This is a genomic window from Microbacterium sp. 18062 (assembly GCF_902706225.1).
In the GTDB taxonomy this organism is placed as follows: domain Bacteria; phylum Actinomycetota; class Actinomycetes; order Actinomycetales; family Microbacteriaceae; genus Microbacterium.
Map to the genome: position 1 here is coordinate 1 of NZ_CACSKB010000001.1, position 57,671 is coordinate 57,671.

Here is a 57,671-nt window from a genome sequence, read left to right on the forward strand (position 1 = left end):
CCGCCACCCCGACCAGCCCCCACACCCCGACAATCACGGACGACGCCCCGTCGAGCACGAACGCCCTTCCAGACGACGACCGTCAGATCGTGATCACCGGCCCACACCCGAAACGGCCTCCGGGAACGAATCCACCAGACCCTGCCGCGGACACCCGCACGATCGGGCAGCGACGCGCCGACATCCTCGCCGAACTCCTCCTCACCGCCAGTCCCCAGACCTACGGGGACGGACTCGAACACGTCACGGGACGCATCCAGGTCACCGTGCCCGCTCTCACCCTCGCCGGCATCGGCATCGGCACCGAACCCGCACACCTCGCCGGCTACGGACCCATCGACCCATCGTTCGCCCGCCGCCTCGCCGCGAACGCACCCGGCTGGGACCGCGTGTTCACCGACCCGTACACCGGCCTCCCCCTCGCCGTCGACCGCTACCGCCCGAACAAGCAACTCATCCGCTACCTCCACGCTCGCGATGAGCGCTGCCGCACCCCCACCTGCACCATCCCCGCACACCGCTGCGACCTCGACCACACCATCGACGCCGCCAACGGCGGCCCCACCGACGAACACAATCTCGCCGACTTCTGCCGTCGCCATCACGTCGGCAAGCACGGCACCGCCTGGACCGTCACCCAACACCCCGGCGGCGTCCTGCACTGGACCAGCCCCACCGGCCGCACCTACACCGACCGGCCACCCGCCACCATCCGCTTCGTCCCCCACGACGACACCCCACCACCCTTCTGAACACCCAGGCGAGATCTCGCTGCGTGACTCGAGTGCGTGAGTCAGCTGTCGTCGGACCGCAGACGCACCATCCTGATCGCGCGGATGCCGTCCTCGATCTTCACCGTGCCGTCGGGGACGAAGCCCTCCCTGCGGTAGAAGGCCTGCGCGCGGGGGACCGGATCTCCGACCCAGAGTGCGGCGTCCTCCGCGGGGTCGATCACGGCGTTCAACAGCGCCGCTCCGACGCCGGTCCCGTGATGCGCGGCGAGGACATAGAGGACGTCCAGGTGGCGTGTCCACGGGAGACCGTCGACCGGCTCGGACATCGCGATGCCGATGACGGTTCCTCGATGTTCGGCCACGGCGACCCGGCTCGCCGCCCACCGCGGATCCGTCAGCGCGCTCGACCAGAAGCGTTCCCGGCGCTCCACGAAGTCCGGGGCGTCCAGCACCTCGTCGGGAACGAGCGTGCGCCGGTAGGCCTCCCGCCACGAGGCCACATGCACGTGGGCCATGGCGGCGGCGTCCTCGGATGATGCCGCGCGCACGCGGATCCCGTCGTCCCGCCAAAGCTCGTCGCTCATGCTCGCCGACGGTAGCACCCGCACAGATCGTCGTCCCTGTCGCAACACTGCGAAACGAAACGCAGGCGCCGGATGCGGCGTCGCCACCGTCGTCTCACCCGACCTCGGCGTAGGAGAGGCCACGGCTTCCGCATGATTCCGCGGTTGCGGACGGCCTCGCCGGGCCGCACGATCTTCCGCGCGAACGATCACTCCGACGGATCGATTCCGATCGTCGCTCGTCGTTGGACGGGCGGCGCGCATCACCGCACACTGCATACCAACCTCCCCGCACACTGCACACGACCATCGCCGCACCCGGCTCCGCGACCGAAAGGCACCCCCGTGACCGTCGAGTTCATCAGCGCCATCAACACCCGCCATGCGGACGAGCTCAATCCGCGATCGGGCGGGCGCGCCATCGAGCCCGCGTACCTCCGCCGCTACGCCCGCAGCCTGGAGGACGCCGGGTTCGACTACACGCTGGTTCCCTACGGCAGCGCCGGGCCGGACTCCTTCGTGACCGCGACGGCGGTCGCCGCGGCGACCGAACGGATCAAGCCGATCGTCGCGGTGCGGCCCAACACCGTCTTCCCGCTCGTCGCCGCGCAGCAGCTGAGCACGCTCGATCAGATCTCCGAAGGACGCGCCGTCGTGCACATCATCTCCGGCGGCAACGATCGGGAGCAGGGGCGCCAGGGTGACTTCCTGTCCAAAGACGAGCGCTACGACCGATCGGAGGAGTGGATCCGGATCGTGCGCCGTGCGTGGACCGAGAAGGAGCCGTTCAGCCACGACGGGCGCTACTACCGTTTCGAGGACTTCGGACCGGGACTCGCGACATTCAGAGGCGCGCCTGTGCCCATCTCGGTGGGCGGTTCCTCTGACGCCGCCTACCGCGTCGGCGGCGCGCTCGGCGACATCTTCGGGCTGTGGGGCGAGCCCCTCGCCGACACCCGCGACCAGATCGCCCGCATCGCCGAGCAGGCGCGGGCCGCAGGGCGCTCCGACCTGCCCCGCATCTGGGTGACCTTCCGCCCCATCGTCGCCGAGACCGACGAGCTCGCCTGGGAGAAAGCGCACCGCATCATCGGGACGATCGCCGAGACCTACGCGAACGGCGCTTATCACAAGCACTACAGCCGTGGCGCCGATCCGCAGAACGTGGGCTCGCAACGACTGCTGAACGCGGCCGCCCGCGGTGAGGTGCACGATCGCGCTCTATGGACGAGGCCCGCCGAGGTCACCCGTGCTTCGGGTGCATCGACCGCCCTGGTCGGCAGCTACGAGACCGTCGCGGCCGCCATCCTCGACTACGTCGACCTGGGCGCAGAACTGGTGTCCATCCGCGGATACGACAACCTGAACGACGCGATCGACTACGGCCGTCACGTCCTGCCCCTCGTCCGGCAGGAGCTCGCGCACCGCGAGGCCACCGGACACCGCGGACAGATCGTCGCCCAGCCCGAGTTCGCCGAGGGCGTCCGCGCCTGAGCGCGCGGGCAGGAAGAAGAAGGAGGGCCGACATGCCCGTGGAGTTCGTCAACGCGATCGGCACCCGGCCGCCCGGCCCGCCGCCGGCCGCAGGTCATTTCACCGCGCCGATCGATGTCGCGTGGCTCCGGCGCTACGCGCGCACGATCGACGAGTTCGGCTTCGACTACACGCTCGTGCCGTACGCCTCGGCGAGCGCCGACCAGTACGTCGTGGCTGCCACCGTGCTGGCTGCCTCCGAGCGGCTGAAGACCGTGGTCGCGGTGCGCCCGAACTCGGCGTTCCCGACCGTCGCTGCGCAGGGGCTCGCGACCCTCGACCAGCTCTCGGGCGGGCGCACGATCGTGCACATCATCTCCGGCGGCAGCGATGAGGAGCAGCGTCAGCAGGGCGACTACCTCGAGAAGGAGGCGCGGTACCGGCGGTCTGCGGAGTTCATCGGGGTGCTCCGCGATGTGTGGACGCGCCGTGAGCCGTTCTCGCACCACGGCGAGTTCTACGACTTCGACGACTTCGGCCCGGGCTATCCCACCGCGTCGGGCGGTCCGCTGCCGGTGTCGCTGGGAGGCTCCAGCGACTTCGCCTACGCCGCCGGCAGTGCGCACGCCGACATCTTCGCGTTGTGGGGCGAACCTCTGGAGCAGACCGCCGAGCAGATCGCACGGGTGTACGAGCATGCCCGCGCCGCCGGTCGCACCGACCGCATCCGCTTCTGGGTGACCTTCCGTCCGGTCGTTGCGAGCACCGATGCCCTCGCCCGCGAGAAGGCGCGGGACCTCGTGGCGCGCACCCGCCCCTTCTACGACACCGTGCAGCGGGTCGCGGCCACGAACGTCGGCAGCGTGCGGCTGCGTGAGATCTCCGAGCAGGCGGAGGAGCACGACGGCGGCGTGCTGTGGACGCCGCGCGGGATCGCCGGCGCTGGCGGCGCCTCGTCGCTGCTCGTCGGCTCGCCGGAGACGATCGCACAGGCCGTCGTCCGGTACGTGGAGCTGGGCGCTGACGTCGTCTCGCTCCCCACGCTCGGCGACATCGGCGATGCGATCGACGCCGGCCGGCGGATCATCCCGCTCGTGCACGAGGAGGTCGCCCGTCGGGGGATCGACCCCGAGGTCGTCTTCCGCTCCGCGGAGCTCGCCTCGTGAGCGCGCAGACGCCGGTGCGCACGGCGCCCGCGCTGCAGCCGCCGGACCTCTCGGCCGCTCGCCTCGGTGCTTTGACCGCCGAGCTCGCCCGGTTTGCGCCGGCACACGATCGCGACGGTTCGTTCCCGTGGGAGGGCATCCAGGCGGTGCACGATGCGGGGCTGCTCACGGTGGCCGTGGGAGCGCAGTACGGTGGCCGGGGACTCAGTGCGCGCGAGGCCGTGGACGTGTTCCTCGCGCTCGGCGAGGGCGATCCCTCGGTCGCGCTCCTGACGGCGATGACGGTCTTCCAGCACCTCGCGCAGGCGACGAGCGACTCGTGGCCGGAGGAGCTGTACCTGCGCGTGCTCGCCGAGTCCGCGGAGCGCCCGACCCTCCTCAACGCCGTGCGGGCGGAGCCTGAGCTGGGCGCCCCGGCTCGCGGGGGACTTCCCGCCACCGTCGCCCGTCGCGTCGCGGACGGATGGTCGGTGAGCGGGCACAAGGGCTTCGCGACCGGCTCCGAGGGGCTGTCGTACCACCTGGTATGGGTCGTGACCGACGAGGCCGAGCCCCGCGTCGGGCACGTGATCGTGCCGGGTGATGCCGCCGGCATCCGGATAGAGAAGACCTGGGACCACCTGGGCCTTCGCGCGTCGAGCACGCACGACGTGATCTACGACGACGTACGCGTGCCGTTCGAGAACTTCTCCGGTGCCCCCGTGGGCACGGTGCCGAACAATGCGGCGCCGCACGGCGCCCTCGCCCTGGGCGTGCCCGCGCTCTATCTCGGGGTCGCGCGGGCGGCGCTGTCCGCCTTCCGCACCTTCGCGCAGGAGCGGGTGCCGAGTTCTCTCGGCCGCCCGATCGCCACGGTGGAGCGCATCCAGACCGTCGCCGGTGAGGCCAGGGCGCAGATCCTGCAGGGCGAGCTCGTCCTTTCGGCGCTCGCCGCCGAGATCGACGGCGGAACGGCGCGCGCCGACCGGCTGGGACTGGCCAAGCTCCTCGTCTCGCGCTCCGCCATCTCGGCCGTGGAAGGGCTCGTCGCCGCGATCGGGAACCCGGGTCTCACCCGACATCTCCCCTTCGAACGACACCTGCGCGACGTGCTGGCCTCCCGCCCGCACCCGCCGCAGGACGACGCCGCACTGCTCGCCGCCGGCAGAGGGACGCTCGCCGTCTGAGAGTCGCCCGAAGAACACACCCGACACGCATCCCACCCGACACGCACCACACCCGAGAGGCATCCGATATGCTCACCCGACACCGAATCCGACCCGCGGCGGCGCTCGCCGCGACCGCCGCCGCGGCGCTCCTGCTCGCCAGCTGTTCCGGCGGCGCCAGCACGACCGCCGATGCCAGCTCCGAGCCCGTCTCGGGCGGAGAGCTGAACATCGAGTTCTTCCCCGACAACCCGGCGTTCTCCTGCGTCGACCCCTTCCAGGTCTACTGGATCGAGCATCGTCAGGTGATCCGCAACTACGCCGACTCGCTCACCGACCAGGATCCTGAGACCGGCGAGATCGTGCCGTGGCTCGCCACGGACTGGACCATCAGCGACGACGGCCTCGCCTACACCTTCGACCTGCGCGACGACGTGACCTTCAGCGACGGCACGGAGTTCACCGCGGACTCGGTCGTCCTCGCGCTCGACAACGCCAAGAAGACCGCTGCGGAGGTCCCGGGGGCATACGGCAGTGTCTACATCCTCGGCTACGACCACAGCGCGGCGGTCGACGACGACACCGTCGAGGTGCACTTCTCGACGCCCAACGCCGCGTTCCTGCAGGGCACTTCGACGAGCAACCTCGCGATCCTCGCGGCCTCGTCGTATTCCGCCACCCCGGAGGAGCGGTGCCTCGGCACCGCGAACGTCGGCTCCGGTCCGTTCGTCCTCGACTCCTATACACCGGGCGAGGGCATCGATCTGAGCAAGCGCGAGGGCTACGCCTGGGCGAGCGAGCTGAACGCCCACCAGGGCGACGCCTACCTCGACGCCGTCCACATCTCTTACGTGGCCGAGGACAGCGTGCGCGTGGGCGACCTCACGAGCGGTGCGAGCGACATCGACTGGCCGCGCAACCCCCTCACTCCCGAACAGGTCGCGCAGGTCGAGGCTGCGGGCGCGACGGTCGAGAGCAGGTCCCTGCCCGGCCCCGCGTACAACCTCTACGCGAACACGAGCGATGGCAGGGTGCTCGCCGACGAGGATGTGCGCAAGGCCGTGCTCGTGGCGATCGACCGCGCGACCTACGCGTCGACGATCTACGGCGCTGACTATCCGGTGGTGGGCGGCGTCTTCGACGAGACGACCCCGTTCTTCCTCGATCTCAGTGACCAGCTCGCGTACGACCCCGACGAGGCTGCGGCTCTCCTCGACGCCGCCGGCTGGGTGCTCGAGGACGGCGCCACATATCGCACCAAGGACGGCGAGACCCTCACCATCGTGCAGCCGATCACGGCCGACAACCCGGGCGACGCGCTGCTGCAGGACCAGCTGAAGCAGGTCGGTATCGATCTGCGGCTGCCGGTCTTCCAGGCGTCGGAGCGAGGAGCGCTCATCACGGGCGGCGACTACGACCTGCTCGGCAGCTACCTCACCCGCGGCGACCCGAGCGTGCTCGGATCGATCCTCGACACGAACGTCGCCACCTCGACGGCGTTCGCGCAGAATGCGGTGCCGGATGATCTCCGCACCGCAGTCGAGTCGCTGTTCGCGGCGGGGCTCGCGGCGACCGACTCCGCCGAGCGTGAGGAGGCCTACACCGAGGTGCAGCAGTTGCTCGTCGACAGCGCCCTCGTCTTCCCGATCTTCGAGCGCGTGCAGCTGGCCGCCGTCGCTGCCGACGTTCACGGCTTCCGGTTCACGAGCGAGGCGTTCCTGTCGTACTACGACATCTGGAAGAGCGGGGAGTAGCGCGATCATGCTGAGGTACGTGCTCGGCCGCGTCGGCCAGGCTGTCCTGGTGCTGTGGGCCGCCTACACCGTCACGTTCGCGATCCTCTACCTGCTGCCCAGCGACCCCGTCGCGCTGCAGCTGGGCGCCGCCGGGGTCGAGATCGACTCCCTCACGGCGACTGAGCGGGCCGCCGCGGCGGCCCGGCTGGGCCTCGACAAGCCGGTATGGGAGCAGTACCTCAGCATGCTCGTCAACGCTCTGCGGGGCGACTTCGGAACCAGCTTCGCCAAGCAGCTGCCGGTCTCGGAGCTGCTCGCCCAGCGGCTGCCCGGGACCGTGGCGCTGAGCGCGATCGCGGTGGCGCTGTCGCTCGTGGTCGGCATCGGCCTCGCGTTCCTCGCGACGTGGGTGCCGCGCGGAACCGTCGCGACGCTTCTGCGACGGCTTCCCGCGGTCGGGGTCAGCGTGCCCAACTTCTGGGTGGGGCTGCTGCTCATCCAGGTGTTCGCCTTCACGCTCGGTTGGCTGCCCGCCACGGGCGACAACGGCTGGCAGAGCCTCGTCCTGCCCTCCGTCACGATGGCGGTGCCCACCTCGGCGGTGCTCGCTCAGGTGCTCACCCGCAGCTTCGACGACACGCTGGGGGAGCCGTACATCGCCACGGCGCGCGCGAAGGGGCTGACGCGGCTCGCCGTGCAGTTCCGGCACGCGTTCCGGAACGCGGCGCTGCCGACCCTGACGATCCTGGGACTGCTCGTGGGGGCGACCGTGACCGGATCGATCGTGGTCGAGACGGTCTTCTCCCGCAACGGCGTGGGCCGTCTCGCGCAGGAGTCGGTGCTGCAGCAGGACATCCCGGTCGTCCAGGCCGTCGTCGTGCTCGCCGCGGCGGCGTTCGTGGTCGTCAACCTGATCGTCGATCTGCTGTACCCCTTGCTCGATCCCCGTATCGCCCGTACCCCGAAGGTGAGCCGCGCATGACCGACGTCCTGGAGACCCGCAGCGACGCCCCGACCGTGATCGCTCCCGGCGGCCAGCCCACGGAGGTGTCGCGGCCCGCGGGGGCGTCCCGTTCCCGGCTACCGCGTCACCCCGCCCTGCGCCTGCTTCGCAGACCGGGGGTCATCGTCGCCGCGGTGATCGTCGCCTTCGCGATCGCCACCGCGCTCGTCCCCGAGCTCTTCGCCACCCACGATCCGACGGCCACCGCCCCGGCGGACCGGCTGCAGACGCCCGGTCTCGCCCACTGGTGGGGCACCGACGAGCTCGGCCGCGACCTCTACTCGCGCGTCGTGCACGGCTCGTCGCTGACGATCGCGGCCACCGCCCTCGCGATCGGCATCGCGCTGGTCGGCGGGCTCGCCCTCGGCGTCGTCGCCGGGTTCGTCGGCGGCACGGTGGATGCGGTCGTCATGCGCATCGTCGACGTGTTCCTCGCGATCCCCGGCCTGCTGCTGGCGCTTGCGATCGTCACCGCCCTGGGATTCGGGACGGTCCCGGTCGCGATAGCGGTCGGCATCGGGATCATCCCCGGTTTCGCCCGCACGACCCGCTCGGAGGTGCTCCGGGTGAAGACCCTGCCCTACATCGATGCGGCGCGCGCCGGCGGGGCCTCGTGGGGGCGGATCCTCTTCACCCACGTGCTGCCGAACTCGTGGGGGCCGGTGGTCGTCCTCGCGGTCCTCGACTTCGGCGCGGCGATCCTCGCGGTCGCAGCCCTCTCCTTCCTCGGCTTCGGCGCCGCGCCCCCCGCCGCGGAGTGGGGCACGCTCATCTCCAACGGCCGCAACTACCTCGTGACCGCCCCCTGGGTCTCGCTCGTGCCGGGACTGTTCGTCGCGGCCGTCGTGCTGAGCCTCAATCATCTCGCGAAGAGCCTCGAGGAGGTGCAGCGATGAGCGATCCCCTCATCGAGATCCGGGGCCTCCGGGTCGACTACCGCCGCGACGGCACGGCGGCGCCCGCCCTGCGCGGCATCGATCTCACCGTCACGCGCGGCGAACGCGTCGCGGTCGTGGGAGAGTCGGGTTCCGGCAAGACGACCGCGGCGCACGCGCTGCTCGGTCTGCTGCCGCACAACGGGCACATCGTCGGCGGCTCGGCGAGGGTGGCCGGGGTCGAGCTCGCCGGCGCGGCGGAGCGTGTGGCCCGCCGCATCCGCGGTCGTGTCATAGGTCTCGTGCCGCAGGATCCGACCGTCTCGCTCAATCCGACGCAACGGGTGGGCCATCAGGTCGCCGAGGCGGTGCGGCTGCGGGGCGTGCGTGGACCGCAGATCGACGCGGAGGTGATCGAGGTTCTGAGCCAGGCGGGCATCGACGATCCGGTCGGGCGCGCGAGGCAGTACCCGCACGAGCTCTCCGGCGGGCTCCGTCAGCGGGTGCTGATCGCGATCGCGCTGGCGGGCGACCCCGACGTGATCGTCGCCGACGAGCCGACGAGCGCTCTCGACGTGACGGTGCAGCGACGCATCCTCGATCATCTCGACAGGCTCGTCAGCGAACGCGGCATCGCACTGATCATCATCACCCACGACCTCGGCGTCGCAGCCGACCGGGCCGACCGGGTCGTCGTCATGCAGCACGGCCAGGTCGTGGAGGAGGGACCGTCGCTGCAGGTGCTCGGCTCGCCTCGTGAGGACTACACCCGCCGCCTGGTGCAGGCGGCCCCGGGACTCACGGGCACGGTGCCCCCGCGTCCGCCGGGAGGCGAGGCTCCGGTGGTCGTGCGCTGGGAGGCGGTCGTCAAGGACTTCCCGCTGCCGCGCGGCGCCGCATCCCCGACCCTGCGCGCCGTCGACGACGTCACTCTCGAGGCGCGGGCCGGCCGCACGCTCGCGATCGTGGGCGAATCGGGGTCGGGCAAGACGACGCTGCTGCGGATCGCGCTGGGGCTCGAGCACCCCTCCTCGGGACGTGTGGTCTTCGACGGCGTGCCCGTGTCGGAGCTCGGCTGGCGGGCCGGCAGAGAGCTGCGCCGGCGCTATCAGCTCGTGCAGCAGAACCCCTTCTCGGCCCTCGACCCCCGCTTCGCCGTCGGCCGCAGCATCGCCGAGCCGCTCGTGTCGTTCGGCATCGGAGACCGTGCGTCGCGGCGTGCGCGAGTGACCGAGCTGATCGACCTCGTCGGACTGCCGGCGGATGCCGCGACGCGTCGTCCCGCGGAGCTGTCGGGCGGACAGCGGCAACGCGTGGCGATCGCGCGCGCGCTCGCGATCGGTCCCGAGCTGCTGTACCTCGACGAGCCGGTCTCGGCGCTGGACGTCTCGGTGCAGGACCAGGTGCTCCGGCTGCTCGCCCGTCTTCAGGAGGACCTCGGCGTCGGCTATGTGCTCGTGTCGCACGACCTGGGCGTCGTGGCGCAGGTCGCCCACGAGGTCGCCGTCCTGCGCGGCGGGCGCGTGGTCGAGCAGGGACCGGCCTCTGCCGTGCTCGGCGATCCGCAGGAGTCGTACACGCGCGAGCTGCTCGCGGCGGTCCCGGGCCGATCGCTGCATGAGGCGCGCTCGTGAGCCGGACCGCTGCGCCCGTCGCCGCGGGTGCCGCGTGGGGAGACCGATGAGCGGCAGGTACCTGATCGTCGGAGCCGGCGCGATCGGCGCGCTGCTGGCCGCGCAGTGGACCCTCGCGGGGATTCCGGCGGTGCTGATCGCGCGCGGCCGGCAGCTGGAGGCCATCCGCCGGAACGGCGTCCGGGTGCGCCGGCCGCAGGGCGACGAGACCGTGCCGGTGACCGTCGCCTCCGCCATCGACGAGGCATCCCCGGCGCGCGCGGACACGGTCGTGCTCGCCGTCAAGTCGCAGGACGCCGAGACCGCCGTCGCCGCCATCGCCTGGCGCCCGCTCGTGGACGGCGGTGTCATCGCCGACCTGCCGATCCTGACGCTGCAGAACGGCCTGGCCGCCGAGGACGTCGCGCTGCGGCGCTTCGCGCGGGTGACCGGCGTCTCCATCGGGATCGCGGCCAGTCACCTCGAGCCCGGTGTGGTCGTCTCGCCCTCGTGGCCCGTGATCGGGGTCGCGTGGCTCGGCGGCCATCCGGCAGCGAGCGCCCAGAGCGACGAGCGCCACCGCGCCGCGTTCGAGCGCGCGGGCTACGCCGCATTCGTCGAGCCCGACATCGCGGCCGCCAAGCGCCGGAAGCTGCTGGGCAACCTCCGGAACGTCGTCGAGGTCTTCCGGGCGAGCGAGGAGGAGCTGGTGCGCGCGACGGACGACCTCCGCGACGAGGCGCGCGGTCTGTTCGAGCGGCTCGGTCTGCCGGTCGCCGCCGATCCCGATCCCGGGGCAATCCGGCTGCGGATCGAGCCGATCGACGGACACGAACCGGGGCACCTGTCCACTTGGCAGAGCCTCGCCCGAGGGGCGTCGGTGGAGAGCGACTACCTCAGCGGAGAGATCGTGCTGCTGGCGCGACGCGCCGGGCTCGCCGCACCCCGGAACGCCGCGATCCAGCGCGCGCTGGGGGTGCTGGCCGGATCCGGCGGCGCGCCCGGCACCGCGCCGCTTCCTCCGGAGCTCGCGCGGAGCGCCGCCGTCGCAGGCGCATGAGGACGGCTCCCGCGTCGGCGGACACCAGGATCTCCCGCCGTACGCTGCGCCGGGGCTTGCGGCTCATGCTCGCCGGGTGCCGGCGGCATCCGCTCGCGGCCGCGCTCGCCCTGACCACGGGGCTCGTCAACGGCGCCAGCATGGTGTTCGGCGCGGCCGCGCTCGGGTGGGCGACCGAGGAGTTCATCGTCCCCTCTCTGGCCTCCGGCCGGTTCCCGCCCGCGCTGGCGGCGATCGCCGCGGCGGCGGTGCTCGCCGTCAGCGCCCTGCGCATCGTCACGATCGTGCTGCGGGCGGTCGGCACCGGCCGTATCCAGTTCCCGAACATCGCCGAGGACCGCCGGCGCCTCACCCGCCACTACCTGGCGCTCGGTCCCGCCTGGCACGAGCGGCATCCGGCCGGAAGGCTGCTGTCCAACGTGGTCTCGGACACCGAGGCGCGCTGGCAGCCGATGAACCTCTTCCCCTTCGCCGCCGGCATGGTCGCCATGCTCGGCTACGCCGTGGTGAGCATCGCCCTCGCGGACGCCTGGCTGTCGCTCGTCGCGATCGCGGTCGTGCCGTTCCTGCTCGGCACCAACCTCGTCTACCAGGCGGCGATGGTCCCCCGCGTGCGTCTTTCGCAGCAGCGCCGGGCCGCCGTCAGCGCGTTCGCGAACGAGGCGCTCGAGGGCGACGAGGTCATCCGCACGCTCGGTCTGCACGAGCGCGAGACCGGGCGCTTCCGGGAGCGCGTGGAGCTGCTGCGGGCGGCGAACGTGCGTGCCGGTTCGGCGTCGGCGCTGTTCACCCCCGTCATCGAGCTCGCGCCGTCGCTCGGGGTCGTCGCCGTGCTCGCGATCGGGACCGTACGGGCGGATGCGGGCGAGCTCACCGTGGGCACGCTCGTCGAGGTGGCCTATCTGCTGCTGACCATGGCGATCCCGCTGAACGTGATCGGGGGTTTCCTCGGCACGCTGCCGCTCGGCGTGGTCGGGGACGAGCGGGTCCGCGCTGTGCTCGAGGAGAGGCTGCCGGACGGGGGAGGGCGGGCGCTCCCCGACGGGCCCGTCGCGATCGAGTTGCGCGATGCCACGGTGCACCGGGGGGACCGCCGCATCCTCGACGGGATCGACCTGGGCGTGCGCGCCGGCGAGGTCCTCGCGGTCTCGGGTGCCACCGGCTCGGGCAAGAGCACCCTGCTGAGCCTGGTCGCGGGTCTGCGCCCCGCCGGGGACGGCGAGCTTCGCCTCAGCGGCATCGACAGCATCCACCTCGACGACGCGTCGCTCCGCCGGTCGATCGCGGTCGTCCCGCAGACCTCGTTCCTCCTCCACGACACGGTGCGCGAGAACCTCGTCCTCGGCCGGCGCGGCCCGGACGGTCACGAGCTCCGCGACGCGGAGCTCTGGCACGCGCTCGGGATCGCCGCGGCGGAGCCGGTCGTGCGGGCGCTCCCGGATGGGCTCGACACCGTGCTGGGCAGCCGCGGCGCGACGCTGTCGGGCGGGCAGCGGCAGCGGCTCGCCATCGCCCGCGCCCTGCTTGCGCAGCCGTCGCTGCTCGTGCTCGACGACGCGACCTCCGCCCTCGACCCCGGCGTGGAGCGTCAGGTGCTCGCCGGCCTCGCCTCGCATCTTCGCGAACGCCGGGATGCCGGATCTGCCCTCACCGTCGTCATGGCGGCGAACCGCGCGCCGTCACTGGCGCTCGCCGACCGGCTGGTGCTGCTGGAGGCGGGCGCCGTGCGCGCCGTCGGGACGTTCGAGGAACTCACCGCCGACCCGCACTTCCAGGCGCTGGTGGAGGCCTACGAGCGGGCGGCGCCGCAGGACCCGGAGTGGGAACGGTGACCGCCGGACCAGCGGGCGGAGGGTCGCTGCGCGGCGGGTCGTGGCGGACCATCCGGGACGGACTGGCAGCGACGCCCGAGATCGCGCGGGGGCTGTGGTGGACGCTGGTGCTGGCCCTGATCGCCTCGTCGGGCCGCATCGTGGTCGCGGTGGCCGTGCAGGTCGCCGTCGACGGCGCGTCGACACCCGGCGAGGCGGCGCGCTCGATCGTCCCCGTGATCGTGGCATGCGCCGTGGCGGTGCTCGTCGCTGCCGGCGCGTCGGTCTGGATGAATCGCAGACTCGTGCGGGCGAGCGAAGAGGCGCTCGCCTCGCTCCGGGTGCAGGCCTTCGCGCGCGTGCTGCGCATCCCGCCCCACCGCCTGGGTGGTGCGCCCCGATCCTCGCTCGTCTCCCGTGTGATGAGCGACGTGGACACCATCAGCCAGTTCACGCAGTCCGGCGGCATCTCGCTGGCGACCAACGCGCTGCAGGCCCTCATCGCCGTCGTCGCGATGTTCTGGTACTCGTGGCCGCTGGCTGCGGTGGTGCTCGTCGTCGCGGTGCCCGCGCTCCTGATCATGCAGCGCGCGCATGCCCTCATCGCCGCGCGGTTCCATGCCGTGCGCATCGCCGTGGGCGGGCTCTTCGGCGGTGTCGGAGAGGCCATCGAGGGGGTCGACGTGATCCGCGGCTTCGGCGCCCACGCGCGGGTGCAGGCGCGGGTGGACGGACTCATCGACGGGGTCGAGCACGCACAGCTGCGCACCGTGTGGCCGGTCGGGGTGAACACCGCCGCCGGCGAGCTGATCAACGGTGTGATCACCACGGCCGTGATGCTCGTCGGTGTCGCTCTCGGCGCGGCGCTGCTGCCGCCGGGCCTGCCGGCGCCGGATGGCGGCGAGCTGGTCGCCTTCCTGTTCCTGGTCACCTTCTTCGTCCGTCCGCTCCAGTTCCTGGTCGGCCAGCTCGGCGAGGCCCAGAACGCCGTCGCCGGCTGGCGGCGCGTGCTCGAGGTGCTCGCCGACCCGGCGACGCGACCTTCGGCGGGCGTCGCCGCCATCCCCGACGGCCCGATCGGTGTCGAGGTGCACGATCTGGGGTTCTCCTACGGCGGCGGACGCCCGGCCCTCGACGGCGTCGAGACGAGTGTGCCGGCCGGATCGCACGTCGTGATCGTGGGGGAGACCGGCTCGGGCAAGACCACCTTCGCGAGGCTCCTCACCCGTCAGCTCGAGATCGGCCGTGGACGCATCCTGCTCGGCGGCGTGCCGGTGGAGGAGATCACCGACGACGCCTTCGCGCGGCGGGTCGCGGTCGTGCCGCAGGACGCGTTCCTGTTCGATCGCACGGTCGCCGAGAACATCGCGGTCGGAGACGACCTGCCCGACCGGCAGCGCGTGCGCGCCGTGCTGGCCGAACTCGGGCTCGACGACTGGGCAGATGCCCTTCCCGAGGGTATCGACACGCCAGTCGGACAGCGCGGCAGGGCGCTGTCCATCGGCGGCCGTCAACTCATCGCGCTCGCCCGCGCCGCCTATCTCGAGCCCGACCTGCTCGTGCTCGACGAGGCAACGAGCGGGATTGACCCGGGTACGGACGTGCGCGTGCAGCAGGCGCTGCGCCGCATCGCGCGCGGACGGACGACGATCACGATCGCCCACCGCATGGCCACCGCCCGCACCGCCGACCTCATCCTCGTCTTCGCCGGCGGACGCCTGGTTGAGCAGGGCACCCATGCGGGGCTCGTCGCCGAGGGCGGCCGTTTCGCGGCGGCCGCCCGCGCCGCGGTCGGCGCACAACATCCTCGACGATAGGAGACCTCCGCATGAGCACCCGACGCCTCACTCTCGGCTTCCACACACGCGTCCCGTTCGAGACCGGCCGCGCCGCGGAGGGGCTGCGCGAGGGGATCGAGCTGTTCCGGATCGGGGAGCAGCTGGGATTCGACCGGGGATGGGTGTACCAGCGTCACTTCGACAACTACCTCGCCTCGCCCCTCGTCTTCCTCCCGGTCGTCGCCCAGCACACGGACCGGATCGGCCTCGGCACGGCGATCATCGGCGTGCGCTACGAGGACCCCGTGCTGCTGGCGGAGGCCGCGAGCACCGCCGACCACCTGACCGGCGGGCGGCTCCAGCTCGGGCTGAGCACCGGCCAGGGCGGCTTCGACGCCGCCTTCGAGCAGCCCGTGAACGACGGGCGCGAGCAGTCGCAGCACCGCCTGGAGACGTTTCTGCGCGGCATCCGGGGCGAGCGACTGGGAACCGCGACGGGTCCCGACGGCCGCTCGCTCGACCTGCCGCTGACGGTGCGCGGGACGAGCGACGCCCTGCCGGAGCGGATCTGGTACGGCGGGGGCTCGGTCGAGTCCGCGGAGCGCATCGGACGGCAGGGACTCCGCCTCATGCTGAGCACGATCCTCACCGGCGACGTCGCCGACTACAACGCCGAGCAACGAGCCGCGATCGAGGCGTACCGCGCGGCGCACATCGGCCCGCACCCGCCCCGGGTGGTCGTCAGCCGCTCGGTCCTGCCCGCCACGACGCCCGAGCTCGCCCGCCGCTACGCCGCCTACGACAGAGAGCGGCGCGCGCACGGGCCCGCCGTGTCCCGGCCCCGCGGTGCCGTCGACCCTGCGCAGGTCGCTCCGGCACGTGTTGCCTCGCCACGCCCGACCGGCCGCGCGATGACCATGAGCGACGCCATCCACGGCGACCCCGCCCGCGTCGTCGACACGCTGCTCGCGGATGTGGCCGTCGCCGAGGCGGACGAGCTGATCGCGTTCCTGCCGCCCGAGTTCGGATTCGCCGAGAACACGCGGCTGCTCGAGGACGTCGTCATGCACGTCGCACCGCACCTTGCCTCCGGGCGGACCCCGTGAGCACCGCCCCCGCGCGGCGCCGAGTGTTGCGACGCGTGTCCTGGCGCGGGCGGCGGGCCGCCGCATCCGACAGGCTGGAGACATGACCGACAGTGTGCTCGCCCGCCGCTACGGCGGCGAGGTCCCCGAACCCATCGCGCCCGCGAACGACGTCATCGCCCTGTTGCAGCGGCACCGGTCGGTGCGCCGCTTCACGGACGAGGACGTCGACGAGGCGACCCTGACGGCGATCGTGGCCGCCGCCCAGTCGGCGGCCACGAGCTCCAACATGCAGTCCTGGTCGGTCATCGAGGTGCGCGATCCCGAGCGCAAGGCCGAGCTCTCGGTGCTCGCGGGCGACCAGGCATTCATCCGCGCGGCACCCGTGTTCCTCGTCTTCGTCGCCGACTGGGCGCGCAACCGCGTCATCGCGGAGCGCCGCGATGCCCCGGTCGAGGGCATCGGGTTCGTCGAGAGCACCCTCGTCGGCTTCGTCGACGCCGCGCTCGCCGCACAGAACGCGGTCGTGGCGGCCGAGTCCCTCGGTCTGGGCACGGTGTACGTCGGGTCGGTGCGGAACCGCCCCGAGGAGCTCTCGGACGTGCTCGATCTGCCCCAGGGCGCGTTCCCCGTCGTCGGGCTCGCGATCGGCCACCCCGACCCGGACGACCGCGCCGGCATCAAGCCGCGGCTCCCGCAGCGCGTGGTGCGCCACCGCGAGACCTATCGCGCGGCTCCGGACGCGGCGGTGTCGGCGTACGACGACGCCGTCCGGGCCTACTACGCAGGCCAGGGCTCGTCGCGGGGCTGGATCGAGGCGGTGCTGAACCGCGTGCGGGCCGCCGCAAGCCTGCACGGGCGGCATACGATCCACGACGCGCTCCGGCGCCGCGGGCTCCCGTCGCGCTGACACCCGGCCGTGCCGGGCCCGGCGGTGGGCGGGCGGCGATGGCCCGCCCACCGAGAGATCGGACAAGCCGATTGGTTCGCATTCGGAATCATCCGTCGCGGCCGGGGCGGGGAGTGCCTAGCGTGGAACGGTGAGCACCGACGCATCCGCCCCAGACCGAACGACCGATCGCTCCGGGCTCCGTGCCGAGGGCCTCCCGCGCGAGGTGATCGTCGCCCGCGACGTCGCCGAGGTGCGGGAGGTCGTGCGCCGAGCCGCGCGCGAGCGCATCCCGCTGATCGCCCGCGGGGCGGGCTCGGGCCTCGCCGGCGGGGCGGTCGCGACCGATGGCGCGATCGTGCTCGATCTGTCCGGCCTCGACCGCATCCTCGCGATCGACCCCGTCGACGGCACCGCTCACGTCGAGGCCGGGGTGATCACGGCCGACCTCGACCGCGCCGCGCGCGAGCACGACCTCATCTTCGCCCCCGATCCGGGGAGCGTCGGCATCTCGACGATCGGCGGCAACATCGCCACGAACGCCGGCGGCCTTCGCGGCGCGAAGTACGGGGTCACCCGCGACGCCGTGCTCTCGGTCGACGTGGTGCTCGCGGACGGCTCGCTCGTGCGACTGGGGCGCCCCACCATCAAGGGGGTGACCGGGTACGATCTCGCCGGTCTGATCGTCGGCTCCGAGGGGACCCTCGGCGTCGTGGTGGGAGCGGTCGTGCGGCTGCTGCCCCGGCCGCGGCGGGTGGCCACCGCATCCGCGTTCTTCGCGACGCTGGAGGATGCGGCGACCGCGGTGGCCGCCGTCGCCGTCAGCGGAGCGCGGCCCGCGGTGCTCGAGATCCTCGACGGCGCCACGCTGGCCGCGATCGACGACGCGCAGGGCACCGGGCTGCGCGCCCGTGGCGACGCCCTGCTGGTGGCGCAGACCGACGGGTTCGGGGCGGAGGAGGAGATCGCGGTCGTCGTCGAGGCGCTGTCGGCGACCGCCTCCGCGGTCGACTGGACCGCCGACGAGGCGGAGGCCGACCGGCTGCTCGCCGCGCGCCGGCAGGCTCTGCCCGCGATCGAGCGCCTCGGCCGTCCGCTCATCGAGGACATCGCCGTGCCGCGCAGCCGGCTCGCGGAGGCGATCCGCCGCATCCGGGCGGTCGCCGCGGAGCGCGACGTGCCGATCTTCGTGTTCGGCCACGCCGGCGACGGCAACCTGCATCCGATCATCGTCGCCGACGCCGACGAGGACGGCGGGATCCCCGAGGCCGCGCACCGGGCCGCCGACGACATCTTCGCCCTCGCCCTCGAGCTCGGCGGCACGGTCACCGCCGAGCACGGCGTCGGCCGGCTCAAGCGCGAATGGGCGCGCCGCGAGCTCGGCGAGCCGCCGGTGCTGCTGCACCGGCGGATCAAGGACGTGTTCGACCCCGACGGCATCCTCAACCCGGGAAGCGGGCTCTGAGCCTTCCGCGTGCGCCGACCCGACGCAGGAGCGCACAGGCGCGCGCCGTAGAATCCGCGCATGGGCTCCCGGTTCTCTCGTCTGGCCACCTGGGCGATCGCGCTCGTCGTCGGCGTCGTCTACGGCGCGGCGGGCTCGCTCGCGCATTCGTCGTCGCTCGGCGTGATCCCGGTGGGCCTCGTCCTCGGGGTCGTCGGATCGGCCGGGCTCGTCGTCGCCCTGCGGCTGCTCACCGGCGACCGCTGGGCAGCGCTCGCCGGCGGCGGCGGCATGATGCTCGCCACCTACTTCTTCTCCCTGCCCTCGCCGGGCGGATCGGTGCTGTTCACGCAGCAGAACGAGACGCTCGCGCTCATCTGGATGGCGGGCGTCCCGCTCGTGACGGCCCTCGTCGTGGCGTGGCCCGACCTCCGCGGCGTCGGCCGCGCCCGATCCGAGGCCAACTAGACTGACACGGTGACGTATGTGATTGCCCTGCCGTGCGTCGATGTCAAGGATCGCGCCTGCATCGACGAGTGCCCCGTCGACTGCATCTACGAGGGAGAGCGCTCCCTTTACATCCACCCCGACGAGTGCGTCGACTGCGGCGCCTGCGAGCCGGTCTGCCCGGTCGAGGCGATCTACTACGAGGACGATCTGCCCGACGAGTGGCAGGACTACTACAAGGCCAACGTCGAGTTCTTCGACGACGTGGGCTCTCCCGGCGGCGCGGCCAAGGTGGGCGTCATCAAGAAGGACCACCCGCTCATCGCGGCGCTTCCGCCGCAGGGCGAGTGAGCATCCGCTGAGATGGGCGTCGCCGACCTCGCCGAGTACCCCTGGGACGCCGTCGCGCCGTATGCCGAGATCGCCCGCGCGCATCCCGACGGCATCGTGGACCTGTCGATCGGGTCGCCGGTCGACGAGACCCCGCGCCTGATCGCCGATGCGCTGGCCGCGGCCACGGATGCCCACGCGTATCCGCAGACGGTCGGCACACCGCCCCTGCGGGAGGCCATCGTGGACTGGTTCCGCCGCCGCCGCGGGGTGCCCGGTCTCACGCCGGCGCACGTGCTGCCCACGGTCGGGTCGAAGGAGCTCGTCGCGCTGCTGCCGCTGCTGCTCGGGCTCGGACCCGGCGACGTCGTCGTGCATCCGCGTGCCGCATATCCGACCTACGAGGTCGGCGCGCGTCTGGTCAGGGCGACACCGCTCGCGAGCGACGATCCCGCGCAGTGGCCCGAGGGCACACGTCTGGTCTGGCTCAACTCGCCGGGAAACCCCGACGGCGCGGTATGGGATGCGGCGGCGCTCCGTCGTGCCCGTGAACGCGCCCGCGAGCTCGGCGCCGTCCTGGTTGGCGACGAGTGCTACGCAGAGCTCGGCTGGGAGGCGCCGTGGGACACGCAGGCGATCCCCTCCGTGCTCGACCCCGCGGTGACCGACGGCGACGTCACCGGGGTGCTCTCGGTCTACTCGCTCAGCAAGCAGTCGAACCTCGCGGGGTACCGGGCTGCGTTCCTTGCCGGCGACCCCGGGATCGTGGCGCGGCTGCTGACCGCGCGGAAGCACCTGGGGCTCATGCTCCCCGCCCCCGTCCAGGCGGCGATGGCGGTGGCGCTCGGCGACGACGCGCACGTGCGGGAGCAGAAGGAGCGCTACGCGAGACGCCGGGCACGCCTCAAGCCCGCCGTCGAGGCCTACGGGTTCCGTGTCGACCGCAGCGAGGCGGGACTGTACCTCTGGGCGACCCGCGGCGAGGACGCGTGGACGAGCGTCGGGCGTCTCGCGGAGCTCGGCATCCTCACCGGTCCCGGTCACTTCTACGGCCCGTCCCACACCGAGCACGTGCGACTGTCGCTCACCGCGAGCGACGAGCGGATCGCCGCCGCAGCCCACCGGTTGCACGCGGTCTCGTAGCTCTCCTCCAGGCGAACAGGGATTCCTTTGGCGGTTTCCACGGTTGGCTCGGACCCCGGCTAGGCTGTATCCGCATGGCCGCGCCGACACGAAGCGCGACCGGGCCGACCGCCACCACACGGTCACCCACGCCGACGACCATCGATCGCAAGGAGGCGCCGTGAGCGATGCCGGCTCGCCGCAGGACAACGCAACTCTGACCGTCGGAGGTCGAACGGCCGAACTGCCGGTGCTCCGCGGCACGGACGGCGCTCCGAGCATCGACGTCTCGACGTTGACGCGCCAGACCGGCCATACCGCGCTCGACTACGGCTTCGTCAACACGGCCGCGACGAAGTCGACGATCACCTACATCGACGGCGACCAGGGGATCCTCCGCTACCGCGGGTATCCGATCGAGCAGCTCGCGAAGAACTCGACGTATCTCGAGATCGCCTGGCTGCTCATCTACGGCGAGCTGCCGAGCACGAGCGAGCTGGCCGAGTTCGACAACCGCATCCGTCGGCACACCCTGCTGCACGAGGATCTGAAGCGCTTCTTCTCGGCCCTTCCGCACACCGCCCACCCCATGTCGGTGCTGTCCGCGGCCACGGCCGCGCTCTCGACCTACTACGAGAACCAGTCGGATCCGCACAATCCCGAGTTCGTCGAGCTGAACACCATCCGGATGCTCGCGAAGCTCCCGGTGATCGCCGCGTATGCGCACAAGAAGAGCGTCGGTCAGGCGTTCCTCTACCCCGACAACTCGCTCGGCTTCGTCGACAACTTCCTGAAGCTGAACTTCGGGGTGCTCAGCGAGGTCTACGAGATCAACCCGGTGATGACCCGGGCGCTGGAACGGCTCCTGATCCTGCACGAGGACCACGAGCAGAACGCCTCCACCTCCACCGTGCGGCTCGTCGGATCCACCGGTGCGAACCAGTTCGCCTCCATCTCCGCCGGCATCCAGGCGCTGTCCGGCCCCTTGCATGGTGGGGCGAACGAGGCCGTGCTCGAGATGCTCGGCCGCATCCGCGAATCCGGCGAGAGCGTGCAGCGCTTCGTCGAGCGGGTCAAGAACAAGGAGGACGGCGTGAAGCTCATGGGCTTCGGCCACCGGGTCTACAAGAACTACGACCCGCGCGCGAAGCTCGTGAAGGAGTCCGCCGACGAGGTGCTCGCCGAGCTGGGCGTGAGCGATCCGCTCCTCGACCTCGCCAAGGAGCTCGAGGAGATCGCGCTCAACGACGACTACTTCAAGGAGCGTCGCCTGTACCCGAACGTCGACTTCTACACCGGCGTCATCTACAAGGCGATGGGCTTCCCGACGCGCATGTTCACGGTGCTCTTCGCGATCGGTCGGCTTCCGGGCTGGCTCGCGCACTGGCGCGAGATGAACACCGACCCGCAGACGAAGATCGGTCGCCCGCAGCAGCTGTACACGGGCGCTCCCGAGCGGAACTACCCGGGCGCCGTCTGAGCCATGGCCCGGCTGCTGGTGCGAGCGCCCTCGCCGCTCCTGGCCGACGGTGAGCTGACGCACCTCGACCGGGTCCCGGTCGACGCGGAGCTGGCCCACCGCCAGTGGCTCGGCTACGTCGAGGCATACCGTGCGCGGGGCTGGGAGATCGTGCCGGCCCGCGGAATCCGAGCCACGACGATTTGCACGGCGGCCGCCGCTGGTGCCGTGAGGAGGGGTGCCCTACCGTGAGAGCGTTCGCGCCGGCGAACGCGAAAGGCGGCTCCCATGTGGATTCAGACGACCGACCCGCTCGGCAACGCCTGGCTCTCCGCGATCGTGGCGGCCGTCCCGATCGTCGTCTTCCTGATCGGTCTGGTCGTCCTGAAGCTGCGGGGCATCGTGGCGGCATCCATCGCCCTCGTCGCCGAGGTGCTCGTCGCCCTCCTCGTCTTCGGGATGCCGGGCACGGCCGCGGCCGGCGCCGGCGCTCTGGGCCTGCTCACCGCGGTCTGGCCGATCGCCTACATCATCGTGATGGCCGTCTGGCTGTACCGGCTCGCGGTCGCGAGCGGACGGTTCGAGGTGATCCGCGCCTCGATCGGCGGCATCTCGCAGGATCAGCGCATCCAGGTGCTGCTCATCAGCTTCGCGTTCGGCGCGTTCCTCGAGGGCGCGGCCGGCTTCGGCGTGCCGATCGCCATCTGCGCGGCCCTGCTCGTGCAGCTCGGGTTCCGCCCGGTGAAGGCGGCCATGCTGTCCCTCGTCGCCAACGCCGGGGCCGGCGCATACGGTGCGATCGGCATCCCCGTGATCGTCGGCGCGCAGGTCACCGGGATCGACGTGCTCGACCTGTCCCGCGCGCTCGTGCTCCTGCTGCAGCCCCTGACGCTCCTCATCCCGTTCCTCCTCGTCCTGATCCTCGACGGATGGCGGGGCCTGCGCGAGACGTGGCCGGCGACCCTCGTCGTCTCGGTCGTCTTCAGCGGCATCCAGGCGGGCGTGCTGTGGTTCCTGGGCCCTGAGCTCGCCGACATCGGCGCAGGACTCGGGGCGATGGTGGCTGTCTTCGTGCTCGGCCGCGTCTGGCAGCCGAGGCGGATCTTCCGTGAGAACGGGGGCACGGCGCCCGAGATCGAACGGCACTCGCTCCGCGAGATCGGCGTGGCGTGGAGCCCCTTCTACATCCTGACGGCGTTCATCTTCGTATGGAGCATCCCGGCGTTCAAGGCGCTGTTCGCCCCCGAGGGGGCGCTGGCGGCGACCGTGTTCAGCTGGGCGATCCCCGGCCTCTCCGGCGCGGTCGAGACGGCGAGCGGCACGATCGTGACCGCGGCGTGGAGCTTCACGCCGATCAATGCGACCGGCACGGCGATCCTCCTCGCCGTCCTGGTCTCGTTCTTCACGACACCGGCGCTCCGCGTGCGGGACCTCTGGCGTGAGCTCCGCCGGACACTGGGGGAGCTCTGGCAGGCGCTCCTGCTGATCGCCCTCATCCTGATGCTCGCGAACATCGCGAACTACTCGGGCGGCTCGGCCTCGATGGGCACGGCGCTCGCGGCCGTGGGTCCGCTCTTCCCGCTGCTCGCGCCCGTCATCGGCTGGATCGGCGTGTTCCTGACCGGCTCGGTCGTGAACAACAACACGCTGTTCGGCCCGCTGCAGGTCGCCACCGCCGATCGCATCGGCGCGGATCCCGCGCTCCTGGTCGCGGCCAACACCGCGGGAGGGACGACCGCGAAGGTCATCTCGCCCCAGTCCATCGCGATCGCCGCCGGCGCGGTGGGGCTCTCAGGCCGCGAGGGCGAGATCCTCCGCGCGTCGATCCTCTACAGCCTCGGGATGCTGGTGTTCATCTGCGTGTGGAACTTCGCCCTGTCGGTGATGCTCTGATCGGAGAAGAGCCGGCATCCTCCGTGCCTCAGTTGTGCAGCACAACGGGGCCCTGCCTCCGCATAAGTGAGACACGGAGGGAGCGACACGTCAGGACGTGGGGTCCTTGATCAGCTCCGCCACCCGGTCGGGGATGAGACCGAGGCCCAGCTCGTCGCGCGGCGGACGCTCGTAGCCGCCGGACGCCGGCCGTGGCGGGATGACGACGTCCTCGCGCGGCACGAGCGTCCAGGGGATGCTGCCCAGCAGGTGATGGATCATGTTGATCCGCCCGCGGCGCTTGTCCTCGTTGTCGACCTCGTGCCAGGGCGCCTCGGGGATGTCGGTGTGGAGGATCATCGCGTCCTTCGCGCGCGAGTAGTCCTCCCATTTGGTGATGGAGAGCACGTCGTTGGGGCTCAGCTTCCAGCGCCGCATGGGATCCTCGGCGCGCGAGAGGAAGCGCTTCTCCTGCTCGACGTCGGACACGCTGAACCAGTACTTCAGCAGCAGGATGCCGTCCTCGACCAGCATCCGCTCGAAGATCGGCGCCTGGTGGAGGAACCGGTGATACTCGTCCGGGCTGCAGTAGCCCATCACGTGCTCGACGCCGGCGCGGTTGTACCAGGACCGGTCCATGAGCACGATCTCGCCGGCGGCCGGCAGATGCGCGATGTACCGCTGGAAGTACCACTGCGTCCTCTCGCGCTCCGTCGGCGTCGGCAGCGCCACGATGCGGGTGACGCGGGGGTTCAGGTACTCCGAGACACGCTTGATCGTGGACCCCTTGCCCGCTGCGTCCCTGCCCTCGAAGATGACGACGATGCGGGCGCCGGTGGCCTGCACCCACGCCTGCATGTCGACCAGCTGCGCCTGGAGGCGCGCGAGCTCGGCCTCGTAGAGCTTCTTGGGCAGGCGCCGGGTCATGCGTGCAGCGCCTCGTTGAGGGTGACGCCCACGCCCGCACGGCGGACCGCCTCGACGGCGCCGGTGAGGGAGTTCCGCCGGAAGAGGAGGCCGTCGCGACCGGAGAGCACGGCGCCCTTCACGACCGGTCGAGATCCGTCGGCGGTGGGCGCCTCGTCGGCGAGGACGATCTTGGATCCGGCGGTGACATACAGGCCCGCCTCGACGACGCAGTCGTCGCCGAGGGAGATCCCGATGCCGGCGTTCGCGCCGAGGAGCGTGCGCGACCCGATCGACACGCGGTGCGTGCCGCCGCCGGAGAGGGTGCCCATGATCGAGGCGCCGCCGCCGATGTCGCTGCCGTCGCCGACGACGACGCCCTGCGAGATGCGGCCCTCGACCATCGAGGCGCCGAGCGTGCCGGCGTTGAAGTTCACGAAGCCCTCGTGCATGACGGTGGTGCCGGGGGAGAGGTAGGCGCCCAGGCGCACGCGCGAGGCGTCCGCGATCCGCACCCCCGGAGGCGTCACGTAGTCGAGCAGGCGCGGGAACTTGTCGAGGCTCTGCACCTGGACGCCGGCGCGCAGGAGGTGCGGACGCCGCGCGACCGCATCGTCGGGGTGCACCGGCCCCGCGTTCGTCCAGGCGACGTTCGGCAGGTGCCCGAAGATCCCGTCCAGGTTGACCTCGCCCGGGCGAACCAGACGGTGTGACAGGGCGTGCAGGCGAAGATAGGCGTCGGAGGTCGAGGCGGGCGCGGCATCCAGGTCGATCTCGACGACGACGATCTCGCGCGTCACACGGCGGAGCTCGTCCTCGCCGACGAGCTCCTGCAGATCGCGGGCGAGCCCGGCCTCGTCCGGTGTTCCCGTCTGTGGCTGCGGGAACCAGGTGTCGAGCACCGTCCCGTTCGCGCTCGTCGCCAGACCCGTACCCCATACCGACCGCAGTTCGCTCACCCGTCCAGGCTAGCGGGCGGCGCCGCGTGGTCCATCAGCGAGCTCGTGTCCGAGTCGCCGCACTCGCGTCGAGATGTCGTGCGCAGTCTCACGGTCCGGGCGAGTGCATATGGCGCGCCTCGGTAGAGTGGGGGAATGCCCGAGCTCGACCTCTCCCGGAGCTCCGTCGAGCTCACCCGCATGATCTGCGACATCCCGAGCGTGTCGGGCGACGAGACGACGCTGGCGGATGCGGTCACCGCCGCCGTGGGCGGCCTCTCGCACCTCGACGTCCATCGCAACGGCGACACCATCGTCGCGCGCACCGACCGGGGCCGTGCGCAGCGCGTGGTGATCGCCGGCCACATCGACACCGTGCCGATCAACCGGAACCTGCCGACCCGTCTCGTCGACATCGACGGCGTTCCCTCGCTCTGGGGACGCGGCACGGTCGACATGAAGGCCGGCGTCGCCGTGCAGCTGAAGCTGGCCGCCGAGCTCACCGATCCCCGGGTCGACGTGACGTGGATGTGGTACGACCACGAGGAGGTGGCCGCCGAGCTCAACGGGCTCACGCGTCTCGCCCGCGCCCGCCCCGATCTGTTCACGGGCGACTTCGCCATCCTCGGAGAGCCCTCGAACGGACAGGTGGAGGGCGGCTGCAACGGCAATCTCCGCGCGATCGTGCGCACGCACGGCGTCCGCGCCCACAGCGCGCGCGCCTGGGTGGGCGAGAACGCGATCCACGCCGCCGCACCCGCGCTGCTGAGGCTCGCCGAGTATCGACCCCGCACGATCGCCGTCGAGGGGTTGGAATACCGCGAGGGGCTCAACGCGGTGCGCGTCGCCGGCGGGATCGCGGGCAACGTCATCCCCGACCTGTGTGAGATCGAGGTCAACTACCGTTTCGCGCCGAACCGCTCGCTGGACGAGGCCGAGGCGCACGTGCGCGACGTCTTCGCCGGGTTCGAGGTCGAGGTCGTCGATCGCGCGGCCGGTGCGCGGCCGGGACTCGACGCCCCGCTCGCCCGGGAGTTCCTCGCCGCGGTCGGCGCCGAGCCGCGCCCGAAGTACGGCTGGACTGACGTCGCGCGGTTCTCGGCGCTCGGGGTGCCCGCGGTCAACTACGGCCCGGGCGACCCGAGCCTGGCCCACCACGACGAGGAGGCCGTGCCGCTCGCTCAGATCGAGGACGTCGAGCGCGGGCTCCGGGCGTGGCTGACGCGCTGACCGCACGCGCGCGTCGAGGCTGGTCGGCCTCACCCGCCGCCGTGCGCGTGGGCGTGCTCTATCTCGCCGCCCGCGCGGTGACCACCGGTTTCTTCCTGGCGGCGGCGGCGCTGTCCGGCCCCGCCTCGCGGTTCGGCGCGGACGCGACGGTCGGCGACCTCGCCATGGGATGGGACGCGACCTGGTACTGGTACGTCGCCGTGAACGGCTACCCGACGACGCTGCCGCTGACGGACAGCGGCCTCGTCGCCGAGAACCAGTGGGCGTTCATGCCGCTGTACCCGTATCTCGCCGCCGCGCTCGGCACCGTGCTCGGCGGCTGGGGAGCGGCGGCGGTGGTGATCTCGCTGCTCGCGGGGTACGGCGCGGCCCTGGTGCTGTACCGGATGATGCGGATGCGGGTCGACCGGTCCGCCGCGACCTGGACGGTCGTGTTCTTTGTCGGCGGTCCCCTCGCCGCGCTCTTCCAGATCGGCTACGCCGAGTCGTTGTTCCTGTTCTGGCTGCTGCTCTCGCTGTGGCTCGTGATGCGGCGCCGTTACGGCTGGCTGTACCTGCTGATCCCGGTCATGGGCTTCACGAGGCCGGGTATCCTCGCCTTCTCCCTGTTCCTCGCGCTCTTCGGCATCTGGCGATGGTTCCGCCGTCGAGCGGAGCCGCTGCATGCCCGCGAGGTGGTGCACATCGTCGCGCTCGGCCTCCTCGCGGCCGTCGTGGGGTTCGCCTGGCAGGCGATAGCGGCGATCGCGACGGGCGACATCGGCGCATACCTCGCCACCGAGCTCGCGTGGCGGCGCAACTGGATCCCGGACTCGAGCGGAGACTTCTTCCCCGTCGAGGGGTTCCTCGCCGCGACGGAGTTCTGGTCGACGCTCTGGGGCTGGCCCGTGGCGCTCGGGTACATCGTGCTCGCGGTCGCGATCGTGGCGATCGGCGCGGCCCTCCTGTTCGCCCGACCGGTCCGTCGGCTCGGCGTCGAGGTGAGGCTCTGGTCGGCGAGCTATCTGCTGTACCTGCTCGCCGTCTTCTTCCCGCAGTCGAGCATCTTCCGGCTGCTCGTGCCGATCTCGCCGCTGTGGGGCGCGGTCGCGGTTCCGAAGAGCACGTTCTGGCGGATGTCGGTGCTGGTGACCGGTCTCGTGCTGCAGTGGTGGTGGATCTACAACATGTACGCGCTCGCGAACACCTACTGGCAGATCCCGTGAGCCGCCGCCGCATCCGGCGCGCTATCTCGCGTCACGATGCGTCCAGCACGCGCCCGTCCCACGATAAACTCGATACTCAAGACATCGACGAAAGGGAGCCACGATGGCAGCCATGAAGCCGAGAACCGGAGATGGGCCGATGGAGGCTGTGAAAGAGGGGCGCCTGATCATCGTGCGCGTTCCGCTCGAGGGAGGCGGCCGCCTGGTGGTATCGGTCAACGACGCCGAGGCGAAAGAGCTGCACGACGTGCTCAGCGCCGTCGTCAGCGCCTGAACCGAGCCCTTTCCCCGTACCCGGCGAGCGGCTGGTCCCGAGAGGGATCGGCCGCTCTCTCGTTCAGCCGTGGTCCTCGTCGACGGTCGTCAGCTGCAGGAGTCCCTCGCCGACGATGGAGAGTGCACCGATCACGGCGGGCGATCCCTGGGTCTCCTGGATGAGCGAGCGGTACGCGGTCGTGACGCGGTCGCGACGCACCGGGTCGGCGACGGCGCCGTCGGCGAGCACGCGCGGAACGAGCACGAGCCCGCCGGGACGCACCAGCCGCAGGCCGTGCTCGACGTACTCGATCACGCCCTCGGGATCGGCGTCGACGAAGACGATGTCGTAGGACGCCTCGTTCATGCGGGGCAGCACGTCAGCGGCCCGGCCGGTGATGAAACGCGCCCGGGCGGGCGGGATGCGGGCATCGGCGAAGGCGCGACGAGCGATCGCTAGGTGCTCGGGCTCCTTGTCGATCGTCGTCAGGACGGCACGGGGCGCGCCGTGCAGCAGCCACAGGCCCGACACGCCCGCGCCCGTTCCGATCTCCACGATGTTCAGGGCGCGGGAGGCCGCAGCGAGAACCGCGACCTGCGCGCCGACCCGCGCGCTGATCGGATCGGCGCCGATCTCGAGGGCGTGCGTACGCGCACGGGCGATCGGATCGGGTTCGATGATGGCCTCGTGGGCGAACCTGTCGCTCGCGTCGTGTCCGGGCATGCTTCCTCCGCCGTCAGCCTATGCGCGCGCGTGGGTCGGAGCCGTCAGGCGCGGCGGTAACCTGAAGGCATGTTCTTCGGGCTCACGATCGAGAAGCTGCTGCTGATCGGCGTGATCGCCGCGTTCCTCATCGGACCGGAGCGGCTTCCGCGTTACGCGGAGGCGCTCGCACGGTTCACGTCGCGCGCCCGCGACTTCCTCAAGGGCGCGAAGACCCGGGTGCAGGACGAGATGGGGTCGGAGTTCGACGAGGTCGACTGGCGCAAGCTCGACCCGCGCCAGTACGACCCGCGGCGCATCATCCGTGAAGCCCTGCTCGACGACCCGCCCACCACGACCGTGCGGGCGGCGGGCGTCGCCGCGACGGTCACCCCCACATCCGCCCCGGGCGAGCGCTTCGACCCCGCCTCGGGCGAGAGGCCGCCGTATGACGACGAGGCGACCTGAGGCGAGACCGGGGACCGGTCAGCGGACGCCGAGGGGCAGGGCTCGGCCGGCCAGCGACGGCCCGGAGGCGGTGAGTGTCGCCGCGAGCGCGTCGATGGCGCGGGCGGCTGGATCGTCGGGAGTGCCCAGCACGACGGGAAGGCCGGCGTCGCCGCCGGTGCGGAGGGCTGCGCTGAGCGGCACAGTGGCGAGGAGGGGGACGGTATCGCCATCCGCCGACAGGGCGCGCGCCACGTCCTCGCCGCCGCCGGCGCCGAAGAGGTCGAGCACCGTCCCGTCCGGGAGGGTGAGGGGCGCCATGTTCTCGATGACCCCGATCACGCGCTGCCCGGTCTGACGGGCGACCGTTCCGCTGCGGACGGCGACGTCGGCGGCGGCGTGCTGGGGTGTGGTGACCACGAGGACGTCGGCGTGGGGGAGGAGCTGGCCGATCGAGATCGCCACGTCCCCGGTTCCCGGCGGCATGTCGATCAGCAGGACGTCGAGGTCGCCGAACCAGACGTCGGTGAGGAACTGCTGCACCGTGCGGTGCAGCATCGGGCCGCGCCACGCGACCGCGCGTCCCTCGTCGCCCTCCCGCAGGAACATCCCGATCGAGACGATCTTCACGCCGTGCGCGACGGGCGGGACGATCAGATCGTCGATCCTCGTCGGCTTGGTCGTGCGGCCCTGCGCGTCGACGAGACCGAGCAGCCCCGGGATGGAGAACCCGTGCACGTCGGCGTCGACGAGACCGACGGTGCGGCCGCGCCGGGCGAGGGCGACCGCGAGATTGGCCGTCAGCGTGGACTTGCCGACGCCGCCCTTGCCGCTGGTCACCGCGATCACGCGGGTGAGGCTGTCCGCGGTGAACGGGATGCCGCGGGCGCGCCCGCCGCGCAGGCGCTCGGTGAGGGCGGCGCGCTGCTCGGGGGTCATGACGCCGAGCTCGACCTCGACCCGGTCCGTGCCCGACACGCCGTGAGCCGCCGCCCGCACCTCGCGCTGGATGCGGTCGGAGGCGGGGCATCCGACGATCGTGAGAGAGATCTCGACCCGCACGTCGCCGCCGTCCGCGGTGACGGTGCGGACCATGTCGAGATCGGCGAGGGGGCGGCGCAGCTCCGGGTCGACGACTGCGCCCACGGCCTCTCGCACGAGTCCCGCGAGGCGTTCGTCAGCGCTCACGCGCGTCCCGCTCCGCCTTCTCGCGGCGATCGGCGCGGCGGCGTCGTTCCTCGCGCTCGGCCGTCACGTGGTCGGGCTCGCCCGAGCTGCGCGCGTCGAGGTCCTCGAGGAGCGCCTTCAGCTCGTCGCGCAGTGCGTCGCGTGTGACGGCCTGGCTCGAGACGTCGGTCATCGCCATCCGCAGCGCCACGATCTCGCGGGCGAGGTACTCGGTGTCGGCGAGGTTGCGCTCGGCGCGCTGACGGTCCTGCTCGATCTGCACCCGGTCGCGGTCGTCCTGGCGGTTCTGCGCCAGGAGGATCAGCGGGGCCGCGTACGAGGCCTGGAGCGAGAGCACCAGGGTGAGTGCGGTGAAGCCGTTCGCGGCGGAGTCGAAGCGCAGCTCGAGGGGCAGCATCGTGTTCCAGACGAGCCAGAGTATGCAGAACAGGCTCAATGCCATGAGGAACACAGGAGTGCCCATCGCGCGCGCGACCCACTCCGTGAACCGGCCGAAGCGGTCGCGGGACGGCTGCGGGGAGCGGCTGAGCATGCCGGAGCGGCCCCGGGGGGCGTCGAGGGCGGGCACCCGCGTCCGGGGCTTACGCGCCATCATCCGCGCACCCCCGATACCGACGCGGACACGTCCGCGTCGCCGGTGCGCCAGTCGTCGGGCAGCAGGTAGTCGAGGACGTCGTCGATGCTGACCGCGCCGACCAGGCGATGCGCCGAGTCGACGACGGGGAGCGACACGAGGTTGTAGCTGGCGAGCAGTCGCGCGACCTCCTGCGCGGACGCGGTCGCCGGCACCGGCTCGATCGAGTCGTCGATCATCGCGCCCAGTCGCTCGTGCGGCGGGTAGCGCAGCATCCGCTGGAAGTGCACGATGCCCAGCAGCCGCCCGGTCGGGGTCTCGAACGGAGGAAGCGTCACGAAGACGGCGGCCGCGAGGGCGGGATGCAGCTCGTGCCGGCGGATGAGGGCGAGCGCCTCGGCGATGGTGTTGTCGGCGGAGAGCACGATGGGTTCCGGGGTCATCAGCCCGCCCGCGGTGTCGGGGCTGTACTTCAGCAGGGCGCGCACGTCGTCGGCCTCGTCGGGCTCCATGAGATCCAGCAGCTCCTCGCGCTGGTCCTCCGGGAGCTGGGCGAGGACGTCTGCGGCGTCGTCGGGCTCCATGGCGTCGAGGATGTCGGCGGCACGCTCCTCTCCGAGGGCCTCGAGGATGTGCACCTGCTCGTCCTCGGGCATCTCCTCGAGGGCGTCGGCGAGCCGGTCGTCGGGCAGCTCCTCGGCGACCTCGAGGAGACGTTCCTCGGGGAGGTCGAGCAGCGTGTTCGCGAGGTCGGCGGCCTTCAGGTCCGCGTAGCTCGCGACGAGGTGCTCCGCCGACTGCGCCTCGCCGGGCGCCTGGCGCTCGTGCACGTCGTTCCAGTGCGCGAACGTCGTCGGGCCCTTCGCGAAGGGCGAGGCGCTCGTCTTGGGCTTGCGCAGGAACAGCTGCCCGACGTCCCAGACGCCGAGCCTGCTGCGCTCGATCGCGACGTCCTCGATCACGGCCTGCCCCGACCCGTCGGTGAAGGTGACCTTGCGGCCGATGAGCTCGGCGATCACGCGCACCTCGCCGCCGCGCTGCTGGAAGCGGCGCACGTTGATGAGCCCGGTCGTGATGACCTGTCCGGTGTCGACCGTGGTCACCCGGCCGATCGAGACGAAGACGTGGCGTCTGCCGGGGATCTCGACGACCAGTCCGACGACGCGCGGCGAGTCGTCGTTCCGGTAGATGACGACGACGTCGCGCACCTTCCCGAGCCGGTCGCCGGCGGGATCGAAGACCGCGCAGCCGGCCAGACGCGCGACGAAGACCCGTTGTGTGCTCACCGTTCCAGCGTAGACCGCGAGGATGCCGTGATGCCGGGCCCTTGCGGAGTGCGCCGTGACAAGATGGAGGGATGAGCATGGGGACACCGTTCACGGCCGGTTCCGCCGAAGCGGGGGAGACCGTCGCCTCCTTCACGCAGTACGAGGGCGCCCAGAAGGCCGTCTCGGCGCTCATCGCCGCCGACGTCCCCGCGAAGGAGATCGCGATCGTCGGGCAGGGACTGCGCTCGATCGAGCGCATCACCGGTCGTCTCGGATACGCGGCCGCCGCGCGCTCGGGGGCGGTGAACGGCCTGGTGCTGGGCGTGCTGTTCGCCTTCGTCTTCGTGCTCGGCACGCCGACCGTCGCCATCCAGGCCTTCGTCGGCGTGCTGCTGGTCGGCATCGCCATCGGCATGCTGCTGAGCATCATCATGTACTCGTTCGTCCGCCGGCGCCGTGACTACGCCTCGGTCATGCAGGTCGTCGCCGATCACTACGACGTGCGAGTGGTCGCCGCGAGCGTGCACAAGGCCCGCGAGGCGCTCGGCACGGCGAACGCGGCCGCACCCGCGACGGCCGCCTCTCCCGCGGCACCACCGGCCCCCGAGCCTCCGCGGTACGGCGAGCGGGTCGACCCGGTGGCCGCGCCGACGCCCGCGAAGCCGGATGCGGCCGCCCCGTCCGCGGGAGACCGACCGGCCGACGCGAGGCCCGAGCCGCCCCGCTACGGCGAGCGGGTGCCTCCTCCCGCGCCGGAACCGGGCGAGGCGCCCGCGCAGCCCGAGCGCGACGGCTCTTCCTAGACTCCGGTCAGGACCGGGGGCTCAGGCGCGCGATCCAGTCCTCGACCTCGTCGGCTGTGCGGGGGATGCCGGCGGAGAGGTTCACCGGTCCCTCGGCGGTCATGAGCACGTCGTCCTCGATGCGGACGCCGATGCCGCGGTACTCGGCGGGCACGGTGAGGTCGTCGGCCTGGAAGTACAGGCCCGGCTCGATCGTGAAGACCATGCCCGGCTCGAGCACGCCGTCGTAGTACATCTCCCGCCGCGCCTGGGCGCAGTCGTGCACGTCGATGCCGAGATGGTGGCTCGTGCCGTGCACCATGTACCGGCGGTGCTGACCGCCCCGGTCGGCGTCGAGGGCCTCCTCGGCCGTCACCGGCAGCAGGCCCCACTCGGCGACCCGCCGGGCGATGACGTCCATCGCTGCGGCGTGCACCTCGCGGAACCGCACGCCCGGCCGCGCCACGGCGAAGGCCGCATCCGCCGCCTCGCGCACGGTCTCGTAGACGCGGCGCTGCACGTCCGTGAAACGCCCGCTCACCGGCAGCGTGCGGGTGATGTCGGCGGTGTACAGGCTGTCGACCTCGATGCCGGCGTCGACGAGGATGAGATCTCCCGGGTTCACCGCGCCGTCGTTGCGCGTCCAGTGCAGATAGCAGGCGTGGGGGCCCGAGGCCGCGATCGTGTCGTACCCCTCGCCGTTGCCGTCGCTGCGGGCACGCAGGTGGAACACGCCCTCGACCACACGCTCGCCGCGCGGGTGCGCCGCGATGCGGGGGAGCTCGCGCACGATGTCGTCGAACCCGGATGCGGTCACCTCGACGGCGAGCCGCAGCTGCGCGATCTCGTAGTCGTCCTTGACGAGCCGCAGCTCGGAGACCGCGCGGGTGAGCTCCGCGTCGTCCCCGACGACGCGGTCGGCGTCGGTGCTCCGTAGGTCGTCGATGTGCGCGGTGGCCAGGGCGAGGTCCGCCGCGACGCCGGCCAGCGACGGGCGCGGGCCGATCCAGAACTCGCCCACGGCGGCGTCGCTGTAGAACTCCGCGGTCGTCCGATCGGCGCGCTCGCGGAAGTACAGCATCACGTCGTGGCCCGCTTCGGGGCGGGGCTCGAAGACGAGCACCGCGCCGGGCTCCGCGTCTGCGGCCCACCCGGTGAGATGCGCGAACGCGGAGTGCGCGCGGAAGGGGTAGTCGGTGTCGTTGCTGCGGGTCTTGAGCTCACCCGCGGGGATCACCAGACGCGATCCCGGGAACCAGGCCGACAGGGCGGTGCGGCGCCGGGCGGCGTACTCCGCCTGCGGGCGCGCGGGCGCGATGGCCTCGGGCCGCTCGGCCCATCCCTCCGAGATCGTGTCGAGGAACCCGCTCGGGAAGGGCTGCTTGCGATTCGAGGGCGCCTCGGCCTCGGGGGCCTGTTCGAGGGTCGTCGTGGGGGTGTCCGCGCGTTCTGACATGCCTCCAGTCTCCCATCGACCGCTCCGGTGCGGTCAGCCCGTGCGCTCCAGCTGCACCACCAGCGGCCGATGATCGCCGCCTGCGTCGCCGAGCGAGGTGAGCACGACCGAGCCGGTCGGCGTCCAGTCCGGGGTCGCCAGCACGTGGTCGATCTCGGCGCCGGCGAGGGCCGGGAGATCGGTCGGCCAGGTGCCCACCGACCCGTTTCCGGTGAGGGCCGCGGCATCCTGGCAGCGGCCGAGCGTGCCGCCGTCGGTGCCGAGCCGGGCCATGTGGTCGATCGTGGCGTTGAAATCGCCGGCCATGATGACGTTCTCGCCTGCGCACTGGTCCGCCAGCCACTGCAGGTCATGACGCCAGTCAGACATGAAGTCCTCGCGGGGGGCCACGGCGTGCGCGGCCACCACGGTCGGTCCCGTGCCGTCAACCGGCATCGCGACCGCGCTCGGCACGGTGGAGGTGTTGCTCGAGCCGTCCTGCGACGACTCGATGACCGCATAGGTGCCGAGGTCGGGGGAGATGAGGAGGGTGGTCGAGTCGGCCGCCCATCCGTTCGAGCCGTACTCGGTGTGGTAGGCCCACATGGGCTGACCGAGCTCGCGCATCGCGACCGCGACCTGGCCGCCCGTCTCGATCGTCGTCTCGGGGAGGCTGACGATGTCCGCTCCCATCGCGACCGCGGTCTGGGCGATGGTCTGCGCGGACGTCGCGTCTCCCGCGGTGTTCCAGGTCATGACCCGGATGCTGTTCTCGCTCTTCTCCGGCAGCGTCTGGGTGCCGGTGCCGCGGGTGACGACGACGGAGGCGTTCACCACCACGGCGGCGAGGGCGACGACCGCGAGTGCGAGCGCGAGGCGCCGGAACGGACGGATCGTGCTCAGCAGCAGCGCGACGAGCAGCAGGACGGCGAAGCCGACGGCGATCAGCGTCCGGAAGGAGACGATCTGCGCGATCGGGAACGTGCGCTCCAGACGGAAGAAGTCCGGCCAGGTGAGGATGGCCGCGCCGATCGCGCACAGCACCGTCAGCAGGATTCCGAGAAGGCGAAGCACGACCTCGAGCCTATGCAGAGAGCCTGGGGATCGGCCGACACGGGCGGGTCCGCACGGCACGCCCCGGTACGCTCGGAGGATGTCGACGGGTCGAGGGTTCCACGGGCCCGCCGACCTGCACCTGCATTCCTCGCGTTCGGACGGCACCGAGACGCCCGATGCCGTGATGCGCGCCGCGCACTTCCACGGCCTGCGCACCGTCTCGCTCACCGATCACGACACGACGGCCGGATGGGCGGATGCGGCGCCCGCCGCGGTGTCTCTGGGCATGACGTTCCTTCCCGGGATGGAGCTGAGCGCCCGCCATGCGTGGCGGAGCGTGCACCTGCTGGCGTATCTGTTCGACCCCGGCGACGCGGCGCTCGCCGCGGAGATGTCCCGCATCCGCGACGATCGCGTGGGTCGCGCAGAGCGGATCGTCGCCAACCTCTCGCGTGACTACGACCTGACGTGGGCGGACGTGGTCGCGCAGACGACGATCGATGCCACGGTGGGTCGCCCGCACATCGCCGACGCCCTCGTCGCACGGGGGATCGTCGCCGACCGCGCGGCCGCGTTCGACGGCGTGCTGCATCCGCGCGAGGGATACTACGAGCCGCACTACGCCCCCGATCCGGTCACCGCGGTCGACCTCGTTGTCGCTGCTGGCGGAGTGCCGATGATCGCGCACCCGACCCCCTCGGGCCGGGACCGGATGATGCCCGTCCCGGTCATCGAGGAGCTCATCGCGCACGGCCTGGCGGGGTTCGAGATCGACCACCGCGAGAACACCGAGGCGGGCAAGCGGGTCCTGCGCGACCTGGTGCGCCGCCACGACCTGATCGTCACCGGCTCCAGCGACTACCACGGCGCCGGCAAGCCCAATCGGCCGGGCGAGAACACGACGGACGACGCGATGGTCTCCCGCATCATCGCCCGCGGAGACGGGAGCGCCCCCGTCTCGCCGTGAGGCGAGCGGGGGCGCTGCGGTCGGTCGTCAGGACGCGGCGGGGGCGCTGTCCGGGCGCGGGCCGCGGCGTCGTCGCCGGCGGCGCGCCGGGGCGGGCTTGCCGTCGTGGTGCTCGGCGCCGCCGCCGTCGTGCGTTCCGCCGCCGTCGGAGCGGGGTGCATCCGGCGAGGGTGCGCCGGCACCGGCGCTCACGCCGGTCTCGGGGCGGCGACGGCGCCGGCGGCGCGAGCCGGTGCCCTCCGCGCCGGCCTCGCCGTCGGTCGTCGGCACGCTCGCCGTCGCCGGCACCACGGGAAGCTTCCGCAGGCGCCCCTTGGTGCCGGCCGGGATGCCGAGCTCCTCGTAGAGGTGCGGGCTCGACGAGTAGGTCTCGACGGGCTCGGGCTGGCCGAAGTCGAGGGCGCGGTTGATGAGCGCCCACTTGTGCAGGTCGTCCCAGTCGACGAAGGTGATCGCGATGCCGGTCTTTCCGGCGCGGCCGGTGCGGCCGGCGCGGTGCAGGTAGGTCTTCTCGTCGTCGGGGATGGTGTGGTTGATCACGTGCGTGACGTCGTCGACGTCGATGCCGCGGGCGGCGACGTCGGTGGCGATCAGCACGTCCCGCTTGCCGGCCTTGAACGCCGCCATCGACCGCTCGCGGGCCTCCTGGCTCATGTCGCCGTGGACGGCGCCCGCGTTGAAGCCGCGGTCGCTCAGCTCGTCGACGAGCTTCTGCGCGGCGCGCTTGGTGCGCGTGAACACGACGGTCTTGCCGCGTCCCTCGGCCTGCAGGATGCGCGCGATGACCTCGTCCTTGTCGAGCGAGTGGGCGCGGTAGACCAGGTGGCGGATGTTTGCCTGCGTGAGCCCCTCGTCGGGGTCGCTCGCGCGGATGTGGATCGGGTTCGACATGAACCGCCGCGCGAGCGCGACGATCGGGCCCGGCATGGTGGCCGAGAACAGCTGGGTGTGCCGAACCGGGGCGACCTTCTGGAAGATCTTCTCGATGTCGGGGAGGAAGCCGAGGTCAAGCATCTTGTCGGCCTCGTCGAGCACGACCTCCGTGGCGTTCGAGAGGTCGAGCAGACGCTGGTTCGACAGGTCGATGAGGCGACCCGGCGTGCCGACGACGATCTGCGCCCCGGCCTGCAGCTGCTCGATCTGGCCCTCGTAGGCCTTCCCGCCGTAGATGGCGACGACGCTGGTGGCGCGTCCTTCGGTGAGAAGGTCCATGTCCTCGTAGACCTGGACCGCGAGCTCACGCGTCGGCACCACGATGAGCGCCTTGACCCCGTGCTCGGGATCCGGGCCGAGGCGCTGCACGACGGGGATGCCGAAGCCGAACGTCTTTCCGGTGCCGGTCTTGGCCTGGCCGATGATGTCCTGGCCCGGCAGGGACAGCGGGATGGTCTGCTCTTGGATGGGGAACGAGTCGACGATGCCGCGGGCGGCGAGCGCGTCGATGATGTCCTGGTCCACGCCGAGTTCGGCGAAGGTCGTCACAATATGAACCTGTCTGGTCGAGGGCGGCCTGGAGCCGCCGGCGGAAGTCCACGCCCTTTCTCGACACCAGGCGCGGTGGGGCCCCGGTCCGATGCCGAGGCGGAACCCACGATACCCGAGCCGTAGGCTGTACCGCGTGTGGGAATGGTTCCGACGTCGACGCGCCCCCGTCGAGCGTGCGCTCCGGCTGCGGTCGCGCGGTGAGCTCGACGGCGCGACACGGGTCGATTTCGCCGAGCTCGCGCCCGATGTCGACATCTTCCTCGGCCAGGCCGCGTACCTGCAGCTGGGGTACTTCGAGACACTGAGCGAGCTGATCGCGTCGACCCCGGAGCTCGCGCAGAAGGAGGCGCTCTCGCGTGCCGCGGGCGCGGCGCTGCGCAAGCACGAGGAGCTGGTCGCGGTCATCCGGGGACGGGGCGACGACCCGACCGCGCTCATGCTGCCGTTCCGCGAGCCGTTGGACGCGTTCCGCGCCGCCACGCACGGGAAGCGCCCGCAGGAGTCGCTGATCTCCGTCCATCTGACCGCCGGGATGCTCGACGACTTCTACCGCGCGCTCTCGGCGAGCTACGGCGAGACCGGGCGCCGCGTCGCCCGCGCGCTCGACGCGGACGACGACCGGCAGGCGATCGTCGACATCATCGGCGCGACGATCGAAGGCGACGACGAGTGGGCGTCGCTGCTCGCGATGTGGGGGCGACGGCTCGTGGGCGACACGCTGCTGATCGCCCGCTCAGCGCTACGGCGCACCGGCGACGGCACGGCGCTCGACGAGCGGGTCGAGCCTGTCTTCACGCAGCTGATGGCCGCGCACGCCCGCCGGATGGAGGCGATGGGACTCGCGTCCTGACCGCTCGCAGTATCGCGAGAAACCACATCCGTCGCGACACATGACGCATCGCGGAGCGTCTCGTCGCGGATGTGGTTTCTCGAGGCTCAGGCGATGCCGAGGCGCACGGCCTCGCGCGCGTCGCGTGCGCGGCGGAGACGGGTGAGGAGCGCGGTGCCGGGGAGGACGACCACGGTCGGCACGATCACGGCGGCGAACCAGATCAGCGGATCGGCGGTCGTCAGACCCGCCCAGGTGAGCGCGAGCCAGACGGCTCCGCCGACGAGCGCGCCGACGATCGGCGCGAGCGCCGCGCCGCGCAGATCGCGGCCGCGGAGGGCGAAGTGGGCGACCAGCCCGAGGGCGCCCCCGAAGATGAACGCGAGGAGGATGACCATCGGATCAGGCGACGAAGCCGACCCGCCGGGCCTCCTCGGTGCCGAGCTCGATGTAGGCCAGGCCTGCCACGGGCACCAGGTAGGAGTTTCCCTTGACGTCGGTGAAGCTCACGAACGGCGCACCCTCGCCGAGGGCGTCGGCGACCGACTTCTTCACCGCGTCCGCGGGCTCGTTGGTCTCGAAGCTGAGCTCGCGGCCGGTGTTCGCGATGCCGATGCGGATCTCCACGGGTGTGCCTCTCTGGTCGGTCTCGGGGACTTTTCGAGCCTACGGCACCCCGCACGACGGAGATCGCGCAGCCGCGGGTCCGCGTGCACGCTGTGGGCGAACGCGTGTCGGTGGCCGGGGTTAGCGTTGCTGTGATGGAGACGGTGACCGATGCTGCGGGGGTGCGCGCCGCCGCGCGCGACGATGTGCAGGGCGCTGTGGGCGACGATCGGGACGAGCCTTCGTGGGACGACGACCAGGCCGCGGTGCTCGGCCGGGGGCCGGCCGCATCCGGACTCGTGGTCGGCGCCCCCGGCAGCGGAAAGACGACGTTGATCGTGGCGCGCGCGGCCGCCCTGGTCGCCGGCGGTCTCGATCCCGACGCGGTGCTCGTGCTCACCCCGACGCGCCAGACCGCGACGGCGCTGCGCGACCGGCTCTCGCTCGCGATCGGCCGCGCGCGTTCGGGCGCGCCGGCTCGCTCGCTCGTGTCCTTGGCCTTCGAGATCGTGCGTGCGCACGATGTGCAGCGCGGCGCGCCCGCCCCGCGATTGCTCACGGGCGCCGACGAGGACCAGATCGTGCACGAGCTGCTGCGCGGCGACGAGGCCGACGAGGCGGACGGACTGCCCTCGCGCTGGCCGGAGGGGTTCGGGGCCGCCGTCCGGTCCTCGCGCGCGTTCCGCAGCGAGCTGCGCGCGTTCGTCGCCGAGTGCACGGCGCTCGGCATCGCCCCGGCGGAGCTGGCGGTCCTCGCCGAGCGGGCAGAGGTGCCGGTCTGGGGCGCCCTGTCGCGCTTCATCGCCGAGTACGACGACGTGCGCGCGAGTCTGCGTGCGGCGCACCGGGATGCCGCCGGTCTCGCCGACGAGGCCGTCGCGCTCGTGCGCACGCTCGATCCCCTCGATCCCGCGTTCGCCGCCGTGCGGCGTCTGCGCGCGGTGCTCGTCGACGACGCGCAGGAGCTCACCCGCGGAGGGGTCGCCCTGCTCGAGGCGCTCCACGAGCGCGGCGTCGCGGTGACCGCCTTCGGAGACCCCGACATCGGCTCGGGCGCCTTCCGGGGTGCGCGTCCGGAGCACTTCGCGCGCCTCGCCCAGGGACTGGGAGACGTGACCGTGCTGCGCACCGTGCATCGCGGGACGGCCGCGCAGGAGAGCACGGTGCGCACCGTCGCGCAGCGCATCGGGGCCGCGGGCATCGTCGCGCACCGGGCGGCGCCGCGCGCCGTCCCCGACGACGGCTCGGTGCGCTCGCTGACGGCGCGCTCGCCGGTCGAGGAGCACGACACCATCGCGCGCGTGCTGCGCGAACGTCATCTGCGCGGCGGCGTGCCGTGGCAGCGTTGCGCCGTGATCGCCCACGATTCGCGTCAGGTCGCGACCCTCGAGAGGGAGCTCTCGGCCAGAGAGGTCCCGGCGCGCGCGCCGGGTCTCGTGGAGCCGCTCGGGCGCCGGGGAAGCGTCCGCAACCTCGTGGGCATCGTGTGCGCCGCGGTCGACGAGATCGCGGGGGACCCGGCCGAGACGCTGCTGGCCACCGGGTTCGACCCGGTCGATCTGCGCCGGCTGCGGGCCGCGCTGCGGCAGGTCGAGATCGGTGCGGGGGGAACACGCGGCGCGGCCGAGCTGCTCGCCTCGGCGCTGAGGCGTCCGACCGAGCTCACGCTGCTCGGCACCCGTGAGGCGGTCCGGGCGGCGCGGGTCGCCGAGACGCTCTCTCTGCTGCGGACGCAGCTGGCCGAGGGGGCGAGCGCCCACCAGCTGCTGTGGACGGCCTGGTCGCGCAGCGGCTTCGAACGGACCTGGGCGCAGACGGCGCGGGGGAACGGGCCGCTCGCCGAGCAGGCGGGTCGCGACCTGGATGCGATCGTGGCGCTCTTCCAGGCGGCGAAACGGTTCGGCGAACGCGCCGAGGACGGCGGCGCCGCCGATCCCATGGTCTTCGTGCGCGGCGTGCTCGACAGCGATGTCGCCGAAGACCTGTTCGCCACGCCGGGACACGGCGGACGCGTGCAGGTGCTCACCCCCACGGCAGCGCTCGGGCTCGAGTTCGACACCGTGGTCGTCGCGGGCATGCAGGACGGCGTCTGGCCGAATACGCGACTACGCGGCACGCTGCTGCAGGGATGGCGTCTGGCCGAGGCGCGGCTTCCCGAGGAGCCGGCCTCGTCGACGCTCGATCGGCGACGCGAGGTGCTGCACGACGAGCTGCGCCTGTTCGCCCGCGCGCTCTCGCGGGCAGGGGGGCTCCTGGTCGTCACGGCGGTGGTCGACGACGCGCACGCGCCGAGCCCGTTCCTCGAGCTCCTCCCCGACGCTGTCGCGGCCCCTGCCGTCGCGCCTCTCTCCCTGCGGGGCCTCGTCGCCGCACACCGTCGCACCCTCGCCGCCGCCGGCGCCTCCGGCGCGGCGCGCGCGCACGCCGCGCAGCAGCTGGCCCTGCTGGCCGATGCGCGGGTCGCCGGCGCCGCGCCCGCCTCCTGGTACGGGATGGCGCAGCCCACCTCGACGGCGCCCTTGCGCGACCCGCGCGCCGAGAGCGTGCGGATCTCGCCCTCTCGCGTCGAGGCGCTCGAACGATGCGAGCTGGACTGGGCGATCGGCGATCTCGGGGGAGACCCGGGAACCGTGACGGCGGGGATCGGCACGCTGCTCCACCACGCGATGGAGACCGCGGCGCCCGACGCCGCCTCGCTGTGGGCCGCCGTCGAGGAACGCTGGAGCGAGCTCGAGTTCGACGCGCCGTGGCGCGAGCGGGCCGAGCGCGCCCGGGCCCGGGAGCTCGTCCGCCGGCTCGCCGTCTACCTGCGCGAGTTCGAGGCCGGCGGCGGCGTCCTCCTCGGCGCCGAGTCCCGCTTCGACGTGCCCCTGCCGTTCCCGGGCGACGACGAGGCGCTCCCCGTCGTGCTGTCCGGCACGATCGACCGCGTCGAGGGAACGTCGGACGGCGGCGTGGTCATCGTCGATCTGAAGACGGGCCGGAACGTGCCCCACACCGACGCGAAGGTCGCCGAGCATCCGCAGCTGGCGGCCTACCAGGTCGCGCTCACCGCCGGTGCCGTGCCGGACGCCGGTGACAGATCGGCCGCGGGGGCGAGACTGCTCGTGCTGCAGCCGGGCACGAAGCACGACTATTCGACGCCCACGCAGCGCCCCCTCGACGAGTCCGCGCGCGCCGCCTTCCTCGGGCGGCTGGAAGCGGCCGCGCGGGTGATGTCGGGCACCTCGTTCCGCGCGCCCTACGAGGAGCACTGTCGCGACGACTTCGGCCACGGGCTCTGCCGCATCCACACCGTGCCGCCGGTGAGCGCCTCGTGAGCGATCGGATCGGGGCCGCCGCGATCGCCGCCGCCCTCGGCCAGTTCCCGCCCACCGACGAGCAGACCGCTGTCATCGAGTCGACGCTCGGACCGGCGCTGGTCATCGCGGGCGCCGGCAGCGGCAAGACCGAGACGATGGCCGGCCGCGTCGTCTGGCTCGTCGCGAACGGCATCGTGCGCCGCGATCAGGTGCTGGGCCTGACCTTCACCCGGAAGGCCGCGGGGGAACTCGCCGAACGCATCCAGCGGCGGCTCGCGCGTCTCGCCGAGTTCGAGCGGCGCGGACTGCTCCACCGGCTCGAGCAGCTGTACGCGGCGGGCGCCCTCACGGTCTTCGGCGAGATCGAGCGGGCGGGTGCGGGCGAGCAGGCGCGACGCGACGCGCTGGACGCGCTCGCCGCCGGCGCGGTCGTCACCGGGGAGGGGGTCGCCGACGACCTGCTCGACCGACCGACCGTGGCGACCTACAACAGCTTCGCCGACACGATCGTGCGCGAGAACGCCGTGCGGATCGGCCGCGACGCGGAGGCGGTCGTGCTCTCCGAGTCGGCGGCGTGGCTGCTCATGCGCCGGGTGGTGCTCGCCTCCGAAGAGCCGGCGCTCGACACGTTCGAGGGGGCGCTGCGCACCCTCGTGGACCAGGCGCTGCGCGTGGCACGCGACGCGGTCGACAACCTGGTCGACCTCGCTGAGCTGGAGCGCTTCCCCAGCCGCTTCCGCGCGGTCCTCGAGCGTCCCTCCGAGTCCGCCCGCACGAGCGTCTACGCCGACATCCGGACGGACGCGGCGGCGGTGGACCGACTCGCGCTGCTCGCGCGCCTGGCGGGCGAGTACGCCGAGCGCAAGCGCCGGCTGGGCGTCATCGACTTCGCCGACCAGGTGGCCGGCGCCTACGAGATCGCGATGGCCGACTCCGCGGTCGCCGCCGATCTGCGCGACCGGTACCGCGTCGTGCTGCTCGACGAGTACCAGGACACCTCCGTCGTGCAGACGCTGCTGCTCGCGCGGCTCTTCGGTGGGAGCGCGGTCATGGCGGTCGGCGACCCGCATCAGGCGATCTATGGATGGCGGGGCGCGAGCGCCGGAAACCTCGACGGGTTCGCCGCCGCCTTCGCCCCGCGCGCGGAGTGCGCCCGGTTCACGCTCCTCACGAGCTGGCGCAACAGCCCGGCGGTGCTGGCGGCGGCGACCGCCGTGCTCGCCCCGCTCGCCGCGCGCGCCGCCGTGCCGGTGGGGGAGCTGCGCGCGCGCCCGGGGGCGGCGCCCGGCGAGGTCGAGATCGTCACCGAGCCCGATCTCGACGCGGAGACCGAGGCGGTCGCCGCGTGGTTCGTGCGGGTGCGTCGAGACCGAGCCGCCGCGGGACGGTCCACGACCGGGGCGATCCTCTTCCGTGCCAAGCGCCACATGCCGCGGTTCGCCGAGGCGCTCGCCCGGCACGGCATCCCCTTTCGGATGCTGGGGCTCGGAGGGCTGCTCACGACTCCCGAGATCGTCGACATCGTCAGCGCCCTGCGCGTGGTCAGCGACCCGTCGGCGGGGTCCGCGCTCGTCCGGCTCCTGTCGGGGCCGCGTTGGGCGATCGGTCTCGCCGACCTGTCCGCCCTCGCCGCCCTCGCGCGCAGGCTCGCGCGGCACGACCCGGCCGGGCCGCCGCCGGACGCCGACGTCGTCGCGCGCCTGCGCGCCGCCGGGGCGGACGACGGCGGATCGCTCGTGGACGCGTTGGACTTCTTCGCCCGCGCCCGCGCGGACCACGGCTGGCTCGCCGAGTTCACCGATGCCGCCCGCGAGCGCCTGCGCGAGGCCGCCGCCGTCTTCGCCGCGCTCCGGCAGGCGGCCGCGACCCTTCCGATCCCCGAGCTCGTCCGGGCGATCGAGATCGAGCTCCGGCTCGACATCGAGCTCGCGTCGAACGATGCCCGGGGTCCGGCCCGCACGGCGTCCGCTCAGGTGCGCGCCTTCGTCGACGAGGTGGGAGCGTTCCTCTCCGCCGACGAGCACGGCAGCATCACGAGCCTGCTCGCCTGGCTCGACCATGCGGAGCGCAGCGACGACCTGGCGCCGCGCACCGACCCGCCCGAGGAGGACGTCGTCCAACTGCTCACGATCCACGGATCGAAGGGGCTCGAATGGGACGCCGTCGCGGTGGTCCGGCTCGTCGAGGGCGAGCTGCCCAGCGCACCGCGTGAGACGCGCGGCTGGCTCGGTGCCGGGGTGCTCCCGTACGAGTTCCGCGGCGACGCGCCGTGGCTGCCCGCGTACGACTGGTCGGCTGCGGCCGCACCGACCCAGCAGGCACTGAAGAGGGCACGGGGGGAGTTCGTCGAGGCGCACCGGCGACGCGCGCTGGACGAGGACAGACGACTCGCGTACGTCGCTGTGACGCGAGCACGCGATCACCTGCTGCTGACGGGGTCGGTCTGGGCGGGGACGAGTCGCCCTCGGGAGCTCAGCCGTTTCATCCGTGAGATCGCCCCCGCGCTCGGCCTCGCCCCTCCCGACGTCGAGCCTGGCGACGATCCGTACGCCGAGCTCGTGCGGACTCTGGACTGGCCCTTCGATCCGCTCGGCGCCCGTCGACGGGCCGTCGAGGCCGCGGCCGGTGCGGTGGATCAAGCGCTCGCGGCACCGCGCGCCCGACCCGACGACGACCTCTCGCTGCTGCTGGCCGAGCGCGAGGAACGCCTCCGTCCGCCCGTCGCCTCTGCTCCGGTGCGCATCCCCGCCTCGGCCTACAAGGACTATGCGAGCGACTACGCCACCGCCGTCGCAGCGTTCGAGCGTCCGCTGCCCGAACGCCCGTACACCGAGACGACCCTCGGAACGCGGTTCCACGCGTGGGTGGAGCGCCGCGCGGGCATCGGTGCGATGGCCTCTCTCGACGACGAGCTCTGGAACGCCGCGGACGCCCCGCTCGCGCCGGGCCCGGGCGACACGGACGCGGCGTTCCGGCGTCTCGTGCAGGCCTTCGAGGCATCGGAATGGGGTCCGCTCCGGCCGATCGAGGTGGAGACCGAGATCGACTTCCGTCATGTGGGCCTCGACGGCCGCGCGCACGTCGTGGTGTGCAAGCTCGACGCGGTCTACCGTCGCGACGACCGCGGCGGCCGGATCGAGATCGTGGACTGGAAGACGGGCCGGGCACCGCGCGGCAAGGCCGAGGAACGCGAGCGGATGGTGCAGCTCGAGCTCTATCGCCGGGCATATCACGAGCGGCACGGCGTGCCGCTCGACGAGATCGACGTGGCGCTGTACTACGTGGCCGAGGACCGCGTCATCCGCGGCTGAGCTCCCGGATCCTCAGCGAGGTCAGGACTCGCTCCATCGCCGGAGCGCCGCGCGCGAGGCGCGGGCCGCCTCTTCGCGGTCGTCGCCCTCGTCGGCGGGAGCGGCGACGTCGGCCAGCGTATCGCTCCGTGCGGCGTCCGGCTCCGTCAGGATCGGGCCGGCCGTCCACTCCGACAGGTCCACCGGCAGCGTCGGGATCGGCCCGCTGTCGTCGTCATCGTCGTCGAAGTCGGGGTCGCGGGCGGATCGTTCCGCCTCGGCGAGGTACGCGCCGAGGGCAGCCGGGTCGTAGGCGTCCGTCTGCATCGAGGTGTCGATCCGCGGATCGGTCGCGGGCGGCACGCGCTCGAGGAGGGCGATCGCGTCGTCGACGTCCTGCGCGTCCGCGCGGACCAGCTCGGAGCCGACGGTCGCCTCGGCGAGGGAGACGAGCAGTCGCTCCGCGTCCCGGACGATCGCCTCGTCGTGCACCTCGTCGCCGTGGACGAGCCACTTGGCGAACTCGAGCTCGGCGAACAGACGTGCACGGGCCAGCAGATGCGGGTCGCCCGCCCGGTGCGACGCCTGGGCGTACGCGTCATGCACTGCATCCGCCGCATCCGGGGCGCCCGCGACCCAGCGCACGTCGACCGCGGGGTCGCCGATCGACAGTCCCTGCCAGTCGAGCAGTCCGATGATCGCCGGGACCCCTTCGTCGTCGTCCGCGAAGACGAAGGACGCCGCGTCCAGTCCGTCCAGCACGACGGTGGCCTCGAAACGCCACAGCGCATCGTCGGCGAGGGCACGGCGCCAGCGGTGCTGCAGGGCGCGGGGGATGTGCCCGGTCGAGATCGCGCGATCCACGAGCCGGGAGGTCTCGGTGCGCACCTGGTCGGCCGATCGCGCGGGGAATCCCTCCGCGCGGATGACGGTGACGGGCAGGTCGTGCACCGCGGCGATCGCCGCGCCGAGAAGGGAGGCGACGCCGTGGCCCGCGGGCACATCGGCGGCGTCCACGCGGTACCCATCGATGAAGTCGACGACGATCGCGCGGCCGTCCGCCACGGCCGTCTCGCCGAGCAGCTCGGGGACGCGGAAGGGCAGGAGGCTCCGCACCCCGGCCGAGAGCGCCTGCAGCACACGGGCCTCGGCGAGCAGTGCCCGCCCCGTGTCGTCGTCGCCAGCCTGACGCACCACGACACGGCGGCCGTCGTCGAGCTCGGCGACGGCCGCCGTGAAGCGTCCGTCCTGCGCAGAGCCGAGGCTGCGCGCCCCGACGACGTTCGCTCCCGGCAGTGCCGCGGTCGCCGACGCGGCTAGAGTGAGGGGTGAGCGTGGCATGCCCTCAGGGTAGGTCGATCGCCCGGGTGCGCCCCGGCGCCACGCCCGTCGAGGAGGTATCGGTGACCGCATCCGGAGCCGTCCCACCGGCATTCGCCGACGTCGGCACCGATCGTGCGGCCGCCGAACGCGAGCGCCCGGGGCTCCTGGAGGAGCTGCGCGCCGATCCGTCGACACGGGTGCTCGTCGTCCACGGCGACCGGGTGCCGACCATGGACGGGCCGCGCCTGCGGCTGGTCGCCCCGACCGAGGCGCCGGATGCGGCGGCGTGGGCCTTTCTCGGCCGTGACGGCCGCGCCGGCGTGCTGACCGCGGTCCTGGCCGCCGACGAGCCCGCTCCGGATCTCGGCGCTGGCGTCTGGAGCGCGGTCCGCCGGATCGGGGGCGAGCTCTCCGTCGCCGAGGCGGGGCTCGCGGTGGAGGCACTGAGTCTCGGCCGTTGGCTGCTCGAGGCCCCGTTCTGCCCCGCGTGCGGAACGCGCACGGTCATCGCGCACGCCGGCTGGTCGCGGCACTGTCCGGCCTGTGGGCGGGAGCACTTCCCGCGCACCGACCCGGCCGTCATCGTCGCCGTGACGAGCGCCGACGAGCCGGCGCGTCTTCTGCTCGGCTCGAACGCGGCGTGGGAGGCCGGACGCTACTCGTGCTTCGCGGGCTTCGTCGAGGCCGGCGAGTCGCTGGAGGCGGCTGTCGTGCGAGAGGTCGCCGAGGAGGCCGGCGTCGACGTCGTCGACGTGCGGTACCGCGGTTCGCAGGCGTGGCCCTATCCGCGTTCGCTGATGCTCGGCTTCCACGCCGCCGCCCGGGCGGACGAGGACGCGCGGGCCGATGGCGAGGAGATCGTCGAGATCCGCTGGTTCACGCGCGACGAGATCGGTGAGGCCTTCGCGGGGCGCGGAGACGTCACCCTCCCCGGCACCGCGTCGATCGCCTACCGCCTCATCCGCGACTGGTACGAGGGCGCGGCGTGAGCGAGCACGTGCTCGCCGGGCTCGACGATCATCAGCGCGAGGCGGTGCTCGCGGTGCGTGGGCCGGTGTGCGTTCTCGCCGGCGCGGGGACGGGAAAGACCCGGGTGATCACACGACGCATCGCCTACGGCGTCGAGAACGGCACCTACTCACCCGGCCGTGTGATGGCGGTGACCTTCACCGCCAAGGCGGCGGGCGAGATGCGCGGGCGCCTCCGCGCCCTCGGTGTCGAGGGCGTCGCGGCACGCACGTTCCACGCGGCGGCGCTGTCGCAGCTGAACTACTTCTGGCCGGTCGTGGCGGGATCCGCCGCGCCCTCGATCATCGACAACAAGGTGCGCCTGCTGGCTCAGGCGGCCTCCGCGATCGGGCTCTCACCGGACACCCCGACCCTGCGCGACGTCGCATCCGGCATCGAATGGCGCAAGGTCACGATGCGCAGCATCGACGCCTTCTCGGCCGATCGCCCCGGAGGCGTCGGCGCGCTCGACGCGGCCCAGGTGCGGGACCTCCATCGCTCGTACGAGAAGGTCAAGGACGAGCGCCATCAACTCGACTTCGAGGACGTGCTGCTGGCCTGCGCCGGCATGATCGAGGCGGAGCCCCGCGTCGCCCAGGCGGTGCGCGAGCAGTACCGCCACTTCACGGTCGACGAGTTCCAGGACGTGTCGCCCCTGCAGAACCGGCTGCTGGAGCTGTGGCTCGGCGAGCGTCGCGATCTCTGCGTGGTCGGCGACGCGAGCCAGACGATCTACTCCTTCGCGGGTGCGGACGCCGGTCATCTCCTCGGGTTCGGCCGGCGCTATCCGGATGTGCGAACGTTCCGGCTCGAACGCAACTACCGCAGCGACGAACCCGTGCTGCGCACCGCGAACGCGCTGATGCGCGGCCGCCCCGGCGCGCTGCAGCTCGCGACCGACCGTGGACGGGACGCCCCGGCTCCGACGCTCGTGCGCTATGACGACGACGGGCACGAGGCCGCGGGAGTGGCGCGCCGCATCCGGTCGCAGCTCGACGGGGGCGCCGACCCGCGCCAGATCGCCGTGCTGTACCGCGCGCACGCCCAGTCCGCGGAGCTGCTCGCGGCGCTCGCCGACCAGGAGATCCCCACGACCGTGCTGGGAGGGCGGCGGTACTTCGATCAGCCGGAGGTCCGTCAGGCGATCATGGCGCTGCGCGCCGCATCCGTGGCCCCGCTCGAGAGCGGTTTCCGCGACAGCGTCCGTGACGTGCTGCGCTCGCTCGGACTCACCGACGAGCCGCCCGAGGCGGGCGGAGCGCTGCGGAACGCATGGGAGGCGCGGGCGGCCCTCCTCGCGCTCGCGGACGAGGAGGGCCCGGAGGCGACGCTCCGTTCGTTCACCGACCGGCTGATGGCCCGGGCCAAGGACCAGCACGAGCCCACCCTCGCGACGGTCACCCTTGCGACCCTGCACGCGGCGAAGGGGCTGGAATGGGACCACGTGCACCTCGTCGGATTCTCGGAGGGGCTGCTGCCCATCTCCTACGCGCAGGGGTTCGAGCAGATCGACGAGGAGCGTCGACTCGCCTACGTAGGCATCACGCGGGCCGCGCGTACGCTGTCGCTGTCCTGGGCGGAGAGCTCCGGACGAGGCGGGCGTCAGCGATCGCGTTTTCTTCAGGAGATCGGCAACCGCATTCTGGATGAACGCGCAGCTCGGCCCACCTCCGGCGGAGGGTCCGCGAGGAGATCGTCACCGCATGGGAGTGCGCCCGCGCGCCGGCCCGGCCGCTGAGGAAGCGGGCGGCGAGGCCGAGCGCCTCGGCCAGGAACCCGGTCGAGACCGGGGGAGCGGGGCGCCCGAGCAGCTGCGCGGCGATCCCCGGCCACGCCGGATCGGCGCTGCGCCGGTGCTCTGCGGCGCAGCCGAGGCACGCGCCCGCGCCGGGCACGAGCAGAGGGCCGACGGTGGCCTCGTCGCCGCTGACGACGATCGGAAGGTGGGGCAGATCGTCGCGGGCCATCGCCGCAACGCGCGCCGGATGCACCAGATACGCGGCCAGGAGCACGACGGTGTCCCCGGCCCGAGGCACGTGCACGAGCCGGAAGTCGTCGGCGAGCACCTGCGCCGCGTCGGCGCCGACCGGGTGCGTGAAGGCATCCGCCACGTCCAAGTGGATGCGCCGTGCGGGGCGCTGCTCGAGGAGCACCGGCCGCAGGCGCTGCAGGAACGCCCGCGTCCGCGCGGCGTCGACACCGTATCCGCCCGCGACGGAGACGGCGTCGGCCCGGCTCAGGCCGCCTCGGAGCGCGTGCAGCAGGATCTCCTGCCACGGCTCCGGATGGGGCAGGAGCAGGGTGCCGTCGGCGCCGAACTGGAGGGTGGACTCGTCACGCCATGCGGGCGGACGTGCGGGGTCGAGTCGGAGCATGTCCCGATTGTGCGCTCCTCCCGGGGCGCGTCCCGGGTTCTCCACAGTGCCGTCTCGGCAAAGCGGGCAGGGGAGGACAGGTCAGCGGCCCTCGGTCGACGAACGTCTCCGAGTCAGGACAGGGTCGGGCCCGGCGGCGTCTCGTCGCGATCGTCCTCGCCGCGCTCCTCTTCGGACAGGAGCTGCTCGAGCGCCTCGTCGAACGCGTCGCGCTCGGGCTCCTCGCCTCGCGCACGAGCCGCGAGCCGGGCGATGAGGCCCGCCGGGTCGTCGATGTCCTCGGACGTCGGGAGCAGGTCGGGGTAGTCCCACAGGGCATCGCGCGCGGCGACGCCCACGGCATCGGTGACGGCGCGCCACATCGCCGCGGCCTCGCGCATGCGGCGCGGGCGCAGCTCGAGGCCGACGAGGGATCCCAGCGCCTTCTCGGCCGGTCCGCCGACGGCGCGCCGGCGCCGGACGACCTCGGCGACGCGGACGGCGCTGGGCAGGCGCGAGGTCGCGTCCGCTGTGACGACGTCGACCCATCCCTCGATGAGGGCGAGCAGGTTCTCGAGGCGGGTGAGGGCCTGGGTCTGCTGCTCCGACTTCTCGGGCAGCAGCGCTCCGCTCTCGAGTGCCTGGCGCAGTTCGTCGGGCTGCGAGGGGTCGAAGCGCTCGGCGAGGTCCTCGAGCGCGGCGGTGTCGACGCGGATGCCGCGCGCGAACTCGGTCACCTGGGCGATGACGTCGAGCCGCAGCCAGCGGGCGTGGCGGAACAGGCGCGCGTGCGCCAGCTCGCGCGCCGCGACATAGAGGGCCAGCTGGTCCTCGGGGATCTCGAGGCCCTGCCCGAAGTCTGCGAAGTTCTGCGGAAGGATCGCCGCGGACCCGGCAGGCATGAGCGGGATGCCGACGTCGCCGCCGCTGACGACCTCGGTCGACAGGCGTCCGACGACCTGTCCGAGCTGCGTCGCGAACAGCGAGCCGCCGATCGTGCGCATCATGCGGCCGGCGCCCTGCAGCATCCCCTGCATGTCCTCGGGCAGCTGCTCGGACAGCGTCGCGGTCAGTGCGTCGGCGATGCTGAGTGCCACCGGCTCGGCGAGCTCGCGCCACACCGGCATCGTCGCCTCGACCCACGCCCCGCGGGTGATGGCCCGGCCGGGCTCGGCGAGATCCGAGATCGTGGTCGACTCGCTCAGCCAGAGCGTCGCGAGGGTGAAGGCCTGATCGAGGTCCGCGCGGGCGCCCGATCCGACGCCGAGGTCGCTCTGATTGGCGATGTGCAACGCCTGACGCTGCGCCTCGTCCCACGAGATGCCGCCGTCGCCGGAGACGAAGGCGGACTGCATCTGCCGCATCATCTGCTGCATCATCGCCGGGTCGATCCCGAGTCCGGACAGCTGCTGCAGCTGCGCCGGATCGATCCCTTCGGCACCGAAAAGCTGCCGGAGGAGTTCCTGGAACTGTTCTTCCGGGCTCCGGTCGTCGTCGTCTGCCACGTCAGGCGCCTTTCAGCCGGGGGATAACGTCGCGATCTACGCTAGTCGCAGGGATACATCGCACCGCCGGGCGAACACGAAGTCGCCGTACGCCGGCCGCGAACGGTCGGACGGAGAGGCGGACGCGTGAGCTTGTTCGAAGAGGGCGGCGTCGTCGTGTCCGAGGACCCGCGGCGACGGCTGCCGCGCGGGACGGTCGCCGGCGTCTGGGCGCTCGTGGTGGCGCTGCTCGCGCTGCTCGGGATGTCGTTCCTGCCGAGCCCCTACGTCATCGAGCAGCCCGGTCCGGTCTACAACACGCTCGGCGAGGTGACGGACGCGGAGGGCGAGAGCATTCCGTTGATCTCGGTAGACGGCGCGCAGACCTACCCGACGGATGGCTCGCTGGACCTCCTGACCGTGCAGGTCGTCGGCTCGCCCGAGCGTCGGCTGTCGTGGCTCGACGTGGCGCTCGCCTGGTTCGATCCGACGAAGGCCGTCGTTCCGATCGAGACGATCTACCCGACCGGTCAGACCAGCGAGCAGCGCAGCCAGCAGAACGCGACGCTCATGATCGACTCGCAGCAGGACGCCACCGCCGCCGCGCTGCAGTTCCTCGGCCACGACGTCGACCCGCAGCTGGAGATCTCCGGGATCCTCGACGGCAGCGCCGCCGGCGGGGTGCTGGAGACGGGCGACATCGTGCTCGCCGCCGACGACACGCCGGTGACGCGGCTCGAGGATCTCCGCGAGATCATCAACGCCGGCGAGGGCGCGCCGATCTCGTTCCGGATCGACCGTGACGGCACCGAGCGCACGGTCGAGGTCACCCCGACCGCGGGCACCGGCGAGGCCGCCGGCACGTGGCAGGTCGGAATCTCGCTCCTGACCGTGTACGACTTCCCCTTCGACGTCTCGATCGAGCTGAACAACGTGGGCGGCCCCTCGGCGGGGATGATGTTCGCACTCGGCATGATCGACACGCTCACCCCGGGTGAGCTCAACGGCGGCGCTCAGGTGGCGGGCACGGGCACGATCGTCGCGGACGGCACCGTGGGGGCGATCGGCGGCATCCGGCAGAAGCTGTGGGGCGCCGCGGACGCGGGAGCGGAGTACTTCCTCGCGCCGTCGGCGAACTGCGACGAGGTCGTCGGCCACGTGCCCGACGGCCTGCAGGTGTTCTCCGTCGCGACGCTCGACGACGCGGTGGCGGTCCTCGACGCGATCGCCGACGAGGGCGACCTGGCGAGCCTCCCGGTGTGTGCCGCGGGCTGAGGCCTGGGAGTCCCCTCAGCATCCCCTCGGCGTTCGCTCAGAGGATGGCTCCTAGGATGGAGGGGTGACCTCGACCACTGCGCCGACGCCCGCCGCTCCGAATCGATCCCGCCGTGTGATCGCGATCTCGCTCGTCGTGATCGCGGCTCTCGCCGTGGCCTTCTTCGTGTTCGCCAGCCTGTACGCCGATTGGCTCTGGTACGACCAGCTCGGCTACTCGTCGGTGCTCGTGACCCAGTGGATCGCGCGGGCCGTCATGTTCGTCGTCGGATTCCTCGGGATGGCCATCCCGGTGTGGCTCGCGATCCAGCTCGCCTACCGGCTGCGTCCGGTGTACGTCCGGCTGAGCTCTCAGCTCGACCGCTACCAGGAGGTCGTCGAGCCGCTGCGCCGCCTGGCGATGTGGGGCATCCCGGTCTTCTTCGGCTTCTTCGCCGGATTCGCGGCCTCCGCGCAGTGGGAGACCACGGCGCTCTGGCTGAACGGCGTGCACACCGACACGAGCGACCCGCAGTTCGGCATGGACACCGGGTTCTACCTGTTCGGGCTGCCCTTCTACGGCGGGTTGCTCGGCTTCGCGTCGGCGGTCGTGCTGGTGAGTCTGCTCGTCACGGCCCTGGTGTCGTACCTGTACGGATCGGTGCGCATCGGACAGCGCGAGCTGCGGATCTCCAAGCCCGCGCGCATCCAGCTCGCGGTCATCGCGGGCATCTACCTGCTGCTGCAGGGCGCCAGCCTCTTCCTCGACCGCTACCGCACCCTCACCGAGCCGGGGGAGCGCATCACGGGCGCGAGCTACACGGCCGTCAACGCCACCATCCCGGGGCTCACGATCCTCTCCATCGCGGCGATCATCGTCGCGATCCTGTTCTTCGTCACGGCCGTGATCGGCCGTTGGCGCTTCCCGCTCATCGCGACGGCCCTGCTCGTGGTCACCTCCCTCGTGGTGGGCGTCGCCTACCCGTGGATCATCAACACCGTCCAGGTGCGCCCGAACCAGCGTGCTCTCGAGATGCCCTACTTCGAGCGCAACCTCGAGGCGACCAAGACGGCGTTCAACATCGACGGACTCGAGACGACGGACTACGACGCCGTCACCGACGCGGAGCCCGGTCAGCTCCGTGCCGACGCCGAGACCACGGCCTCGATCCGCATCATGGACCCGGCGATCATCCAGCCGACCGTCCGTCAGCTGCAGCAGTACCGCCAGTACTACTTCTTCGACGACCCGCTGGACGTCGACCGCTACCAGATCGACGGACAGTCCCAGGACACCATCGTCGCGGTGCGCGAGGTCAACACAGAGGGCCTCGGTGACGCGGCGTCGTGGCAGAACTCCACCCTCGTGTACACGCACGGCTACGGGCTCGTGGCGGCGAAGGGCAACGAGCGCACGGTGGACGGCGATCCCGTCTTCATCGAGAGCGGGATCCCCGCATCCGGATTCCTCACCGAGCAGGACTACGAGCCGCGCGTCTACTTCGGCGAGAACTCGCCGCTGTACTCGATCGTCGGCGCCCCCGCGGGCGCGGACCCGATCGAGCTCGACTACCCGGCGGGCACGGACGGCGGCAACGACACCCGCACGACGTTCGACGGCGAGGGCGGCCCCTCGATCGGCAACGTGTTCAACCGTCTGATCTACGCGCTCAAGTTCCAGTCGGAGCAGATCGTGTTCTCGGACGCCATCAACGACGATTCGCAGATCCTGTACGACCGCGACCCCGCCACCCGCGTGCAGAAGGTCGCGCCGTACCTGACGCTCGACTCGGACCCGTATCCCAGCGTCGTCGACGGCAGGATCGTCTGGATCGTCGACGGGTACACGACCAGCGACCAGTACCCGTACTCGACCGCGACGAGCATGTCGCAGGCGATCGAGGACGCCAACAACCCTTCGCCGCGGGTGGCCCTGGACAACGTGAACTACATCCGCAACTCGGTGAAGGCGACTGTGGACGCCTATGACGGCTCGGTCACGCTCTATGCGTGGGACGAGACCGACCCGCTGCTGCAGGCGTGGCAGAACGTCTTCCCGACGACGGTCGAGCCGATCGAGGAGATGTCGGGCGACCTGATGAGTCACGTGCGGTATCCGACCGACCTGTTCAAGGTGCAGCGCGCGATGCTCGGCGAGTACCACGTCGACACGGCGCTGTCGCTCTACGAGCGGGACAACGCCTGGTCGACCCCGGCCGACCCGCAGAACCCGGACGTCAACCAGCCGCCGTACTACCTGACGATGCAGATGCCCGGGCAGGCGGCGCCGACGTACTCGATGTTCACGAGCTTCATCCCGCAGTCGACCGGCGCGGACTCCCGGAACGTGCTGATGGGCTACCTGTCGGTGGACTCCGACGCGGGGAGCCAGGAGGGCGTGAAGAGCGCCGACTACGGCAAGCTGCGCCTGCTGGAGATCACCGCCGACACGACGGTCCCGGGCCCCGGTCAGGTGCAGAACACGTTCAACTCCGACCCGGGGGTCTCGTCGCAGATCAACATCCTGCAGCAGGGGCAGTCCGAGGTGCTCAACGGAAACCTGCTGACGCTCCCCGTCGGCGGGGGACTTCTCTACGTGCAGCCCGTCTTCGTGCAGGCCTCCAGCGGGACGCAGCTTCCGCAGCTGCAGCGCGTGCTGGTGGCGTTCGGCACCGAGATCGCGTTCGAGAACACGCTGAACGAAGCGCTCAACGCGCTGTTCGGCGGGGACTCCGGCGCGAACGCCGGGGACGAGGAGGTCGCTCCGACCGACACCGCGACCGAGGCTCCGGACGACGGCTCGGGTGACGGCACGACCGCGCCGACGGTGCCCGCGGACGCCTATCAGGCGGCGCTCCAGGAGGCGCGTCAGGCGATGCTCGACCGCGACGCCGCCATGCAGGCGGGCGACTGGACGGCGTACGGCGAGGCCGACCAACGGCTCACGGACGCGATCGACCAGCTGCTCGAGCTGGACGACTCCGAGTAGTCCGCAGCGGACGGGCTGCGCTCAGGCGGTGAGCGCGGCCCACCAGATCAGCAGCAGCGTGACGCCGAAACCCGCGATCTGGTTCAGCCAGAGAAAGCGCCGCCATCCGGCGGTCGCGCGCTCCGCGGTCTCGTCGGTGACGTCGCGATACGGCCAGACGGTGCCGAGATAGAGCAGCGTCAGAGCGGCCGCGAGCGGCCCCGGCCACGCGGTCTGGAACATGACGATCCCCGCGAGCGCGTAGCAGGCCAGCGAGAAGCGCACGGTCCAGCGGGCGCCACGCACCGTCGCGACCGAGGCGATCCCCGCCTCGCGATCGGCGGCGACGTCTTGCACCGCTCCGAACGCGTGCGAGGCGACGCCCCACAGCGCGAAGGCCGCGATCACCGCGACCAGTTGCGGCGTCCACGAGGCGCCGGCCAGCACGAGTGCGTACACGGCGGGCGAGAAGAAGTGGATGCTGCTCGTCGCCGAGTCGGCGAACGGCACCTCCTTCAGGCGCAGGGGCGGCGCCGAGTAGAAGACGACGCAGAACATGCTGATCGAGAGCACGAGCCAGGACAGCGGAGACCCGACGGCGACGAGATACCCGAGGAACGGCAGGCACGCCAGCCCCGCCGCCCAGAGCGTGATCGCGTGCAGGCGACGGTCGAGCACCGCCCCGTGTGCGCCGCCCTTGCGGGGGTTGCGGAGGTCGGACTCGTAGTCGAACACATCGTTGATCCCGTACATCGCGAGGTTGTACGGGACGAGGAAGAAGAGCGTGCCGACGACGAGGGTCGCATCCGGCTGACGGGCCGCGAGCAGGTACGCCGCCGCGAACGGGAATGCCGTGTTGATCCAGCTCACCGGACGCGACGACACGAGCAGGGTGCGTGCGATCGTGCCGGCCGACAGGGCGGTCATCGCGTCCTCCGCACGGGCAGGAGCGCTGCGACGGCGGGCACGCCGAACGCCGCGCACAGCGGGTACGAGAAGTCCTCGACGGGCGCGAGTCCGATCCGGATGCCGCTGAGGTGCTCGTCCGGGTAGGTGAACAGGCCCGCCGCGATCATCGCGTTGTCGAAGACCGCGGTCAGCAGGATCAGCACGACGGCCGTCAGCGCGCTCGCCCGCATCCGCCGGCCGAACCCCGGGCGACGGCCGCTCAGGGCCGTCACGACCGCGGTGAGGGCGAGGAACGGCAGC

General features: G+C 72.1%; 49 protein-coding genes and 1 pseudogene (1 of these 50 running past the window's edge). 33 read left to right on the forward strand and 17 right to left on the reverse strand.

All coding sequences use genetic code 11. The features are described from left to right. Positions 1-752: HNH endonuclease signature motif containing protein (locus GVL03_RS00005; protein ID WP_159498236.1), on the forward strand; the 752-nt coding region annotated here is incomplete at its 5' end. Between the two features lie 41 nt (positions 753-793). Here the strand turns inward: GVL03_RS00005 and GVL03_RS00010 are convergent. Continuing rightward, positions 794-1,318, reverse strand: a complete 525-nt coding sequence (locus tag GVL03_RS00010) for an N-acetyltransferase (RefSeq protein WP_200847004.1) — start codon at positions 1,316-1,318, stop codon at positions 794-796. 324 nt (positions 1,319-1,642) lie between these two features. Between GVL03_RS00010 and GVL03_RS00015 the strand changes: the two genes are divergently transcribed. From GVL03_RS00015 to GVL03_RS00105, 19 genes are all read left to right on the forward strand, one after another. Next, positions 1,643-2,791: an LLM class flavin-dependent oxidoreductase gene (locus GVL03_RS00015; RefSeq protein WP_159498238.1), complete on the forward strand. Its 1,149-nt coding sequence runs from the start codon at positions 1,643-1,645 to the stop codon at positions 2,789-2,791. A 32-nt stretch (positions 2,792-2,823) separates the two neighbouring features. After that, entirely contained in the window at positions 2,824-3,936 is a 1,113-nt protein-coding gene (locus GVL03_RS00020; protein ID WP_159498240.1) for an LLM class flavin-dependent oxidoreductase, read from the forward strand. Beyond that, entirely contained in the window at positions 3,933-5,102 is a 1,170-nt protein-coding gene (locus tag GVL03_RS00025; RefSeq protein WP_235037952.1) for an acyl-CoA dehydrogenase family protein, read from the forward strand. The genes GVL03_RS00020 and GVL03_RS00025 overlap by 4 nt, the downstream gene beginning before the upstream one ends. A gap of 68 nt (positions 5,103-5,170) precedes the next feature. Beyond that, positions 5,171-6,835 (forward strand): ABC transporter substrate-binding protein, encoded by a 1,665-nt coding sequence (locus GVL03_RS00030; RefSeq protein ID WP_159498242.1) that lies wholly within the window; start codon positions 5,171-5,173, stop codon positions 6,833-6,835. 7 nt (positions 6,836-6,842) lie between these two features. Beyond that, the gene (locus tag GVL03_RS00035) at positions 6,843-7,799 is read left to right on the forward strand and encodes an ABC transporter permease (protein WP_159498244.1); all 957 of its coding nucleotides are present in this window, start codon (positions 6,843-6,845) and stop codon (positions 7,797-7,799) included. Next, positions 7,796-8,716, forward strand: coding sequence for an ABC transporter permease (locus GVL03_RS00040; protein WP_159498246.1), 921 nt, complete (start codon positions 7,796-7,798; stop codon positions 8,714-8,716). The genes GVL03_RS00035 and GVL03_RS00040 overlap by 4 nt, the downstream gene beginning before the upstream one ends. Next, complete coding sequence (locus GVL03_RS00045) at positions 8,713-10,329, forward strand: ABC transporter ATP-binding protein (protein WP_159498248.1); 1,617 nt, start codon at positions 8,713-8,715, stop codon at positions 10,327-10,329. Before GVL03_RS00040 ends, GVL03_RS00045 begins: the two co-directional genes overlap by 4 nt. Positions 10,330-10,375: 46 nt before the next feature. Beyond that, entirely contained in the window at positions 10,376-11,368 is a 993-nt protein-coding gene (locus tag GVL03_RS00050; protein WP_159498250.1) for a ketopantoate reductase family protein, read from the forward strand. Beyond that, on the forward strand, positions 11,365-13,200 hold the full coding sequence (locus GVL03_RS00055) for an ABC transporter ATP-binding protein (protein ID WP_159498252.1): 1,836 nt from the start codon (positions 11,365-11,367) through the stop codon (positions 13,198-13,200). The genes GVL03_RS00050 and GVL03_RS00055 overlap by 4 nt, the downstream gene beginning before the upstream one ends. Continuing rightward, entirely contained in the window at positions 13,197-14,996 is a 1,800-nt protein-coding gene (locus GVL03_RS00060; protein WP_159498254.1) for an ABC transporter ATP-binding protein, read from the forward strand. Before GVL03_RS00055 ends, GVL03_RS00060 begins: the two co-directional genes overlap by 4 nt. Before the next feature lie 11 nt (positions 14,997-15,007). Next, a complete protein-coding gene (locus tag GVL03_RS00065) occupies positions 15,008-16,063 on the forward strand; it encodes an LLM class flavin-dependent oxidoreductase (protein WP_159498256.1) in 1,056 nt (351 codons plus the stop codon). A gap of 82 nt (positions 16,064-16,145) precedes the next feature. Further along, complete coding sequence (locus GVL03_RS00070) at positions 16,146-16,952, forward strand: NADPH-dependent oxidoreductase (RefSeq protein ID WP_159498258.1); 807 nt, start codon at positions 16,146-16,148, stop codon at positions 16,950-16,952. Between the two features lie 130 nt (positions 16,953-17,082). Further along, positions 17,083-18,396 (forward strand): FAD-binding oxidoreductase, encoded by a 1,314-nt coding sequence (locus tag GVL03_RS00075; protein ID WP_159498260.1) that lies wholly within the window; start codon positions 17,083-17,085, stop codon positions 18,394-18,396. A gap of 60 nt (positions 18,397-18,456) precedes the next feature. Continuing rightward, the gene (locus GVL03_RS00080; RefSeq protein ID WP_159498262.1) at positions 18,457-18,843 is read left to right on the forward strand and encodes a DUF6113 family protein; all 387 of its coding nucleotides are present in this window, start codon (positions 18,457-18,459) and stop codon (positions 18,841-18,843) included. Positions 18,844-18,852: 9 nt separating this feature from the next. Further along, positions 18,853-19,173, forward strand: coding sequence for a ferredoxin (gene fdxA, locus GVL03_RS00085; RefSeq protein WP_159498264.1), 321 nt, complete (start codon positions 18,853-18,855; stop codon positions 19,171-19,173). Between the two features lie 12 nt (positions 19,174-19,185). Continuing rightward, positions 19,186-20,295 (forward strand): succinyldiaminopimelate transaminase, encoded by a 1,110-nt coding sequence (dapC, locus tag GVL03_RS00090; protein ID WP_159498267.1) that lies wholly within the window; start codon positions 19,186-19,188, stop codon positions 20,293-20,295. Positions 20,296-20,455: 160 nt separating this feature from the next. Continuing rightward, on the forward strand, positions 20,456-21,754 hold the full coding sequence (locus tag GVL03_RS00095; RefSeq protein ID WP_159498269.1) for a citrate synthase: 1,299 nt from the start codon (positions 20,456-20,458) through the stop codon (positions 21,752-21,754). A gap of 3 nt (positions 21,755-21,757) precedes the next feature. Then, entirely contained in the window at positions 21,758-21,985 is a 228-nt protein-coding gene (locus GVL03_RS00100; RefSeq protein ID WP_235037953.1) for a hypothetical protein, read from the forward strand. Between the two features lie 36 nt (positions 21,986-22,021). After that, the gene (locus GVL03_RS00105; protein WP_159498271.1) at positions 22,022-23,626 is read left to right on the forward strand and encodes an L-lactate permease; all 1,605 of its coding nucleotides are present in this window, start codon (positions 22,022-22,024) and stop codon (positions 23,624-23,626) included. A gap of 90 nt (positions 23,627-23,716) precedes the next feature. On the opposite strand, the gene ppk2 is transcribed toward GVL03_RS00105, so the two are convergent. Together ppk2 and dapD are read right to left on the reverse strand one after the other, a co-directional pair. Continuing rightward, positions 23,717-24,532 (reverse strand): polyphosphate kinase 2, encoded by an 816-nt coding sequence (gene ppk2 / locus GVL03_RS00110; RefSeq protein WP_200847005.1) that lies wholly within the window; start codon positions 24,530-24,532, stop codon positions 23,717-23,719. Further along, the gene (gene dapD / locus GVL03_RS00115; protein WP_159498273.1) at positions 24,529-25,470 is read right to left on the reverse strand and encodes a 2,3,4,5-tetrahydropyridine-2,6-dicarboxylate N-succinyltransferase; all 942 of its coding nucleotides are present in this window, start codon (positions 25,468-25,470) and stop codon (positions 24,529-24,531) included. Before dapD ends, ppk2 begins: the two co-directional genes overlap by 4 nt. A gap of 135 nt (positions 25,471-25,605) precedes the next feature. On the opposite strand from dapD, the gene dapE reads away from it, so the two are divergent. The 3 genes from dapE to GVL03_RS00130 all read left to right on the forward strand — a co-directional run bounded on the left by dapE (position 25,606) and on the right by GVL03_RS00130 (position 28,158). Next, positions 25,606-26,679 carry a succinyl-diaminopimelate desuccinylase gene (gene dapE, locus GVL03_RS00120; protein ID WP_159498275.1) on the forward strand — a complete coding sequence of 358 codons (1,074 nt, stop codon included), beginning with the start codon at positions 25,606-25,608 and terminating at the stop codon, positions 26,677-26,679. Continuing rightward, positions 26,664-27,884, forward strand: coding sequence for a hypothetical protein (locus GVL03_RS00125; protein ID WP_235037954.1), 1,221 nt, complete (start codon positions 26,664-26,666; stop codon positions 27,882-27,884). Before dapE ends, GVL03_RS00125 begins: the two co-directional genes overlap by 16 nt. Positions 27,885-27,987: 103 nt before the next feature. Beyond that, entirely contained in the window at positions 27,988-28,158 is a 171-nt protein-coding gene (locus GVL03_RS00130; RefSeq protein WP_159498277.1) for a DUF3117 domain-containing protein, read from the forward strand. Between the two features lie 63 nt (positions 28,159-28,221). Here the strand turns inward: GVL03_RS00130 and GVL03_RS00135 are convergent, their stop codons facing one another. After that, positions 28,222-28,863, reverse strand: a complete 642-nt coding sequence (locus GVL03_RS00135; RefSeq protein WP_159498279.1) for an O-methyltransferase — start codon at positions 28,861-28,863, stop codon at positions 28,222-28,224. A gap of 69 nt (positions 28,864-28,932) precedes the next feature. Between GVL03_RS00135 and GVL03_RS00140 the strand changes: the two genes are divergently transcribed. Continuing rightward, positions 28,933-29,310, forward strand: a complete 378-nt coding sequence (locus tag GVL03_RS00140; RefSeq protein WP_159498281.1) for a Sec-independent protein translocase TatB — start codon at positions 28,933-28,935, stop codon at positions 29,308-29,310. 18 nt (positions 29,311-29,328) lie between these two features. On the opposite strand, the gene GVL03_RS00145 is transcribed toward GVL03_RS00140, so the two are convergent. From GVL03_RS00145 to GVL03_RS00155, 3 genes are read right to left on the reverse strand one after another with little or no spacing between them, the layout of a single operon-like run. Beyond that, positions 29,329-30,477, reverse strand: a complete 1,149-nt coding sequence (locus tag GVL03_RS00145; protein WP_159498283.1) for an Mrp/NBP35 family ATP-binding protein — start codon at positions 30,475-30,477, stop codon at positions 29,329-29,331. Then, complete coding sequence (locus tag GVL03_RS00150) at positions 30,467-31,069, reverse strand: DUF1003 domain-containing protein (protein ID WP_159498616.1); 603 nt, start codon at positions 31,067-31,069, stop codon at positions 30,467-30,469. Before GVL03_RS00150 ends, GVL03_RS00145 begins: the two co-directional genes overlap by 11 nt. Continuing rightward, complete coding sequence (locus GVL03_RS00155; protein ID WP_159498285.1) at positions 31,069-32,337, reverse strand: magnesium transporter MgtE N-terminal domain-containing protein; 1,269 nt, start codon at positions 32,335-32,337, stop codon at positions 31,069-31,071. The genes GVL03_RS00150 and GVL03_RS00155 overlap by 1 nt, the downstream gene beginning before the upstream one ends. Before the next feature lie 71 nt (positions 32,338-32,408). Here GVL03_RS00155 and GVL03_RS22170 point away from each other — a divergent pair, with 71 nt between their 5' ends. Beyond that, entirely contained in the window at positions 32,409-33,122 is a 714-nt protein-coding gene (locus GVL03_RS22170) for a general stress protein (protein WP_235037955.1), read from the forward strand. Positions 33,123-33,129: 7 nt separating this feature from the next. On the opposite strand, the gene GVL03_RS00165 is transcribed toward GVL03_RS22170, so the two are convergent. Continuing rightward, positions 33,130-34,557: an aminopeptidase P family protein gene (locus GVL03_RS00165; RefSeq protein WP_159498287.1), complete on the reverse strand. Its 1,428-nt coding sequence runs from the start codon at positions 34,555-34,557 to the stop codon at positions 33,130-33,132. A 33-nt stretch (positions 34,558-34,590) separates the two neighbouring features. Then, positions 34,591-35,610 carry an endonuclease/exonuclease/phosphatase family protein gene (locus GVL03_RS00170; RefSeq protein WP_159498289.1) on the reverse strand — a complete coding sequence of 340 codons (1,020 nt, stop codon included), beginning with the start codon at positions 35,608-35,610 and terminating at the stop codon, positions 34,591-34,593. Between the two features lie 79 nt (positions 35,611-35,689). Here GVL03_RS00170 and GVL03_RS00175 point away from each other — a divergent pair, with 79 nt between their 5' ends. Continuing rightward, positions 35,690-36,559: a PHP domain-containing protein gene (locus tag GVL03_RS00175; protein WP_159498291.1), complete on the forward strand. Its 870-nt coding sequence runs from the start codon at positions 35,690-35,692 to the stop codon at positions 36,557-36,559. Between the two features lie 27 nt (positions 36,560-36,586). Here the strand turns inward: GVL03_RS00175 and GVL03_RS00180 are convergent, their stop codons facing one another. Then, entirely contained in the window at positions 36,587-38,041 is a 1,455-nt protein-coding gene (locus GVL03_RS00180) for a DEAD/DEAH box helicase (protein ID WP_159498293.1), read from the reverse strand. A 136-nt stretch (positions 38,042-38,177) separates the two neighbouring features. Here GVL03_RS00180 and GVL03_RS00185 point away from each other — a divergent pair, with 136 nt between their 5' ends. Beyond that, positions 38,178-38,894: a ferritin-like fold-containing protein gene (locus GVL03_RS00185; RefSeq protein ID WP_200847006.1), complete on the forward strand. Its 717-nt coding sequence runs from the start codon at positions 38,178-38,180 to the stop codon at positions 38,892-38,894. Positions 38,895-38,980: 86 nt separating this feature from the next. On the opposite strand, the gene GVL03_RS00190 is transcribed toward GVL03_RS00185, so the two are convergent. Together GVL03_RS00190 and GVL03_RS00195 are read right to left on the reverse strand one after the other, a co-directional pair. After that, a complete protein-coding gene (locus tag GVL03_RS00190) occupies positions 38,981-39,271 on the reverse strand; it encodes a hypothetical protein (RefSeq protein WP_159498297.1) in 291 nt (96 codons plus the stop codon). A 4-nt stretch (positions 39,272-39,275) separates the two neighbouring features. Next, positions 39,276-39,500 (reverse strand): DUF3107 domain-containing protein, encoded by a 225-nt coding sequence (locus tag GVL03_RS00195; RefSeq protein WP_159498299.1) that lies wholly within the window; start codon positions 39,498-39,500, stop codon positions 39,276-39,278. A 134-nt stretch (positions 39,501-39,634) separates the two neighbouring features. Between GVL03_RS00195 and GVL03_RS00200 the strand changes: the two genes are divergently transcribed. Next, positions 39,635-42,799 (forward strand): ATP-dependent DNA helicase, encoded by a 3,165-nt coding sequence (locus tag GVL03_RS00200; protein WP_159498301.1) that lies wholly within the window; start codon positions 39,635-39,637, stop codon positions 42,797-42,799. Next, positions 42,796-46,092, forward strand: coding sequence for an ATP-dependent DNA helicase (locus GVL03_RS00205; protein ID WP_159498303.1), 3,297 nt, complete (start codon positions 42,796-42,798; stop codon positions 46,090-46,092). The genes GVL03_RS00200 and GVL03_RS00205 overlap by 4 nt, the downstream gene beginning before the upstream one ends. Positions 46,093-46,113: 21 nt before the next feature. Here GVL03_RS00205 and GVL03_RS00210 read toward each other — a convergent pair whose 3' ends face one another. Continuing rightward, positions 46,114-47,412 (reverse strand): phosphotransferase, encoded by a 1,299-nt coding sequence (locus GVL03_RS00210; RefSeq protein WP_159498305.1) that lies wholly within the window; start codon positions 47,410-47,412, stop codon positions 46,114-46,116. A 62-nt stretch (positions 47,413-47,474) separates the two neighbouring features. On the opposite strand from GVL03_RS00210, the gene nudC reads away from it, so the two are divergent. Both nudC and GVL03_RS00220 read left to right on the forward strand, forming a co-directional pair. Beyond that, entirely contained in the window at positions 47,475-48,383 is a 909-nt protein-coding gene (nudC, locus tag GVL03_RS00215; RefSeq protein WP_159498307.1) for an NAD(+) diphosphatase, read from the forward strand. Further along, positions 48,380-50,140: an ATP-dependent helicase gene (locus GVL03_RS00220; RefSeq protein WP_159498309.1), complete on the forward strand. Its 1,761-nt coding sequence runs from the start codon at positions 48,380-48,382 to the stop codon at positions 50,138-50,140. The genes nudC and GVL03_RS00220 overlap by 4 nt, the downstream gene beginning before the upstream one ends. Here the strand turns inward: GVL03_RS00220 and GVL03_RS22535 are convergent. Then, positions 50,037-50,777 (reverse strand): annotated as a pseudogene (locus GVL03_RS22535) (hypothetical protein); the annotation flags it as partial. The gene GVL03_RS00220 and the pseudogene GVL03_RS22535 sit on opposite strands and share 104 nt — an antisense overlap. A 113-nt stretch (positions 50,778-50,890) precedes the next feature. Next, complete coding sequence (locus GVL03_RS00230) at positions 50,891-52,261, reverse strand: zinc-dependent metalloprotease (protein WP_159498313.1); 1,371 nt, start codon at positions 52,259-52,261, stop codon at positions 50,891-50,893. 126 nt (positions 52,262-52,387) lie between these two features. Here GVL03_RS00230 and GVL03_RS00235 point away from each other — a divergent pair, with 126 nt between their 5' ends. Both GVL03_RS00235 and GVL03_RS00240 read left to right on the forward strand, forming a co-directional pair. Beyond that, complete coding sequence (locus GVL03_RS00235) at positions 52,388-53,515, forward strand: S16 family serine protease (RefSeq protein ID WP_159498315.1); 1,128 nt, start codon at positions 52,388-52,390, stop codon at positions 53,513-53,515. A 64-nt stretch (positions 53,516-53,579) separates the two neighbouring features. Beyond that, positions 53,580-56,483, forward strand: coding sequence for a UPF0182 family protein (locus GVL03_RS00240; protein WP_159498317.1), 2,904 nt, complete (start codon positions 53,580-53,582; stop codon positions 56,481-56,483). Positions 56,484-56,504: 21 nt separating this feature from the next. Here the strand turns inward: GVL03_RS00240 and GVL03_RS00245 are convergent, their stop codons facing one another. Both GVL03_RS00245 and GVL03_RS00250 read right to left on the reverse strand, forming a co-directional pair. Further along, positions 56,505-57,389 (reverse strand): prenyltransferase, encoded by an 885-nt coding sequence (locus GVL03_RS00245; protein WP_159498319.1) that lies wholly within the window; start codon positions 57,387-57,389, stop codon positions 56,505-56,507. Then, positions 57,386-57,671, reverse strand: the 3' portion of a protein-coding gene (locus GVL03_RS00250; protein ID WP_159498321.1) for a lycopene cyclase domain-containing protein. 20 nt of this gene lie beyond the right edge of the window; 286 of the gene's 306 nt are visible here — the last part of the coding sequence; its start codon lies beyond the right edge, outside the window — the gene reads right to left on this strand; its stop codon occupies positions 57,386-57,388. Before GVL03_RS00250 ends, GVL03_RS00245 begins: the two co-directional genes overlap by 4 nt.

What these genes read in the sequence shown, in the direction of transcription:
- dapC (WP_159498267.1), top strand. Translation starts at nt 19,186, where the DNA reads ATGGGCGTCGCCGACCTCGCCGAGTACCCCTGGGACGCCGTCGCGCCG.
- GVL03_RS00175 (WP_159498291.1), top strand. Translation starts at nt 35,690, where the DNA reads ATGTCGACGGGTCGAGGGTTCCACGGGCCCGCCGACCTGCACCTGCAT.
- GVL03_RS00070 (WP_159498258.1), top strand. Translation starts at nt 16,146, where the DNA reads ATGACCGACAGTGTGCTCGCCCGCCGCTACGGCGGCGAGGTCCCCGAA.
- GVL03_RS00105 (WP_159498271.1), top strand. Translation starts at nt 22,022, where the DNA reads ATGTGGATTCAGACGACCGACCCGCTCGGCAACGCCTGGCTCTCCGCG.
- GVL03_RS00135 (WP_159498279.1), bottom strand. Translation starts at nt 28,863, where the DNA reads ATGCCCGGACACGACGCGAGCGACAGGTTCGCCCACGAGGCCATCATC.
- GVL03_RS00040 (WP_159498246.1), top strand. Translation starts at nt 7,796, where the DNA reads ATGACCGACGTCCTGGAGACCCGCAGCGACGCCCCGACCGTGATCGCT.
- GVL03_RS00020 (WP_159498240.1), top strand. Translation starts at nt 2,824, where the DNA reads ATGCCCGTGGAGTTCGTCAACGCGATCGGCACCCGGCCGCCCGGCCCG.
- GVL03_RS00210 (WP_159498305.1), bottom strand. Translation starts at nt 47,412, where the DNA reads ATGCCACGCTCACCCCTCACTCTAGCCGCGTCGGCGACCGCGGCACTG.
- GVL03_RS00080 (WP_159498262.1), top strand. Translation starts at nt 18,457, where the DNA reads ATGGGCTCCCGGTTCTCTCGTCTGGCCACCTGGGCGATCGCGCTCGTC.
- GVL03_RS00035 (WP_159498244.1), top strand. Translation starts at nt 6,843, where the DNA reads ATGCTGAGGTACGTGCTCGGCCGCGTCGGCCAGGCTGTCCTGGTGCTG.
- GVL03_RS00245 (WP_159498319.1), bottom strand. Translation starts at nt 57,389, where the DNA reads ATGACCGCCCTGTCGGCCGGCACGATCGCACGCACCCTGCTCGTGTCG.
- GVL03_RS00050 (WP_159498250.1), top strand. Translation starts at nt 10,376, where the DNA reads ATGAGCGGCAGGTACCTGATCGTCGGAGCCGGCGCGATCGGCGCGCTG.
- GVL03_RS00100 (WP_235037953.1), top strand. Translation starts at nt 21,758, where the DNA reads ATGGCCCGGCTGCTGGTGCGAGCGCCCTCGCCGCTCCTGGCCGACGGT.
- GVL03_RS00130 (WP_159498277.1), top strand. Translation starts at nt 27,988, where the DNA reads ATGGCAGCCATGAAGCCGAGAACCGGAGATGGGCCGATGGAGGCTGTG.
- GVL03_RS00165 (WP_159498287.1), bottom strand. Translation starts at nt 34,557, where the DNA reads ATGTCAGAACGCGCGGACACCCCCACGACGACCCTCGAACAGGCCCCC.
- GVL03_RS00010 (WP_200847004.1), bottom strand. Translation starts at nt 1,318, where the DNA reads ATGAGCGACGAGCTTTGGCGGGACGACGGGATCCGCGTGCGCGCGGCA.
- GVL03_RS00065 (WP_159498256.1), top strand. Translation starts at nt 15,008, where the DNA reads ATGAGCACCCGACGCCTCACTCTCGGCTTCCACACACGCGTCCCGTTC.
- GVL03_RS00200 (WP_159498301.1), top strand. Translation starts at nt 39,635, where the DNA reads ATGGAGACGGTGACCGATGCTGCGGGGGTGCGCGCCGCCGCGCGCGAC.
- GVL03_RS00030 (WP_159498242.1), top strand. Translation starts at nt 5,171, where the DNA reads ATGCTCACCCGACACCGAATCCGACCCGCGGCGGCGCTCGCCGCGACC.
- GVL03_RS22170 (WP_235037955.1), top strand. Translation starts at nt 32,409, where the DNA reads ATGAGCATGGGGACACCGTTCACGGCCGGTTCCGCCGAAGCGGGGGAG.
- GVL03_RS00140 (WP_159498281.1), top strand. Translation starts at nt 28,933, where the DNA reads ATGTTCTTCGGGCTCACGATCGAGAAGCTGCTGCTGATCGGCGTGATC.
- GVL03_RS00055 (WP_159498252.1), top strand. Translation starts at nt 11,365, where the DNA reads ATGAGGACGGCTCCCGCGTCGGCGGACACCAGGATCTCCCGCCGTACG.
- dapE (WP_159498275.1), top strand. Translation starts at nt 25,606, where the DNA reads ATGCCCGAGCTCGACCTCTCCCGGAGCTCCGTCGAGCTCACCCGCATG.
- GVL03_RS00045 (WP_159498248.1), top strand. Translation starts at nt 8,713, where the DNA reads ATGAGCGATCCCCTCATCGAGATCCGGGGCCTCCGGGTCGACTACCGC.
- ppk2 (WP_200847005.1), bottom strand. Translation starts at nt 24,532, where the DNA reads ATGACCCGGCGCCTGCCCAAGAAGCTCTACGAGGCCGAGCTCGCGCGC.
- GVL03_RS00190 (WP_159498297.1), bottom strand. Translation starts at nt 39,271, where the DNA reads ATGGTCATCCTCCTCGCGTTCATCTTCGGGGGCGCCCTCGGGCTGGTC.
- GVL03_RS00150 (WP_159498616.1), bottom strand. Translation starts at nt 31,069, where the DNA reads ATGGCGCGTAAGCCCCGGACGCGGGTGCCCGCCCTCGACGCCCCCCGG.